This is a genomic window from Actinomyces oris (genome assembly GCF_001553935.1).
In the GTDB taxonomy this organism is placed as follows: Bacteria; Actinomycetota; Actinomycetes; order Actinomycetales; family Actinomycetaceae; genus Actinomyces; species Actinomyces oris_A.
Genome location: NZ_CP014232.1, coordinates 2,069,892 through 2,127,562 on the forward strand (window position 1 = coordinate 2,069,892; position 57,671 = coordinate 2,127,562).

General features: G+C 69.3%; 44 protein-coding genes, 1 pseudogene and 1 riboswitch (2 of these 46 cut by a window edge). Of the genes and pseudogenes, 30 read left to right on the plus strand and 15 right to left on the minus strand.

Annotated elements, in window-relative coordinates; translation table 11 throughout:
• From AXE84_RS08345 to prmC, 10 genes are all read left to right on the plus strand, one after another.
• Nucleotides 1-1,366, plus strand: the 3' portion of a protein-coding gene (locus tag AXE84_RS08345) for a DUF5979 domain-containing protein (protein ID WP_060957548.1). Its footprint begins 458 nt before the window's first position; the window shows 1,366 of its 1,824 coding nt (coding positions 459-1,824); its start codon lies off the left edge, out of view; it ends in the stop codon at nucleotides 1,364-1,366.
• A gap of 257 nt (nucleotides 1,367-1,623) precedes the next feature.
• Entirely contained in the window at nucleotides 1,624-1,791 is a 168-nt protein-coding gene (locus tag AXE84_RS13020; RefSeq protein WP_162829179.1) for a hypothetical protein, read from the plus strand.
• Between the two features lie 269 nt (nucleotides 1,792-2,060).
• Entirely contained in the window at nucleotides 2,061-3,389 is a 1,329-nt protein-coding gene (locus AXE84_RS08350) for a homoserine dehydrogenase (RefSeq protein ID WP_010613393.1), read from the plus strand.
• Nucleotide 3,390: 1 nt separating this feature from the next.
• Complete coding sequence (thrB, locus tag AXE84_RS08355; protein ID WP_060957549.1) at nucleotides 3,391-4,293, plus strand: homoserine kinase; 903 nt, start codon at nucleotides 3,391-3,393, stop codon at nucleotides 4,291-4,293.
• 230 nt (nucleotides 4,294-4,523) lie between these two features.
• Complete coding sequence (locus AXE84_RS08360; protein WP_060957550.1) at nucleotides 4,524-5,672, plus strand: CE1758 family FMN-dependent luciferase-like monooxygenase; 1,149 nt, start codon at nucleotides 4,524-4,526, stop codon at nucleotides 5,670-5,672.
• Between the two features lie 52 nt (nucleotides 5,673-5,724).
• Nucleotides 5,725-6,459 (plus strand): CE1759 family FMN reductase, encoded by a 735-nt coding sequence (locus tag AXE84_RS08365; RefSeq protein WP_420480481.1) that lies wholly within the window; start codon nucleotides 5,725-5,727, stop codon nucleotides 6,457-6,459.
• Between the two features lie 377 nt (nucleotides 6,460-6,836).
• Entirely contained in the window at nucleotides 6,837-8,945 is a 2,109-nt protein-coding gene (gene rho, locus AXE84_RS08370) for a transcription termination factor Rho (protein ID WP_060957552.1), read from the plus strand.
• 141 nt (nucleotides 8,946-9,086) lie between these two features.
• A complete protein-coding gene (gene rpmE, locus AXE84_RS08375; RefSeq protein WP_003782958.1) occupies nucleotides 9,087-9,299 on the plus strand; it encodes a 50S ribosomal protein L31 in 213 nt (70 codons plus the stop codon).
• Nucleotides 9,300-9,418: 119 nt separating this feature from the next.
• Nucleotides 9,419-10,513 carry a peptide chain release factor 1 gene (gene prfA, locus AXE84_RS08380; RefSeq protein WP_060957553.1) on the plus strand — a complete coding sequence of 365 codons (1,095 nt, stop codon included), beginning with the start codon at nucleotides 9,419-9,421 and terminating at the stop codon, nucleotides 10,511-10,513.
• On the plus strand, nucleotides 10,503-11,399 hold the full coding sequence (gene prmC / locus AXE84_RS08385; protein WP_060957554.1) for a peptide chain release factor N(5)-glutamine methyltransferase: 897 nt from the start codon (nucleotides 10,503-10,505) through the stop codon (nucleotides 11,397-11,399). Before prfA ends, prmC begins: the two co-directional genes overlap by 11 nt.
• 159 nt (nucleotides 11,400-11,558) lie before the next feature.
• Here the strand turns inward: prmC and AXE84_RS08390 are convergent, their stop codons facing one another.
• The 3 genes from AXE84_RS08390 to AXE84_RS08400 form a co-directional block, all read right to left on the minus strand.
• Entirely contained in the window at nucleotides 11,559-12,023 is a 465-nt protein-coding gene (locus AXE84_RS08390) for a MarR family winged helix-turn-helix transcriptional regulator (RefSeq protein WP_236750033.1), read from the minus strand.
• Nucleotides 12,024-12,058: 35 nt separating this feature from the next.
• Complete coding sequence (locus AXE84_RS08395) at nucleotides 12,059-13,054, minus strand: NADP-dependent oxidoreductase (RefSeq protein ID WP_060957555.1); 996 nt, start codon at nucleotides 13,052-13,054, stop codon at nucleotides 12,059-12,061.
• Nucleotides 13,055-13,287: 233 nt separating this feature from the next.
• Nucleotides 13,288-13,923: a DJ-1/PfpI family protein gene (locus AXE84_RS08400; protein WP_060957556.1), complete on the minus strand. Its 636-nt coding sequence runs from the start codon at nucleotides 13,921-13,923 to the stop codon at nucleotides 13,288-13,290.
• A 347-nt stretch (nucleotides 13,924-14,270) separates the two neighbouring features.
• Between AXE84_RS08400 and AXE84_RS12935 the strand changes: the two genes are divergently transcribed.
• From AXE84_RS12935 to AXE84_RS08410, 3 genes are all read left to right on the plus strand, one after another.
• Nucleotides 14,271-14,924, plus strand: a complete 654-nt coding sequence (locus AXE84_RS12935; protein WP_150116265.1) for a hypothetical protein — start codon at nucleotides 14,271-14,273, stop codon at nucleotides 14,922-14,924.
• A 276-nt stretch (nucleotides 14,925-15,200) separates the two neighbouring features.
• Nucleotides 15,201-18,113, plus strand: coding sequence for a UvrD-helicase domain-containing protein (locus AXE84_RS08405; RefSeq protein WP_060957557.1), 2,913 nt, complete (start codon nucleotides 15,201-15,203; stop codon nucleotides 18,111-18,113).
• Between the two features lie 117 nt (nucleotides 18,114-18,230).
• On the plus strand, nucleotides 18,231-19,232 hold the full coding sequence (locus AXE84_RS08410; RefSeq protein ID WP_060957558.1) for a CPBP family intramembrane glutamic endopeptidase: 1,002 nt from the start codon (nucleotides 18,231-18,233) through the stop codon (nucleotides 19,230-19,232).
• Nucleotides 19,233-19,379: 147 nt separating this feature from the next.
• On the opposite strand, the gene AXE84_RS08415 is transcribed toward AXE84_RS08410, so the two are convergent.
• The 3 genes from AXE84_RS08415 to AXE84_RS08425 form a co-directional block, all read right to left on the minus strand.
• A complete protein-coding gene (locus AXE84_RS08415; protein WP_060957559.1) occupies nucleotides 19,380-20,099 on the minus strand; it encodes a nitroreductase in 720 nt (239 codons plus the stop codon).
• The gene (locus tag AXE84_RS08420; RefSeq protein WP_060957560.1) at nucleotides 20,096-20,761 is read right to left on the minus strand and encodes a sugar O-acetyltransferase; all 666 of its coding nucleotides are present in this window, start codon (nucleotides 20,759-20,761) and stop codon (nucleotides 20,096-20,098) included. The genes AXE84_RS08415 and AXE84_RS08420 overlap by 4 nt, the downstream gene beginning before the upstream one ends.
• Nucleotides 20,762-20,840: 79 nt before the next feature.
• On the minus strand, nucleotides 20,841-23,375 hold the full coding sequence (locus AXE84_RS08425; RefSeq protein ID WP_060957561.1) for a TIM-barrel domain-containing protein: 2,535 nt from the start codon (nucleotides 23,373-23,375) through the stop codon (nucleotides 20,841-20,843).
• A 226-nt stretch (nucleotides 23,376-23,601) separates the two neighbouring features.
• Between AXE84_RS08425 and AXE84_RS08430 the strand changes: the two genes are divergently transcribed.
• The 3 genes from AXE84_RS08430 to AXE84_RS08440 all read left to right on the plus strand — a co-directional run bounded on the left by AXE84_RS08430 (nucleotide 23,602) and on the right by AXE84_RS08440 (nucleotide 26,728).
• Entirely contained in the window at nucleotides 23,602-25,470 is a 1,869-nt protein-coding gene (locus tag AXE84_RS08430) for an alpha-glucosidase (protein ID WP_060957562.1), read from the plus strand.
• 112 nt (nucleotides 25,471-25,582) lie between these two features.
• A complete protein-coding gene (locus AXE84_RS08435; RefSeq protein ID WP_060957563.1) occupies nucleotides 25,583-26,230 on the plus strand; it encodes a nitroreductase in 648 nt (215 codons plus the stop codon).
• Between the two features lie 228 nt (nucleotides 26,231-26,458).
• Nucleotides 26,459-26,728 carry a ribbon-helix-helix domain-containing protein gene (locus AXE84_RS08440; protein ID WP_003786792.1) on the plus strand — a complete coding sequence of 90 codons (270 nt, stop codon included), beginning with the start codon at nucleotides 26,459-26,461 and terminating at the stop codon, nucleotides 26,726-26,728.
• Here the strand turns inward: AXE84_RS08440 and AXE84_RS08445 are convergent.
• The 4 genes from AXE84_RS08445 to AXE84_RS13025 form a co-directional block, all read right to left on the minus strand.
• Complete coding sequence (locus AXE84_RS08445; protein ID WP_060957564.1) at nucleotides 26,725-27,588, minus strand: CPBP family intramembrane glutamic endopeptidase; 864 nt, start codon at nucleotides 27,586-27,588, stop codon at nucleotides 26,725-26,727. The two genes, AXE84_RS08440 and AXE84_RS08445, sit on opposite strands and share 4 nt — an antisense overlap.
• Before the next feature lie 100 nt (nucleotides 27,589-27,688).
• Complete coding sequence (locus tag AXE84_RS08450; protein ID WP_060958217.1) at nucleotides 27,689-28,990, minus strand: chloride channel protein; 1,302 nt, start codon at nucleotides 28,988-28,990, stop codon at nucleotides 27,689-27,691.
• Between the two features lie 43 nt (nucleotides 28,991-29,033).
• Entirely contained in the window at nucleotides 29,034-31,409 is a 2,376-nt protein-coding gene (locus AXE84_RS08455) for a 6-phosphofructokinase (RefSeq protein ID WP_208854551.1), read from the minus strand.
• A 231-nt stretch (nucleotides 31,410-31,640) separates the two neighbouring features.
• The gene (locus AXE84_RS13025; RefSeq protein WP_167542051.1) at nucleotides 31,641-31,781 is read right to left on the minus strand and encodes a hypothetical protein; all 141 of its coding nucleotides are present in this window, start codon (nucleotides 31,779-31,781) and stop codon (nucleotides 31,641-31,643) included.
• A gap of 379 nt (nucleotides 31,782-32,160) precedes the next feature.
• Here AXE84_RS13025 and sucC point away from each other — a divergent pair, with 379 nt between their 5' ends.
• Genes sucC through AXE84_RS08470 form a run of 3 tightly spaced genes read left to right on the plus strand, consistent with a single transcriptional unit; the run spans nucleotide 32,161 to nucleotide 35,573 of the window.
• Nucleotides 32,161-33,366 (plus strand): ADP-forming succinate--CoA ligase subunit beta, encoded by a 1,206-nt coding sequence (gene sucC, locus AXE84_RS08460; protein WP_060957565.1) that lies wholly within the window; start codon nucleotides 32,161-32,163, stop codon nucleotides 33,364-33,366.
• Between the two features lie 3 nt (nucleotides 33,367-33,369).
• A complete protein-coding gene (sucD, locus tag AXE84_RS08465; protein WP_009747943.1) occupies nucleotides 33,370-34,311 on the plus strand; it encodes a succinate--CoA ligase subunit alpha in 942 nt (313 codons plus the stop codon).
• Complete coding sequence (locus AXE84_RS08470) at nucleotides 34,308-35,573, plus strand: DUF6350 family protein (RefSeq protein ID WP_060957566.1); 1,266 nt, start codon at nucleotides 34,308-34,310, stop codon at nucleotides 35,571-35,573. Before sucD ends, AXE84_RS08470 begins: the two co-directional genes overlap by 4 nt.
• A 16-nt stretch (nucleotides 35,574-35,589) precedes the next feature.
• Here the strand turns inward: AXE84_RS08470 and AXE84_RS08475 are convergent, their stop codons facing one another.
• On the minus strand, nucleotides 35,590-38,085 hold the full coding sequence (locus tag AXE84_RS08475; protein WP_060957567.1) for a hypothetical protein: 2,496 nt from the start codon (nucleotides 38,083-38,085) through the stop codon (nucleotides 35,590-35,592).
• A gap of 147 nt (nucleotides 38,086-38,232) precedes the next feature.
• Nucleotides 38,233-38,322: riboswitch (ZMP/ZTP riboswitch) on the plus strand.
• A gap of 25 nt (nucleotides 38,323-38,347) precedes the next feature.
• Here AXE84_RS08475 and purH point away from each other — a divergent pair.
• The 3 genes from purH to AXE84_RS08490 all read left to right on the plus strand — a co-directional run bounded on the left by purH (nucleotide 38,348) and on the right by AXE84_RS08490 (nucleotide 42,136).
• The gene (purH, locus tag AXE84_RS08480) at nucleotides 38,348-40,171 is read left to right on the plus strand and encodes a bifunctional phosphoribosylaminoimidazolecarboxamide formyltransferase/IMP cyclohydrolase (RefSeq protein ID WP_060957568.1); all 1,824 of its coding nucleotides are present in this window, start codon (nucleotides 38,348-38,350) and stop codon (nucleotides 40,169-40,171) included.
• A 130-nt stretch (nucleotides 40,172-40,301) separates the two neighbouring features.
• Entirely contained in the window at nucleotides 40,302-40,601 is a 300-nt protein-coding gene (locus AXE84_RS08485) for a DUF3017 domain-containing protein (protein ID WP_060957569.1), read from the plus strand.
• Nucleotides 40,602-40,783: 182 nt separating this feature from the next.
• Nucleotides 40,784-42,136, plus strand: a complete 1,353-nt coding sequence (locus AXE84_RS08490) for a dicarboxylate/amino acid:cation symporter (protein WP_060957570.1) — start codon at nucleotides 40,784-40,786, stop codon at nucleotides 42,134-42,136.
• A gap of 132 nt (nucleotides 42,137-42,268) precedes the next feature.
• Here AXE84_RS08490 and AXE84_RS08495 read toward each other — a convergent pair whose 3' ends face one another.
• Together AXE84_RS08495 and AXE84_RS08500 are read right to left on the minus strand one after the other, a co-directional pair.
• Entirely contained in the window at nucleotides 42,269-44,122 is a 1,854-nt protein-coding gene (locus AXE84_RS08495; RefSeq protein WP_060957571.1) for an amino acid ABC transporter ATP-binding/permease protein, read from the minus strand.
• A complete protein-coding gene (locus tag AXE84_RS08500) occupies nucleotides 44,119-45,930 on the minus strand; it encodes an ABC transporter ATP-binding protein/permease (RefSeq protein ID WP_060957572.1) in 1,812 nt (603 codons plus the stop codon). Before AXE84_RS08500 ends, AXE84_RS08495 begins: the two co-directional genes overlap by 4 nt.
• Before the next feature lie 254 nt (nucleotides 45,931-46,184).
• Between AXE84_RS08500 and AXE84_RS08505 the strand changes: the two genes are divergently transcribed.
• The 5 genes and pseudogenes from AXE84_RS08505 (at nucleotide 46,185) to AXE84_RS08525 (ending at nucleotide 51,214) form a co-directional block, all read left to right on the plus strand.
• Entirely contained in the window at nucleotides 46,185-47,171 is a 987-nt protein-coding gene (locus tag AXE84_RS08505) for a malate dehydrogenase (RefSeq protein ID WP_060957573.1), read from the plus strand.
• A gap of 385 nt (nucleotides 47,172-47,556) precedes the next feature.
• Nucleotides 47,557-48,876 carry an ABC transporter substrate-binding protein gene (locus AXE84_RS08510; RefSeq protein ID WP_010613438.1) on the plus strand — a complete coding sequence of 440 codons (1,320 nt, stop codon included), beginning with the start codon at nucleotides 47,557-47,559 and terminating at the stop codon, nucleotides 48,874-48,876.
• A 143-nt stretch (nucleotides 48,877-49,019) separates the two neighbouring features.
• Nucleotides 49,020-49,948, plus strand: a pseudogene (locus tag AXE84_RS08515) (carbohydrate ABC transporter permease).
• 6 nt (nucleotides 49,949-49,954) lie between these two features.
• Nucleotides 49,955-50,809 carry a carbohydrate ABC transporter permease gene (locus tag AXE84_RS08520; RefSeq protein WP_060957574.1) on the plus strand — a complete coding sequence of 285 codons (855 nt, stop codon included), beginning with the start codon at nucleotides 49,955-49,957 and terminating at the stop codon, nucleotides 50,807-50,809.
• 114 nt (nucleotides 50,810-50,923) lie between these two features.
• A complete protein-coding gene (locus AXE84_RS08525) occupies nucleotides 50,924-51,214 on the plus strand; it encodes a hypothetical protein (protein ID WP_003786752.1) in 291 nt (96 codons plus the stop codon).
• 40 nt (nucleotides 51,215-51,254) lie between these two features.
• Here the strand turns inward: AXE84_RS08525 and AXE84_RS08530 are convergent, their stop codons facing one another.
• Together AXE84_RS08530 and AXE84_RS08535 are read right to left on the minus strand one after the other, a co-directional pair.
• Entirely contained in the window at nucleotides 51,255-51,746 is a 492-nt protein-coding gene (locus AXE84_RS08530) for a hypothetical protein (protein WP_010613441.1), read from the minus strand.
• A 9-nt stretch (nucleotides 51,747-51,755) separates the two neighbouring features.
• Nucleotides 51,756-53,384 (minus strand): DivIVA domain-containing protein, encoded by a 1,629-nt coding sequence (locus AXE84_RS08535; protein WP_060957575.1) that lies wholly within the window; start codon nucleotides 53,382-53,384, stop codon nucleotides 51,756-51,758.
• A gap of 468 nt (nucleotides 53,385-53,852) precedes the next feature.
• Between AXE84_RS08535 and AXE84_RS08540 the strand changes: the two genes are divergently transcribed.
• From AXE84_RS08540 to AXE84_RS08550, 3 genes are all read left to right on the plus strand, one after another.
• Nucleotides 53,853-55,625, plus strand: coding sequence for a hypothetical protein (locus tag AXE84_RS08540; RefSeq protein WP_060957576.1), 1,773 nt, complete (start codon nucleotides 53,853-53,855; stop codon nucleotides 55,623-55,625).
• On the plus strand, nucleotides 55,622-56,671 hold the full coding sequence (locus tag AXE84_RS08545; RefSeq protein WP_060957577.1) for a hypothetical protein: 1,050 nt from the start codon (nucleotides 55,622-55,624) through the stop codon (nucleotides 56,669-56,671). Before AXE84_RS08540 ends, AXE84_RS08545 begins: the two co-directional genes overlap by 4 nt.
• A 165-nt stretch (nucleotides 56,672-56,836) precedes the next feature.
• A protein-coding gene (locus tag AXE84_RS08550; RefSeq protein WP_020991698.1) for a tetratricopeptide repeat protein crosses the window boundary here: on the plus strand, nucleotides 56,837-57,671 show its 5' portion. The gene runs 113 nt beyond the window's last position; the window shows 835 of its 948 coding nt (coding positions 1-835); it begins with the start codon at nucleotides 56,837-56,839; its stop codon lies beyond the right edge, outside the window.

Sequence of the window (57,671 nt, forward strand, 5' to 3'; positions counted from 1 at the left end):
CTTCAAGGGTTCCGGCTCCGCCCTGGTGTCCGTCGCCAAGGCCACCGACGTGCAGTCCGTTGACTTCACCGTCAACGGTGTCACCACCACCGTCACCCTGCCCGGTGGCGGCGGCATCGGCGGCCCCAAGGAGAGCGACTGGGAGCTCACCAAGTGGGCCTCCAGCTTCTACAACGACTACAAGGAGCTGACCTGGGGTGTGAACTTCGGGACCAACCAGACCACTGGTGACAAGCTCGGCAAGACCTTCGACGGCTCCCGTCAGAGCATCGTCTTCACCGACACCCTCGGTGGCGGCATGGCCTTCAACCAGGCTGACGCCACTCGCACGGTCCTCAACCTGCGTCCTGCGGACGGCAAGTCCATCCCGGTGACCAACGCCGCCGGCCAGGACGCCACCACCCAGTACGGTGACTACGACGTCAAGGCCACCTACTCCCAGGACGGCCGCACCGCCACCTACGAGGTGACCGGTCCGTTCAAGAACGGCACCAACTTCACCCTGGAGTACCCCGTCTCCTTCGTGGACGCCAACGGCAAGGCCGTCGCCGCCTCGCGGGGCACCTCCTACGAGAACACCGTCAACCTCAACGGCACGGACCTGACCAGCACTCAGCAGCAGTCCTACGTCCAGTACTTCGACATCTCGGTCCAGATGGAGCCCGGCTTCGGCAGCTTCAACGTGACCAAGGTCGTTGAGGGTGAGGCCGCCGCGAAGGCCGCCGGCTCCAGCTTCGTCGTTGACGTCGCCTACGAGCTGCCGGCCGCTGCCAGCTCCTACCCGGACTGGAAGGCTCCCGAGGGCCAGAAGGCCACCGGCGAGGGCCGTACCGGAACCTCCTCCGTCACGGTCAAGCCCGGTGAGCCGGTCGCCTTCGACGGCACCTTCCCCGTGGGAACCAAGGTCACGCTCTCCGAGGACACCTCCAAGGCCCAGCCCGCCGCCTCCGGCTTCAGCTGGGGTGAGCCGGTCTTCACCATCGACGGTCAGAAGACCAACACCTTCACCATCCGCGACCAGGAGCTCGTCAAGGTCTCTCTGACCAACACGACGACAACCACCTCGACGCCGCCGACCACCACGCAGACCCCGCCCACGGTGACCACTCCGCCGGCGACCCCGCCGACCACCACGCAGGCCCCGCCTACGGTCGACAACCCGCCGGCGACCCCGCCGACCACTACGCAGCAGCCGCCGAGCACCCCGGGTGCTCCGGTGCCGCCCACCTCCACCCCGAAGACGCCGAACGGTGGCACCCCGCCGCTGGCGCACACCGGTGCTAACGCCGTTGCGCTCGTGCTGCTCGCCGGCGCCGGCCTGGGTGGCGGTGCCCTGCTGGTGGCTCGTCGCCGCAATGCCTCCTGAATGCGGGTAGCCGCTTCTCGAGCCTGAACGCTCTGTCATCGGAGCCCATCCAGTGGCCCCGACCCGGTTCAACCGGGTCGGGGCCACTGGCCGTCTGTGTGCAGAGGGCGGCAGGCTTCTCATCGTCTCGGCTCGGGGTGCACGCCGACAGCAGGAGAGCCTCATCAGGTCGTCTCAGCCGTAGGGAGGAGGATCCCGCCACGTCAATCATTCTCCTGAGGGGCGCTTATCGCAGCGCCGCTTTCTAACCTGAAGGCATGAGCGCAACAACCCCCTCCTCTCCGTCCGCACTGACCTCCCTCCTCTCCTCCCTGGAGCAGCCGCCTCCGGCCTGGGGGTACTCCGACCGCGCGTCTGTCCCGACGTCGATGGGTCTGGGGCGGGTGATCGGCCGACTGATCAAACAGATCATCTGGCGTCGCTGAGTGTCCCACCCCGTTCGCGATCCGCCTCAGGCCGGCGCCGGAAGCACCCCTGCCGGTCCCATCGCGCCGAGGAGGTCGGGACCGGCCGTGTGTCCACAGGCGGACATGCAAGCGCTCCGCGGTCGATGCCCCTTATGCTGGCCCGCAGTGATGGCCAGCGTCGGTGGTCGGTCGGTTGACCGCGCCCGCCGATCGGCCTCATCGCATGACGCAGTCGAAGTGCCCATGCGCGGCACGCAACACAGCACACTCAGCAAGGTGGTCATCCCGTGGCTCAAGACCTCTCATCCGCCCAGCGCACACTGACCGTCGGCGTCCTCGGCGCCGGGACCGTCGGCAGCCAGGTCATTCGCCTCCTCACCGAGCAGGCCGACGACTTCGCCGCCCGCTCCGGGGCACGTCTTGAGATCACGGGCGTCGCCGTCCGCGACGTCAACGCGCCACGTGACTTCGCCGTCCCCCAGGACCTCCTCACCGATGACGCCACCGCTGTCGCCACCGGCAACGACCTGGTCATCGAGCTCATCGGAGGGATCGAGCCGGCCCGCACCCTCATCCTGGCCGCCTTCAAGGCCGGGGCCAGCGTCATCACCGGCAACAAGGCCCTCATCGCGGCCCACGGCCCCGAGCTCTACACCGCCGCGGCGGCCGCAGGCACCGACTTCTACTACGAGGCCGCTGTTGCCGGTGCCATCCCAGTGGTCTACGCGCTGCGTGAGTCCATGGCCGGCGACCGGGTCACCAGCGTGCTCGGTATCGTCAACGGCACCACTAACTACATCCTTGATGAGATGAGCACCAAGGGACTCTCCTTCGAGACCGCCCTGGCCACCGCCCAGGAGCTCGGCTACGCCGAGGCCGACCCCACCGCCGACGTCGACGGCCTGGACGCCGCCGCCAAGGCCGCCATCATCGCCTCCCTCGCCTTCCACACCCGCGTGGGCCTCGACGACGTCTCCGTTGAGGGCATCCGCGAGGTCACTGCCGACGACATCCGCGAGGCTCACGCCTCGGGCTGCGAGCTCAAGCTCCTCGCCATCGCCCAGCGCCGCGACGACGAGCACGCGCAAGGCGTCTCCGTGCGCGTCCACCCCGCCCTCGTCCCCAACGACCACCCGCTGGCCAGCGTTCACGGCGCCTACAACGCCGTCCTGGTCGAGGCCGAGAGCGCCGGGCGCCTCATGTTCTACGGTCAGGGAGCGGGAGGAGCCCCGACCGCCTCAGCGGTCCTGTCCGACGTCGTCGCAGCCGCCGCCCACCGGGTCCACGGCGGCCAGGCCCCCCGCGAGTCCTCCTACGCGAGCCTTCCGGTCCTCGGCCCCGAGGCCGCCGTCACCCGCTACCAGATCCAGCTGCGCTCAGACGACGCCGTCGGCTCCCTGGCCGCGATGGCCTCCGTCTTCGCCGAGAACGAGGTCTCCATCAACTCGGTGCGCCAGAGCGCCTACGTCACCTCCGACGGCAGCCACGACCAGGCCGTCGTCACCTTCGTGACCCACCCTGCCCCCGTCTTCCACCTCGACGCCGCCGTCGAGGGCCTGCGGGACTCCGACCGGGTCGCCGAGGTCGTCTCCATCCAGCGCGTCGAAGGCGAGTGACATGCGCATCGTCTACGAGCGCGCGGCCGTCCGGGTCCCAGCCACGACGGCGAACATGGGGCCGGGCTTCGACTCCTTCGGCATGGCCTTCCGCTACTACGACGAGGTCTCGGTGCGGCCGATCACCGGCACCACCCGCGTCATTGTTGAGGGTGTGGGTGCCGAGACCGTCCCCACCGACGACGACAACCTCGTCGTGCAGGCGTTGCGGGCCGGCTTGGACGCCGTGGGAGCCCCACAGGCCGGCTTCGAGATGCGCTGCGTCAACCGGATTCCCCACGGCGGAGGTATGGGGTCGTCCGCTAGTGCTGCCGTGGCTGGACTCATGCTGGCGCGCGGCCTCATCGCCGAGCCCGAGGCCCTCAGCGATGACTGGATCTTCGCCCTGGCCACCGACTTCGAGGGCCACCCCGACAACGTCGCCCCGGCCGTGTTCGGAGGCGCCACCGTCGCCTGGGTCGAGCGCGGCGGGCACCCGCGCATGGCGCCCATGCCCGTGGACGCCTCCCTCGGGGTGAGCCTGCTCATCCCGCCGGCGACGACGCGCCTGTCCACCAAGGAGGCCCGTCAGGTCCTGCCGGTCTCCGTGCCGCGCGAGGACGCCCTGTTCAACACCTCCCGGGCCGCCGTGCTCATGCTGGCGCTCGCCGGACGTCCCGACCTGCTCATGGCCGGAACCGAGGACCGCCTCCACCAGGAGTACCGGCGCGGAGTCCTGCCCGCCTCGATGGCCGTCATGGACTCGCTGCGCGAGCAGGGCTACCCGGCCGTCATCTCCGGCGCTGGTCCCACGGTGCTGGTCCTGTCCACCCTGGCCGACCAGACCCGCTTCGCCCTGGAGAACCACGGCTGGAGCGTGCTCAGCCCCGGAATCGACACCCGTGGGGCGGTCCTGACCTCCTGATCCACGCGAACGGCTTCTTCATTCGCCTCCCTGATCGCGGGCGTCCTCGGACTCGAGGACGCCCGCGATCCGCTTCCGTCTCGAATCCCCGGTGAGGCTGCTGAGCCCTGCTTCCACGTGGGACGTGCACCACATCTAGGTGGTTGAGAAATAAACTATGGGCTTCTCCAGTTCTCTCAGTACACAAGAAATCATTGAAATCCAGTGTTGAGAAATGGGGAAGACGTCTGATGCAGTTTGGAATCTTCACAGTTGGAGACATCACGACCGATCCGGCTACTGGTAAGGCTCCCAGTGAGCATCAGCGCATCAAGAACACAGTCGAGATGGCGGTCCTGGCCGAGCAGGCAGGTTTGGACTTCTTCGCCACCGGGGAGCACCACAACCCACCCTTCGCGCCGTCGTCACCCACGACCCTGCTGGCCAACATCGCCGCCCGCACGGACAAGCTGCTCCTGAGCACTGCGACCACCCTCATCACGACCAATGACCCCGTGCGTCTGGCCGAGGAGTACGCCTACCTCCAGCACCTCTCCGACGGGCGCGTCGACCTCATGATGGGGCGTGGCAACACTGGACCGGTCTACCCCTGGTTCGGCAAGGACATCCGCAAGGGCATCTCGCTCGCGGTGGAGAACTACGACCTGCTGCGCCGTCTGTGGCGCGAGACCAATGTGGACTGGGAGGGTGAGTTCCGCACCGCGCTGCAGGACTTCACATCCATGCCCCGCCCACTCGACGGTGTCCCGCCCTTCGTGTGGCACGCCTCCATCCGCTCGCCCCAGATCGCCGAGCAGGCCGCCTATTACGGAGACGGATACCTCCACAACAACATCTTCTGGCCCATCGACCACGTCAAGAAGATGGTCGATCTCTACCGAGAGCGCTTCGCCTTCTATGGTCATGGTCGGCCCGAGCAGGCGATCGTGGGCTTGGGCGGACAGATCTTCGCCGCCAGGAGTGAGACCGAGGCCATCGAGCGATACACCCCCTACTTCCGCAACACCTACGTCTACCAGGGGGCGTCGCTGGAAGAGATGACACAGCACACGCCTCTCGCGGTCGGCACGCCTGAGCAGATCGTGGAGAAGTACCTGACCTACCGGGACGCGATCGGCGACTACCAGCGTCAGGCCTTCAACCTGGACCTGGGCGGCGTCCCGCACAAGGAGATCATGAAGCAGATCGAGTACCTGGGTTCCGAGATCGTTCCGGCGCTGCGTGCCGAGCTGGAGTCCACCAGGCCCGAGGGGGTTCCCGACGCGCCGCTCCACCCGCGCCACCGGGCCCTGCTGGAGGGGGCCGAGCCCCCGGCTGAGGAGCCTTTCTCCCTGTCCAACGAGTTCGACCCGCTCACGGGCCGGAAGGTGAGGATCTGAGATGGCGTGGGAAACCCGTGGCACGACGAGTGACAGGCAGGAGATGGATGACATGACCGCTGATACGACCGCGCCCGTCGCCCCTTCCGGGGGCACCCAGTCCCTGGCCGGATCACCGACCTATGACGCCTACGCCAATACCCAGATGGGGCGTCTGAGCCGGATCGTGGCTCTGCACGCCGGGGTCTCGGAGCCCTCGACCTCTCAGCGGCTCGCCGAGCGGCTGGCCGAGTCGACCCGCAAGGCCCTGGAGGCCGACTCCCGCCTGGCCAGCATCGAGGTCATCGGGCTCAGGCCCCTGGTCAAGGACATCGCCCTGGCTGGTGTGGGTGGGCCGGTGTCCGCAGACCTGCAGAAGGTGATCGATGCCCTGTCAGCCGCCGACGGCGTCATCCTGGTCAGCCCGGTCTTTCAGGCCTCCTACTCCGGACTGTTCAAGTCCGCCATGGATGTGCTGCCGGCCGGCACGCTTGAGGGCGTCCCCGTCCTGTTGGGGGCGACGGCCGGCACTGCGCGGCACAGTCTTGTGACCGAGATGGCGCTGCGGCCGCTGGTGGTCTACATGAAGGCCCTGCCGACGCAGACCGCCGTCTTCGCGGCCAGTGAGGACTTCGGTGCGGCCTGGCAGAGGCCATCATCCTCTGAGAGGCCCGAGTCGTCCTTGAGTGAGCGCGTGGCCCGGGCGGGGCGGGAGCTGGCCACGCTCATGGAGCGCTTCCCGCGCCAGGCGCCGGTTGACCCGTTGGCCGACTTCGCGCCCATGGAGACGCTCCTCGCAGGTCGCTGAGGCCGTGAGTCTGAGAGCTTGAAGGGCGAGAGTCAACTGGGTGGTGTCCGAGTCGATCGTTCCGGTGGGGCTGATCGTGCGTACGGTCGGCCCCACCGGCGTCACGGCGACGACGAGAAGTGTCATGGATGGAATAATGGCTGCATCCCCGGCGTTGCTCGCCAGTGTTCCGTTAGGTGCTGCTTCTCCGGGCTGCTATGATGACGCTGTCGGCCGCACGGATCGCACCATGCCGCTGACCGCACCAGCCCCGGACCTGAGACTCAGGTCTCAGCGGAAGCCGGCAGTGCATGACCCACCCCCGTGAATGATTCCGGGGAAGTCTCCCCAGTTGAACGTCTCCTTTGTCGGAGCGTTATCACACCGTTAGGACACTCGTGACCGAGACCTCCAGCGCCCAGCCCTCGCTTTCCACCATGCGTCTGGCCGAGCTTCAGTCGCTCGCCGGTTCCATGGGCCTCAAGGGCACCTCCCGTATGCGTAAGAGTGAGCTCGTCGCCGCCATCCGTGAGGCGCGCGGCTCCTCCGCCTCCACTCCCGACTCCCACAGCACGTCGAAGAACTCGCCCGATGCCGGGGCGACCAACGTCGCCGACTCCTCCGCCGCCTCAGCGGCCAGTGAGCCCGCACCGGAGCAGCCCCCGGCCGCGGCTTCCGGACGCTCCCGCCGTCGTCGCGCCACCGCGGCCTCCGGGGCCCCCGAGGAGCGTCAGTCCGCGCCGGCCCTCGACCTGGGCCTCGATCTGCCAGATCGCTCCGGCTCCTCCAGCAGCGACTCGGACAGCGGCTCCGGCCGTGACGAGGAGCGCCCCGCACGCAGCCGGTGGCGCGAGCGTGCTGAGCGCGCCGAGCGCTCCGAGACCAGTGAGGGCGATGACCGTGACTCCTATGGCCGCTCGGAGCGGGGCGAGCGCTCCTCGCGCGACCAGTTCCGCCGCGGCCGCCGGCGCGCCCAGGCCTCCGCCGGTGCCCCCGAGAACCAGGAGCGCGCCTCGCGCGAGCCCCGTACCGACTCGCCCGAGGACCACGCCGATGCCAAGGCCGCCCTCATGCGGGACCTGGCCGACGCCACCGGGACCTCCGTCGTCGAGCCCCAGGAGCGTTCGCGCCGGGGCCGTGACGGCAATGACGAGTCCGACGGCTACGACGAGGAGCGCGGTGGGCGCCGTCGTCGGGGCCGCAAGCGCGGACGTGACCGCTTCGACCGTGATGACCGTGACTCCGGCCGTGAGGGCCGGGACGGCTCCGCCGGGCGCGGCAACCGCAACCAGTCGCGTGAGGACGAGGTCCTCCTGCCGGTCGCCGGCATCCTGGACGTCACCGACAACCAGCACGCCTACCTGCGCACCTCCGGGTACCTGCCCGGCCCCAAGGACGTCTACGTCTCCAACCAGCTCATCAAGGACAACGGGCTGCGTGCCGGCGACGCCGTGACCGGCTGGGTCCGCGAGGGCGGAGAGTCCTCCACGCCCCACCAGGGCGGGCGCAACAACCGCCGTCAGAACCGGGCCGGCCGGGTCAAGTACAACCCCATGGTCAGCGTCGAGACCGTCAACGGCATGGACGCCGAGCGCTCCAAGCGCCGCCCCGAGTTCGCCAAGCTCACCCCCCTCTACCCCCAGGAGCAGCTGCGCCTGGAGACCACGCCCAAGGCCGTCACCCCGCGGATCATCGACCTGGTCTCGCCCATCGGCAAGGGGCAGCGCGGGCTCATCGTCTCCCCGCCCAAGGCGGGTAAGACGATCGTCCTGCAGCAGATCGCCAACGCCATCAGTGTCAACAACCCCGAGGCCCACCTCATGGTCGTGCTCGTCGACGAGCGCCCCGAGGAGGTCACCGACATGCAGCGCACGGTCAAGGGCGAGGTCATCGCCTCCACCTTCGACCGCCCCGCCTCCGACCACACGATCGTGGCCGAGCTGGCCATCGAGCGCGCCAAGCGCCTCGTGGAGCTGGGCCAGGACGTCGTCGTGCTGCTGGACTCCATCACCCGGCTCGGGCGCGCCTACAACCTGGCGGCCCCGGCCAGCGGCCGGATCCTCTCCGGTGGTGTGGACGCCTCCGCCCTCTACCCGCCCAAGCGCTTCTTCGGGGCTGCTCGCAACGTGGAGAACGGCGGCAGCCTGACCATCCTGGCCACGGCCCTGGTGGAGACCGGCTCCAAGATGGATGAGGTCATCTTCGAGGAGTTCAAGGGGACCGGAAACATGGAGCTGCGGCTGTCGCGCCAGCTCGCCGACAAGCGCATCTTCCCGGCCGTGGACGTGGCGGCCTCCGGCACCCGCCGCGAGGAGCTGCTCATCGACCCCGCCCAGCTCAAGATCATGTGGCGCCTGCGCCGCCTCTTCGCCGGGCTGGAGCAGCAGCAGGCCATCGAGCTGGTGCTCTCCAAGCTCAAGGACACCCAGTCCAACGCCGAGTTCCTCATGGTGCTGTCCAAGACCACCCCGGCCGGCACCTCCCTGGCCGACGGCGAGGACGAGTAACGCAACCGGCCAGGTGCCCGGTCTCACGCGGCCCAGCCGTTGCGACGGCGCGTGAGACAGTGGCAAAATCTGCTGCTGGCCTCCGGTTCACCCTCGCTCCCGTGTGGGACCCGGGACCCTCTGACGCTTAAGGAGAAACCTATGAAGCAGGGCATCCACCCCGACTACGTGGCCACCACGGTCACGTGCACCTGTGGCAACACCTTCGAGACCCGCTCCACCGTCACCTCCGGTGAGATCCGCGTGGACGTGTGCTCGGCCTGCCACCCGTTCTACACCGGCAAGCAGAAGATCCTCGATACCGGTGGCCGCGTTGCCCGCTTCGAGGCCCGGTACGGCAAGCGCAGCAAGTAGCCGCGTCTCACGACGCCGGCGGCCGGCTCCCAGAGTCGCCGTCGGCGTCGTTTGCATATCGCACGAGTGCCGCTGGTGCCCGACAGCACGACTCCTAGCCAGTGAAGGAACCCGAGTCCATGAGTGAGGACTTCTCCGCCGCAGAGCCGCTCCTGGCCGAGTATGCGGATATCGAGGCCGAGATGGCCGGGCCCGCGGCTGCCGACCCCGGTGCCATGCGTCGGCTGGGGCGCCGCTACGCCGAGCTGGGCAGGGTCGTGGCCGCCTACCGGGCTTGGCAGGCGGCCAGTGCCGACCTGGCTGACGCCCGCGAGCTGGCCGCGGAGGATGAGGACTTCGCCGCTGAGGTTCCGGCCCTGGAGGCTGCCGAGGCCGCTGCCGGCGAGCACCTGCGCGAGGTCCTCGTGCCCCGGGATCCTGACGACTCCCGCGACGTCATCATCGAGGTCAAGGCCGGTGAGGGCGGTGAGGAGTCGGCGCTGTTCGCCTCCGACCTGGCCCGCATGTACTCCCGTTACGCCGAACGGCAGGGCTGGGCGGTGGAGGTCCTGGACGCCACCGACTCCGACCTGGGCGGTTACAAGGATGTGCGTCTGGCCATCAAGGCCCGCGGACCCGTGGAGCCCCAGGACGGGGTGTGGGCGCACCTGAAGTACGAGGGCGGCGTCCACCGCGTCCAACGCGTCCCGGTCACCGAGTCCCAGGGCCGCATCCACACCTCCGCGGCCGGCGTCCTGGTCATGCCGGAGGCGGACGACCCCGGTGAGCTCCAGATCGACGCCGCGGACCTGCGCATCGACGTCTTCCGCTCCTCGGGACCGGGGGGCCAGAGCGTCAACACCACGGACTCGGCCGTGCGCATCACGCACCTGCCCACGGGGATCGTCGTGTCCATGCAGAACGAGAAGTCCCAGCTGCAGAACAAGGAAGCGGCCATGCGAGTCCTGCGGGCCCGGCTCCTGGCCGAGCGCGCGGCCGCCGCCGCCGCCGAGGCGGCGCAGGCCCGTCGCAGTCAGGTGCGCACTGTGGACCGCTCCGAGCGCATCCGCACCTACAATTTCCCTGAGAACCGGATCGCCGACCACCGCACCGGCTTCAAGGCCTACAACCTCGATGCCGTTCTTGACGGTGACCTCGGTCCAGTAATCGCCTCGGCCATCGCCATGGACGAGGCCGAACGATTATCCCAGGTGGGTGAGGGCAGTGGTTCCTGAGTTGTGTGGCGGCGCGCCGGCGGGCGCGGTGGACCGCTACGGGCTGCGGGCGCTGGTGCGTCAGGCTGCCGGTCGGCTGGCTGCGGCCGGCGTGACCAGCCCTCAGGTCGATGCCCGCATCCTGGCTGAGCACCTGCTGGGGCGGGCCCTGCTGCTGGCCGACGGCGCTGACGGTGACTTCCCGGCCGCCTATGACGCGCTGGTGCTGCGCCGCGAGTGCCGTGAGCCGCTCCAGCACATCATTGGGCGCATGTGGCTGCGGGGCGCCGAGCTCATCAGCCGTCCCGGCGTGTTTATAGTGCGCCCGGAGACCGAGGTGGTGGCCGGGGCCGCCATTGAGGCGGCCCGCGAGGTCATGGACGGCGGCGGGGGAGTGGTCCTGACCGCCGACCTGTGCACCGGCTCGGGGGCGATTGCGGCCTGCGTCGCCAAGGAGGTGCCGGGAGCCCGTGTGGTCGCCGTTGAGATCAGCGAGACTGCGGCGTCCCTGGCCCGCGAGAACTGTGAGCGGCTGGTGCCCGGTCGCGTCGAGGTGATCCACGCCGACGCCACCGACCCGCTGGTCCTTCACGACCTCAACGGGCAGGTCGACGTCGTCGTCTCCAACCCGCCCTACGTGCCGGCCGGAGCCGTGGAGGACACTGAGACGGAGCAGCACGAGCCCACGGTGGCCCTCTACGGCGGGGGCCCGGACGGGCTGGAGATTCCGATTGACGTCCTGGTGCGCTCGGTCGCGCTGCTGCGCACCGGCGGGGTGCTCGTCATGGAGCACGACCACGAGCAGGGGGCGCTGCTGCGTGCGGCCGCGCTCGGGGCAGGCTTCAAGAAGGCCGAGACCGGCCAGGACCTCACCGGCCGCGACCGCTACCTGCGCGCCGTGCGGTAAGCCCCCGCCCCGGCAGAGGCTGCTCTCAAGGCCGTCCCAAGCCTGACCGCCGTGGGTGCTTGTTTGGGTAGCGTGACGCTCGCTCGCATTCGGTGAGCTGATATGTCGCAGATTGAGCGGATGTGAACTCACCGTTCATGGAGGGATGTACGACCGGGGTTAGGAGTTGCTACCGCCCGTGGAGGACAACTGCTCTGCCGACTCGTGGATCACCTTGGTGGCGTTTTCCAGGAACTCAATGAGCTGGTCGACCTGGCTGTCCGGCCAGTGCTCGACCAGAGCAGTCAGCTTCTGGTTGGCGGGCAGGAATATCTCGGCAAGACGATCAACGCTTGTTGCGTGGATGGTGAAGGATCGCAGGTCCGTCTCGCTGGGGCGACGCTCAACCCAAGCATCGCGGACGAGTCGCCGTAGCACGCTGGCCATTGTTGTGGTCCCCATCCGGGTGCGGCGGGCCAGAGTGGTAGGGGTCTGCGGACCGTCGCGGTGCAGGACGTCGAGCACAGCCAGATCGCTGTCGTTGAGTCCTGTTCGCGCCGCTACAGCACGGTTGCTGGCGGCGAGTTCGCTGTTCATGGCACGCAGCGCCCGGATGAGACGCTGATCGTGAATCTCTCTGCTCAAGCGATCCTCCTGATCGGGGTGAACATGGATGAGTGTCAGGATAGGTCGACGACGAGCTTGCCGCGGACATGCCCCGTCGCCAGCTCGGTATAGGCGGCGCGAACCTGCTCCAGCGTGAAAGAGTAAGTGTGAGCGACTTCGACCTTGATGGCGTCGTCCGCCACCAGCTGTGCCACCTCCTCGAGGTCACCGCGTCCACTACTGTGTCGTGAGCCGGTGAACCGCGCGCCCCTGAGGATCGCTGCGGGTGAGGGAACCAGAGTGCCGATGGAACGGCCCGTTAGCCCGAGATCACGGCCAAGTCGTACGTAGGTACCGCCGTAGCAGTCCAGGAGCTTGGTGACGGGGGAGGGAGCCGCGTCGCGAACCCGGCTGGTCAGATTCTCACCGTACGTGACTGGAATAGCGCCCAAGGAGCGGAGGTAGTCCATATTGCGGGCGCCGGCGATTCCGATCACGGTGGCGCCTCGGCTCACGGCCAGCTGAGAGGCGAGCGAACCCACACCGCCCGCGGCGGCACTAATGACGATGACATCGCCCTCGTGCAGGTTCAGCTGCTTGAATGCGCCGCACGCGGTTTGCGCAGCCACACCCAGGCAGGCCGCCTGTGTGAAGGACAGCGAAGCCGGCTTCGTGATGACGTCGTCGGCAGGTGCCGCCAGCTCGGTGGTGAGTGCCCCGCGGGTGTCGGCCTGGCCGGGCGCACTTCGCAAGGTACCCAGCACGGCATCGCCCACAGCGAGGTCGGTGACGTTCGCACCGACGGCGTCAATGACGCCCGCGAAGTCGCGGGCCACGCCCCTGGGGAAGCGAGCGGATGCGCCCTCAAACCAGCGTCGAGGATGAATGATGCGCTGAACCCGTTCAAGCCCTCGCAGATCGCCTCGGAAGGTCTTGAAGTCGAGGGGGTTGAGCCCGACGGCGCGCACCGCGACACGCACCTCTCCGTCGCCGGGTGCCTGCGCCGGGCGCTCGGCCTCCTCCAGGACCTCTGGCCCGCCGAACCGGCGATACTCGATTGCTCGACTCATGGAAGCCTCCTCGGACTCACGCGACAGCGAGATGCTGCGCTCGCATCAACCTACTACGTAGAACGTATAGTACGAAGTTCGTATTAGGTGAGCAAGGAAGCGTCCTTGGGTGGGCTCTGTGGTCCCTTCAGGGAGAGGTCGCTTAGTCGAGCGGCCGCAGCTTGCCACTGATGCCAGGGGGTGTGTCGTAGTGACTCGTTGTTCTGTGGAGGCAAGCGCTGACCCGTGTCCTCTCAGCTGTTCTGCCAGGCGGAGGTCGCCTCCATGAGCGCCATGTAGTCGTCCTCCCGGGCGCTCAGGAAGACCTGCTCCCAGGCGTGGGCCATCGCATCGGGCACGAGCCCGGTGATCCGCATGGCCTCCGCGGTGAACGGAACCGCATGAATGCCTGAGGCCGTGGTGACACCCCGATCGGTAACCACCGGCGTCTCCACGTAGTGATTGCCACCTCGGTATCCACTGGTTTGCAGGAAGACCGAGGCATTCGAGGTGTGGCCGCGATCGTCCAGGAAACCGCCCCGTGCCAGCAGGAGCGTGGCACCACAGATGGCCGCCACCGGAATCTCCTTTTCCAGGAGGCTGCCGACGGCCTCGATGAGCCGGTCGTGCCCGGCTGCGTAGTGGTCCCCTCCCGGAATGACCAGGGCCGCGAGGGATCCCTCTTCAGCCAGCGCGTCCAGGGCGTTGAGGTCGGCCTCCGGGGCCAGCGGAAGGTTCCCCAGCGTGCGCACCGGCTCGAGCCCGTCGCCCACGAGCAGCAGCCGGAAGCGCCTGGGCTTGAGCTGCTCCGCGCCCGCGATCTGAGTGGTGAGGTAGGCGTACTCCCAGTCCGCCATGGTCTCGGTCGTGTACAGAGCAATGGTGCGCATCTCGGCTCCTTCCATCCATTTAAAGAACTTCTTTGATTGTGCACTACGTGTGCGCATCTCGCAGTAGTTCTGGTGGCGAATTATTGTCTAACTTTGTAAATTCACTGTCATATATAACCTATGTTACATAGGTGGTGTCTATTATTTCTCCCATGTGACGTCCTGCTTGTTTTGGTTTTCTGGAGATGTCTGGCAGGTATGTTAAAAATCGTGACAACTACAGGATTTGGGGGTACTCTAGGCGCCTAGGGTTCCTTGGCGTGTTTGGATTAGGGGTGGTCACCAAGAGGGTTGTGTTGTGCGAGTGTGATATAGAGATTCTTCTAAAGTTGTTTGGAGGTCCTGGGATGGAATCGATTTCCGGTGGAAGTAGTGTTGGGTCCGAGTCGGCGTCGAAGTCACCGCAACTTGATGTGTTGTTGACTGGGTATGCTGCGCAGCGCGCGGATTGCTCGGCAATATATGGGGCTTCAACAAATATGTTGGGGTTTATAGTCGGGACGATGGGTTTTGTTGCCATAGTTGTTGGTGATCCTAGTGGAGTTCCGCCAATCTGGTTGGCTTTAGCTGCTATGCTGCCTTGGGGGATGCTGTCGTACCATTCGCTTATTGTTGGGATGAATGCCGGCCACTCTTATGTCTGTGAGGTTTACGAGCAACTCATTGCTGAAGCGGCACCCGAGGGGCTTATTTATCATGACAAAGGGAAGAAAGACAAGATAATTTTGGGTGTGACCGTTGGGGAGCGATTCTTGGATCCTAGGAGGGCTTCCGTCTCAAGGTCTGCTGCATCATTCTTTGCATTCTTCGCTAGTTTGTTCCTGCCGATCCTGTATTCCGCTTCGATCTTGAGTGGCCTCTGGAGTCGGAGTTGGTGGTGGTTTATGTTCGCCGTGACTTTTGTGTCGGTCGGATTCGTTATTGTGTTAGTTAATGACGTGAAAAATTTAGTGCGACCAGAGGTTAAGGAGATTGATGAATTGCTGACGTCATTTAGGTGATATTCTATTGGGCGGTTTAGTCTGTTGTGCTGATGAAATATTATTTAGGGCGAAGTTTTCCTGCGATGGTTCTGTAGTCGGATAGGCGATCTCTTAGGGTGGTGGGCGCGGCCGGAACATATAATGAGTTCGTGGGTATATGTTGTAAAGAGGAAGTTTTAATGTTGTGGATTCGAGTCGGTCGAGTGTGACGGGTGGATGCTGTGTGTTCGGCCAGGGAGTGTTATCACTGAGGTACGTAACGTGTCGGTGGCCTGGCCTAGGCTTGGCCTCACGATGAACGCGATGAACTCCCTCTTCGGCGCCCTGCCCATGCCCGGCTCCGGCGGTGCGGCCACGCCGCCGCCCGAGGCCGCGCTGCCCGCCCTCGTTCCCGCCGCAGGCTCCTTCGACGATGACTCCTGGGCCGAGGTCGAGGCCCCGGAGGAGGACTGGGGGCCCGAGGACGCCCCACCGCCTGAGGACGAGTCCGCCGCAGCCCCCACCTGGGAGGAGCGCCAGGACGAGGTCTCCGCCCTGGTCGCCCGCGCCCAGGCCAATGCCGCCGCGGCCCGCGCCCGAGTCGACGGCGCCGCGCCCTCGGGCCGGCCCACCGGCCCGGCCTGGGGCGTCACAGTCTCAGACCCGGCCGAGCTCATCCGTGGCCTCAACCCCGCCCAGGAGGCTGCCGTCACCCACGCCGGCGCCCCCCTGCTCATCATCGCCGGCGCGGGATCGGGCAAGACCCGGGTCCTGACCCACCGCATCGCCCACCTCATCGCCACCGGACGCGCCCGCCCCGGCGAGATCCTGGCCATCACCTTCACCAACAAGGCCGCCGCTGAGATGCGCGAACGCGTCACCGCCCTGGTCGGTCCCGCCGGCGAACGCATGTGGGTCTCCACCTTCCACTCCGCCTGCGTGCGCATCCTGCGCCGCGAGCACGAGGCCGCCGGTCTGCGCTCCACCTTCTCCATCTACGACGCCGCCGACTCCACCCGCCTCATCACCCTCATCGTGCGCGAGCTGGGCATCGACCCCAAGCGCTTCACCCCCAAGACCTTCGCCCACCGCATCTCCGACCTCAAGAACGAGCTCATCACCCCGGCCCAGTTCGCCGAGCGGGCCGTCACCTCCAACCCCCTCGAGCGCCACCTCGCCGAGGTCTACCGCGCCTACGCCCAGCGCCTGAGCGCCGCCAACGCCCTGGACTTCGACGACATCATCATGCGCACCGTCTCCCTGCTCCAGACCCGCCCGGCCGTGGCCGAGATGTACCGGCGCCGCTTCCGCCACATCCTGGTCGACGAGTACCAGGACACCAACCACGCCCAGTACGTCCTCGTGCGCGAGCTCGTCGGCGGCCCCGGCACCTCCGGGGCAGGCTCGGCCCTGCCACCGGGCGAGCTCACCGTCGTCGGCGACTCCGACCAGTCCATCTACGCCTTCCGCGGCGCCACCATCCGCAACATCGAGGAGTTCGAGGAGGACTACCCCTCGGCCCGCACCATCCTGCTGGAGCAGAACTACCGCTCCACCCAGAACATCCTCTCGGCCGCGAACGCCGTCATCTCCCGCAACAGCGGCCGGCGCGAGAAGAACCTGTGGACCGCCGCCGGAGACGGCGCCCCCATCACCGGTTACGTCGCCGACTCCGAGCACGACGAGGCCCGCTGGATCAGCCAGGAGGTTGACCGCCTGGCCGACGAGCACGGCATACGCCCTCGCGACGTCGCCGTCTTCTACCGCACCAACGCCCAGTCCCGTGCCCTCGAAGAGGCCTTCATGCGCGCCGGCCAGCCCTACAAGGTCATCGGCGGCACCCGCTTCTACGACCGCCGCGAGATCAAGGACGCCATCGCCTACCTGCGCGCCGTCGATAACCCCGACGACGACGTCAACCTGCGCCGCATCCTCAACGTCCCCAAACGCGGCCTGGGTGACAAGGCCGAGGGCGCCCTGGCCGAGCACGCTGCTCGCTACGCCGTCTCCTTCGGGCAAGCCGTCGCCGACGCCGCCGGAGCCCCCCGTGATGCCCAGACGGACGGAACCGAGAACACCGACGGGCAGGCCCCCTCTACCACCGGGGCCGGCGAGCCGCCCGAGGTCGAGGGCCTGACCACCCGGGCCCGCAACCAGGTGCGTGGCTTCCACGAGCTGCTCACCACCCTGCGCCACATGGTCACCGCCGGCGACGGCGTCGCCGACATCCTCGACTCCGCCCTGGACGCCTCGGGCTACCTCGCCGAGCTGCGCGCCAGTGACGACCCCCAGGACGCCACCCGCGTGGAGAACCTCGCCGAGCTCCACTCCGTGGCCAGCGACTTCCAGGCCGCCAACCCCGACGGCACCCTGGCCGACTTCCTCGAGCGCGTCTCACTCGTGGCCGACTCCGACCAGCTCCCACCCAGCGCCGACCTGGAGGACGAGGACGCCCGGCAGGCCGAGGAGCAGGGCCAGATCACCCTCATGACCGTCCACACCGCCAAGGGCCTGGAGTTCCCGGTCGTCTTCGTCACCGGCATGGAGGACGGTACCTTCCCCCACAGCCGTTCCCTGGCCGAGGAGACCGAGCTCGCTGAGGAACGGCGTCTGGCCTACGTGGCCCTCACCCGCGCCCGCGAGCGCCTCTACCTCACCCGCGCCGCCGTGCGCTCGGCCTGGGGAGCCGCCAACGCCATGCCTGCCTCCCGCTTCCTCGACGACGTGCCGGATGAGACCATCGACTGGAAGCGCCTGGCCTCCTCCATGGAGGCGCTGCGCGGCGGCGGCACCGGCTGGGGCAGCAGCTGGGGCGAGGGCGGCTTCGGCTCGGGCGGACGGCGCTCAGGCTCCTCCCGGCAGAGCTCCTACTCCGACGACGATGACTTCGCCCCACCCGTGGGCGCAGGCACCAAGCGCTCGGGCAAACTGGGGCGCGTGGAGACCGCCCAGGACCGTGCCGCCAAGCGCACCTCCGCCCGCCTCGAGGCCCGCGGCAAGCATGGCGACTCCTCACCGGCCGGCGCTGCCGCCTCGGAGGACCTGCCCGCAGCCGTCGCCGGGCTGAGGACCGGCGACCAGGTGCGCCACGACTCCTACGGGGTGGGCACCGTCGTCGGCCTGGAGGGCAAGGGGAGGTCCCTGACCGCCCGCGTCGAGTTCGTCATCGACGGCGCCCCCACCACCAAGCGCCTCATCCTGCGCTACGCCCCCGTCGCCAAGATCTGACGACACCATCCGCCATCAGCCCCGCGCGGTATCTGGGACAGTGCTTGAAAGTAGCGGGCCGCCGGTTCCTCCTGGCGGGGGAGGCGTGGCGATCGGTGGGTAGGAAACACTGGGGTCATGAACGCCCCGGCCTCCTTCCCGACTTCATCAGTGGAGCCGCGGGCTCCTCGCCTCCTGGACCGGCTCGTCCCGGCCAGTCCCCAGTGGCGCATTCCTCCGCGAAAGGCGGAGCGGCTCGGCTGGCTCCAGCTTCTTCTCGGAATTCCGATGATCTTCGTCGTTCAACTCGTCGCCGGGATTCTCGCAGTGATGACCGGATTCGCGCACCTGACGGCTAACGGTCGGCTTGATTCCCTGCCGGAAGCCTTATTCGTCATAGCTATCTTCGGTGCACCGCTGGCCCTGCTCGGGTACTGGCTGCTGGTGCACTTCGTCGGTGGCCGGCCTGTCATTGAGATGGGCGGGCGTGGGGCAGCACTGCGCGAGTTCCTGGTCGGCCTGGCCATAGGAGCGCTGCTCATGAGCGCCGTCATCGCGGTTCTGGCCCTGCTCGGTTCCTACCACGTGGTGGACGTCGGCTGGAGCACGGGGATCCTCGCCGGTCTAGGAGCCGGAGTCCTTGCCGGATTCACCGAGGAGATTCTGTTTCGAGGGATTCTGCTGCGCCTCATCGAGGGCTGGGTGGGGACCTGGTGGGCGCTGGCCATCACCTCGTTCCTCTTTGGAATCTCTCACCTGGGCAATGCCCATGCGACGGTCTTCGGTGCGGTGGCGATCGCGCTGGAGGCGGGCATCCTGCTGGGCGCCTGCTACCTGCTCACCCGTCGCCTGTGGCTGGCGATCGGGCTGCACGCCGCCTGGAACTTCGTCCAGGGCGGCATCTTCGGCTCCGACATCTCCGGCATCGGGTCGGGACGCGGACTCATCGAGGCCCGCTTCACCGGCCCTGACCTGCTCACCGGCGGAGTCATGGGGATCGAGGCCTCCGTCGTCGCGGTCGTGCTGTGCACCGCGGCCGGTGTGGCCATGCTGTTGGCGGTCCGCCGGCGCGGGCTTGTCGTCCCGCCGCGGTGGCGCCGCCCGCCTCAGGCCGCACTGGACGGCACACAGCCGGCCTAGGATCGGTCACGAATCCAGGACGGAGCACTGTGTGTTCGTACCATAGGGAGCGCGGTCGTACCCTCTACCCCTCGAACGCGAGGCTCAAGGTACGACCGCGACGTCGAGCATCTCGGGCGGTGACGGCGCGAGCCGACCGCAACCGGATCAGCTGCGGTTCGGCACCAGGCGCACGGGGCGCCGCTCGGCCCGGAAGTCGTTGACGGGGGCCTCGGAGGCGTAGCCCAGGGCGAAGCCCGTGATGAGGCGGTAGTCCGACGGCGCCTCGAACTCGGCGTCGAAGGGGCGGCGCCAGGTGGCCAGGACCCCCAGGGGGCAGGAGTCGACGCCATGGGCCTTGGCGGACAGGAACAGGGTCTGCAGCATGATCCCGGCGTCGAGCGCGGCGAAGGGCATGAGGCCTTCGTGGACCAGGACGAAACCGATGACCGGGGCGCCGAAGGCCTCACAGTTGCGGCGGGCGGCCGCGTCACGGGCCTCGCGGTCCTTGCGGCCGATACCCATGTGCGCGTACAGCCGGCCACCAACCGCCTGGGAGTGGGGCAGCAGGTCCGCGGGGTACGGCGCCCAGGTCGGGTAGTCGCCGTCGGGCGCCTTGTCGCTCAGGGCCAGGCGGGCCATCGCCCCGGGTTCCTTGTGCTGGAGGGGGAGAGCGGCGTCGAACTCCTTGACGTAGGCCGCGCGCAGACGGTCCGCCTGCTCACCGGTGGCCAGCGCCACCATGAAAGGTCGGGTGTTGGACCAGCTTGGTGCCTGGCAGGCATCCTCCAGGATCTCCTCGATGACCTCAGGCGGTACGGGGTCGGTCCGGAAGTCCCGCACGGAGTGCCGGGAAGCGGCCAGGTCGGAAAAGGTCTCGGGGGTCATTGCGGCGTCTCCTGAGGCGGGTGCTGATGGCGGGGGCCGAAGGTGGAGTCGTCCAGCTGTCGCAGGACGCGGGCCGGGTTGCCCACCGCGAGGCTGCCGGCGGGAACATCCTTGGTGACCACTGATCCCGCGCCGATGACGCAGTTGTCCCCGATGGTCACACCGGGGCAGACGATGACCCCGCCGCCCAGCCACACGTTGTTCCCGATCGTGATGGGGTCGGCCGCCTCCAGGGAGCAGGCGCGCGGAGTCGGCTCCAGGGGGTGGACCGGCGTGAGCAGCTGGACGTTCGGGCCGATTTGGCAGTGTGCGCCGATACTGATCCTGGCAACGTCGAGGGCCACGAGCCCGTAGTTGACGAAGGTCCCCTCACCCACGGCGATGTTGTCCCCGTAGTCCACGCGCACCGGCGGCAGCAGGTGAGCCTTGTTGCCCAGCCCCGGGATCGCTGAGCGCAGCAGATCCCAGCAGTCCTCCTCGCCCTCGGCGAAGGCCCGCTCGAAGCGGTGGAGCATTGTGCGGGCGTGGGCGGCGATCCTGGCGCTATCGGGGTCGTCGGCGACGTACCAGTCACCGGCGAGCATGCGCTCGCGATTGGTGCGCTCGTCGCCCACGAAGTAGGGCTCGGCCTCCGGGAAGCGCGGGGCGGGGGTCTCACTCATACCCAGCAGCCTAGCGGCGGCCCGACACGCCCGTCGGCCGGTTCGAGCCGACCCGCCAGAGTCGGCGCTCGGAGCCTGTTCAGGAGTGGGGGAGCACCTCGGCCACGGCCGCCCGCAGCGTCTCCGGCAGGCCCAGGGCCTCGAGCTCACCCAGCAGGGCGGTTCCGCTCAGGCCCCGCTGCACCGCGTCCCAGGCCAGGTCCTTGGCCATGTACTCCACTCGCGCCCCGTCCAGGAGCGCGTGGACCTCTTCGCGCCAGTCGGCCGGGGAGTGCTTCGTGCCGCGGAGGACCAGCTGGACGCCGTCGATGAGCTCCTGGCGGCTCAGCTCCTCCAGGTGCACCAGCGTCCCGGCCCCCAGGGTGAAGCCGTCACCGCTGACCTCCTCGGTGGCCAGCCGGCGCGCCCGTTCACCCACCCCCAGCCAGGCGCCGGCCACCTGGCCGGCCAGGAGCCGCACCGTCACCAGCCGCGAGGTCGGCACGACCTCGGCCGCCCCCTCCAGGCGGATGCGCAGCACCACGTCGGCGCCGTCCTCCTCCTCGGCCTCGGGCCAGGTCAGCGCCATGTGGGTGCGGGCGATCTGGTCCTGCCCGGGCTGGGCCGAGCCGTCGTCCTCCTCCAGGGTGAAGCTCCCCGAGCCGCCGGGCACGACGACGATCTCCAGCTCGCGCGGATTGTCCCCGGCCGCCTCCGTCAGGTTCCCGGCCAGGGGGATCACGGAGCCGGCCCGGGCCAGCACCCCGATCCGGTCCAGGGGACGCGACAGGCTCAGCATGCGCCCGCGCCCGCCGGTCGTGGCCTCATAGCGGCGCCCCGTGGGCAGGTCGTACCAGACGCCGTCGGGCAGCCAGGTCAGCTCCCGCCCCAGGCCGGTGGTCCCATCGAGCGGGGAGGTGAAGGGCACCACCAGCAGGTCCCCGAAGCAGAAGCTGCCCCGGTGCTCGTAGGCGGCCAGCTCACGCGGGTGGTCGTGGTACACCGGGCGCACCGGAGCGATGCCCTCACCTGCCGAGCGGCGCGCCCACGTGTACAGGTAGGGCACCAGCCGGTGACGCAGCCGCAGGTGCGCCTCCATCGTGGCGCGCGCGTCACGCGAGTAGCGCCACGGCTCCTTGGAGGTGAAGCCTGAGTTCGACGAGTGCAGGCGGTTGATGGGGGAGAAGCAGCCCAGCTGGAACCAGCGGGCCGCCATCGTGTCGTCGCTGCCGCCCAGCATGTGCCCGCCGATGTCATTGGACCACCAGAAGTAGCCGATGTTGGCGGCCGTGGCCGTGAAGCGCGGCTGGAAGCGCAGGGAGTCCCAGCTGATGATCGTGTCCCCGGAGAAGCCCACCGGGGTGCGGTGGCTCGAGGCGTCGGCGAAGCGCGAGAAGGTCACCGGTCGGCGCCGCTCCACGCCACCGTCGGCCGCCGGGCGCTCGCGGCCCGAGTCGAGGTAGTGGACGTGGTTGAGCATCCACAGCGGATCCAGGCCGGGAACCGTCGTGGAGCCGCCCTGCTGCCAGTCCAGCCACCAGAAGTCCACGCCCTCGTCCTCCAGGGGGTGGTGGAGGCGCGAGAGGTAGGAGCCCACGAAGTCCCGGTCGGCGATGTTGAAGGGCACGTCCTCCCCGGTGCTCGCATCCAGGCCCAGGTCGGCGCAGACCTCCTCATAGGCCTCCTCGTGGCGGCGCACCCCCTGGGCCGGGTGCACGTTGAGCGTGGTGAGCATGCCCCGCTGGTGCAGGCCGGCCAGGAAGGCCGCCGGGTCGGGGAACAGCTCCCGGTTCCAGGTGTAGCCGGTCCATCCCGTGCCGATCGCCGGGTCGATGTCGGTGACGTGCCAGTCCATGTCGATGACGGCCACGGAGAAGGGCAGCTCCTCGGCGGTGAAGCGGTCCATGAGCGCCAGGTACTCCTGGTCGCTGTAGGGGTGGTAGCGGCTCCACCAGTTGCCCAGCAGCGCCCGCGGGATGAGGGGGCTCGGCCCGGTGAGGCGGAAGAAGTCCCGCAGTGCCTCCCGGTAGTCCTGGCCGTAGCCGAAGACGTAGAGGTCCTGCGCCCCGTCGGCCAGGCGGTTGCCGGGCTCACGGGACTGAACCCACTCGTCCTGGGTGAGCAGCAGCGAGGCCGAGTCGTCCAGGGCGGTGATGCCGTTGAGGCTCAGCAGGCCCGGACCGAGGGCGACGGCGCCGTCGGCCTCATCAAGGGTGCGGGTGGTGCCGCCCAGGTTTGTCGGGAAGGTCTCGGCCGGGTCCCACACGTCGCCGTGGTGCCAGGTGCCGCCGTGGGCGTGGAGCGCCGTCGAACGCAGCCTGACGCTGAGCCCGGCGGGGGAGAATCCCAGGGAGGGCACATGGGTCAGGTGCAGGTGCTCGGTGATGATCTCCACGCGGTCCTGGCCGTGCACCACCCGGAACGACGGCGTCTCACCCAGGTCGCGGTTGACGACTAGCTGGGTGGCGGCGTCAGTGAAGACGCCCGTGGGGGAGTGCTCCATGCGGATGAGCCGAGAGGTGAGCACCGTGAACCGGTAGCGGGACTCCTCCGACGAGGTCCCGGTGATGACCGCCTCAGGGCGGGCTGCGGCCGGGCGCGGAGTGTCAGGGGCATCGCGGAGAGGAGAAACCAACGGTTGGCCTTTCACAGCAGGAGTCATCGCAGGGAGCGGTGGGAGAGGCGGCGCCCCGAGTGAGGCGCGAGACCTCATCTTAATCGGCCCTCCTCTCGGGCGGGTTCTGACACAATCGGTACCGGCCCGCAAGGCCCCGTCAGCGCTGGCGGCGGAGCAGGGGAAGGCCCTCACGCACCCGGCCCGCTTTCCTCGCATCCCCTGTCCGGTAGGAAGGAAGTCGCCCGTGACCTCTCCCGCGCCCCTCATTGTCTCTGCCCACCATGTCGGCGACGATCCGGACTGGTGGCGCCGCGCCGTCGTCTACCAGGTCTACCCCCGTTCCTTCTCTGACTCCGACGGCGACGGGATCGGTGACATCCCCGGTCTGACCAGCCGCCTGGACCACCTTGACGAGCTGGGTGTCGACGTCGTGTGGCTCAGCCCCGTCTACCGCTCCCCTCAGGACGACAACGGCTACGACATCTCCGACTACCAGGACATCGATCCCCTCTTCGGATCCCTGACCGACCTGGACGCCCTCATCGAGGGACTGCACTGTCGCGGCATGCGCCTGGTCATGGACCTCGTCGTCAACCACACCAGCGACGAGCACCCCTGGTTCACCGCCAGCCGCTCCTCCAAGGACGACCCCAAGCGCGACTGGTACATCTGGCGGCCCGCCCGGCAGGTTGACGGGCTCGCCCCCGGGCAGCCTGGCACCGAGCCCACCAACTGGGGATCGGCCTTCTCCGGGTCGGCCTGGGCCTGGGATGAGGAGAGCCAGGAGTTCTACCTGCACCTCTTCTCACCCAAGCAGCCCGACCTCAACTGGGAGAACCCGCAGGTGCGCCGCGCCATCCACGAGATGATGACCTGGTGGCTGGACCGCGGCGTCGACGGCTTCCGCATGGACGTCATCAACCTCATCTCCAAGACCTACCCGCTCACTGACGCACCCCAGGGCGAGGGCGACCTCTACGGCAACGCCTTCGCCGTCGTCGCCAACGGCCCCCGCATCCATGAGTTCCTCCGCGAGATGAACCAGCAGGTCCTCGCACCGCGGCCCGGCCACGTCCTGACCGTCGGGGAGATGCCCGGGGCCACGAGCGCCGAGGCCGCCCTCTACACCGACCCCGCCCGAGGTGAGCTCGACATGGTCTTCCAGTTCGAGCACGTCAGCCTCACCGACGGCCCCGGAGGCAAGTTCGACCCCCAGCCCCTCGAGCTCGTCACCCTCAAGCAGAACCTGGCCCACTGGCAGGCCGCCCTCGCTCCCGACACGACCCCCAACGGCGCCGTGAGCGCGGAGAAGGGATGGAACTCCGCCTACTGGGACAACCACGACCAGCCCCGCGCCGTCTCCCGCTTCGGCGACGACGACCCCGCCTGGCGCGTCCGCTCGGCCAAGACCCTCGCCACGATCCTCCACGCCCACCGCGGCACCCCCTACATCTACCAGGGCGAGGAGCTGGGCATGGTCAACACGGTCTTCCGCTCCATCGATGACTACCGGGATCTGGAGTCCGTCAACCACTTCCACGAGCGTGTCCGCGCCGGCGACGACCCGGCCGCCGTCCTGGCTGGCATCGCCCCCGTCTCCCGCGACAACGCCCGCACCCCCGTCCACTGGGACAGCAGCGAGAAGGCCGGGTTCACCACCGGCGAGCCCTGGATCGCCCTGGCCCCCGACCACGGCACCGTCAACGCCGCCGCCCAGGTGGGAGTACCCGGCAGCGTCTTCGAGCACTACCGCCAGCTCATCGCCCTGCGGCACGATGACGACGCCCTCGCCCTGGGCACCTTCCGACTCCTGGCGGCCGACCACCCCACCGCCTGGGTCATCCTGCGCCAGTGGCGCGCCCCTGAGGCCCAGGGCGGCGGCGTCGAGCAACTCCTGCTCATCGCCCAGTGCGCCCGCGAGGACCTGCCCCTGACCGGTCATGGCGGCCTGCTGGCGGCGCTCGCGGCCGAGGACCTGGAGTTAGGGGAGTGGAGCGGGGCCGAGCAGGTGCTGCGCGCCGCCGATCCGGACGTTCAGCCCGGCTCGACCCACGCGGGCCTGCCGGAGGCGCTACCGGGATGGGACTCGGTCCTGCTGCGCCGTCGGGCCTGAGGAGGTTGGGGGCGCTTCGCGCCTACCCGGCGGCCCCAACTGGAATAGTGCTGGCCGGCCGGTCGTTGGCCTCGGTGGACAAACCCGCGGATTTCGGAAGTAGGGGAGCACCATGGAGTTCAGCCAGGTCGTCGCCAATCGTCACTCGGTGCGAGACTTCACCGACCAGCCCGTCTCCCAGGAGGATCTGGTCGATATTGTCCGCACCGCCCAGCAGGCGCCGTCGTGGGTGAACTCCCAGCCCTGGCGGGTCTATGCGGCCACCGGGGCCACGCTGGCCGGGATCAAGAAGCACCATGCTGCGGACGTCGCTGCCGGCAGGAAGGGAAACGCCGACCTCCCGGTGAAGCCTCGTGCAGAGTGGTCTGCGACCACCCAGGAGAACATGGCCGCGCTCGGCGAGCAGATCGGTGCGCAGCTGGGCGAGGGCGTCCAGGAGTTCCAGGCATCGCAAGGACGGCTGTTCAACGCCCAGGCGGCCCTGTACGTGACGATCCCGGTCGAGTCCACCCCGTGGTCCTTCCACGACCTCGGGGCCTTCTCCACCATGCTCGTCCTGGCGGCTGCCGACAAGGGCCTTGGCGCCATCAACGCCTACGCCCTGGTCATGTACCCGGACGAGGTGCGCGAGGCCATGGGGATCGGAGCCGATGAGATCGTCGCGATCGGGATCGCGCTGGGCCATCCCGCAGACTCGGCGCTGGCGGCCTTCGCCCCCAGCCGCGTCGACGTCAACGAGATCCTCACGATCAAGGACTGAGCGCAGAGGGCTGCTTGCCAAGGGTGAGTCCGCCTGGAAGCATGCGATCCGTTCTGCGCCTCGGGTGGACGACTCTCGCACATGGGTTTCAGTGGGAGTGGACGTCAAGGGGCGGTTGCTGGAGATGGTTGCTGTTCATAATGGGCGTGGAGACTGGCTTGTTTATCATGCTATGACGCCGCCCTCGAAAAAGACTCTCAAGGAACTATCTATCGACAGGAGGAGATCATGAACCGCGATCAGATGAACGCCGCCTTCGGGGTGACTGATGAGCAGCTTGATTCCTTGGCTGCCGACTATGAGGCAGGTGACTGGAAGGGGCGGCTTGGTCCTGTAGTGCAGGGTCGTCCTCGTTTGTACGAGGAAGAGATGAGGACTATTTCTTTCCGCATACCTGCTTCGCGTTTACAGGCCATCGATGCGCATGCTGAGCGTAACGGCAAGAGCCGGTCGGAGTTTCTTCGCCAAGCCATTGATGATGCCCTTCTCGCTGGTTAGAAGACTGGTGGTGGCACTCTTCTACGTCGGCCCAGGAGGCGGATGAGGGCGGCGACCGCGGCTGCGCCGGTGAGCAGGATCGCCGCGTTGAGCCACGACAGCTCGAAGTCGGGCAGGTTCTCGCTCTGGAGCTGGCCGATGAACAGTCCCAGCGTGTTTCCGCTGACGTGCAGGCCCAGGGCGAAGAACATCGACCGCAGCCGCACCACCGACCAGCCGGCGAGCAGCCCGAAGAGCACCTTGTGGAGGATCTGCCAGGCGTAGCCCTTGAGGCTGGTGTCGGAGGTCAGCCAGGTCGGCAGATGAAGGGCGGTGAAGGACACCGTCGTCATCAGCACAGCAGCCGCTGGCCCGTAGCGCTCGTGTATCGGTGAGAACAGGGTGCGCCTGAGGGTGATCTCCTCGGGGATCGCGTTATACGCAATGCCGACTAAGACGGCGAAGACCAGGGCGTGAAGCACCGTGGAGGCGGTGATCTCTGGCTTCCACAGCGGGCCGGTACCCGTCGGCCCCATCCAGGTGTGCAGGCCGCCGAAGGCGACTCCGCCCAGGGCGCCAGTGGCGAACAGGACGGTTCTGCTGCGGATGCCGCCGCCGGTCAGCAGGTCGCGCCAGTCTCGGCCGGACAGTCCGAACCACAGGGCGAGCCCGCCGACGTGAAGGAGGACGAGCATGAGAATCCACGGCCCCCGCAGGAGCGCCAGGGCCGTGCCCAGCGCCGGCGCGCCGGCCAGCAGGGCGACGGCGGCAAGGGCGGTGCCCTCAGAGGCGGCCGGCCGTCCGATCTCGAAGGCGTAGGCGTCGGCCGCGCTGGGCTGTAGCGCGTGACGAGGTGGTGCGGCGTCGTGGAGACGATCCATAGTGATTCCGATGGAGACCTGGCTGCCGGTTGCGATCCGCCCAGGAGTATATGTTCGTGCGGTTGAATCAATGACCCTGACACGTCGCAGGCGGGTCCGGCTACCGACTCCGTGAGGTCCGCAACCAAGAGACCACGGTGCGATGCCAGGCGGGGGAAGTCAGCAGCGTGACCGCCACGACGACGGCGAACAGAGCCACCAGCGTCCAGGCACCGGCTCGGGCCAGCTCCCAGGTGAAGACGATCCCGAAGACGGGGGCCCTCTGAGTGGTGGCGAGCACCGCGCCGGCCCCCGCCAGTGCCAGGACCGCCACGCTGGCCTGCACCCCACAGGCGTCGAGCGCGATCGCCAGGGCGGCTCCGGCGCTCGAGCCCGCGGCCAGGGAGGGGGCCAGCCTGCCGCCGGTGGCACCGGCTGCGAGCGTGAGACCGGTGAGGACCGGCTTAAGGACCACGATGCCCACCAGCAGGACTAGGCCCGCTCCCACAGGGCTGTTCGAGGCCCCGGGAAGGCCAGTACCCACAGCCATCTCCATGGCGTCGCGCCCATTGCCGACGATCGCCGGGACCCACAGGCTCGCCAGCCCGGTGACCAGTCCCGCCGCACCGATCGCCGCAGGCAGCCACCGGGGGACGCGCACCCGGTGCGCCAGCATCCACGACCACAGTCGCCTCGCCCCCACACCGACTGCTGCGGCCACGGGCACGAGCAGGACCAGCCCGAGAACGGTCCCCGACGACAGCCCCGGTGAGGCGATCTCGAAGGTGGGGTGCCCGTGGGAGTGCAGCCAGGAGACGAGCGTGGCGATGAGGCACACCGGTACCGCCACGAGGGCACCGCGCCGTCGCATCCCGGCGACCATGATGAGCTCGACTGCGTAGGCGGCCCCTCCCAGCGGCGCGTTGTACATGGCCGCCAGTCCCGCCCCGGCGGCGGAGGCGATGAGGATCGCGCCCTCGGTCCTGCCGATCCCCAGGCGGGTGGCGATTCTGGCCGCCACCGCCCCGGCGGCCAGACGCGGGGCGCCCTCGCGGCCCACCGAGTTGCCCGCGCCGACGGTGAGGACCTGGGTGACGGCGTCGAGGAAGGGACGCGTCAGCCCCATCCGGGCAGCCGCCTGACCGCTGCGGTCCGCGACCGCAGTCTCCACGTCGGCCACTCCGCCGGTGGCGCGCAGCCACCACCACGAGCCGCCGGCGACAAGGCCGCCCAGGGCCGGGGCGAGCGCGCGCCGCCAGGGCGGGGCGGTGGCCAGGCGTTCCAGGAGCCCGCCGTGAGAGACGCCGTAGAACAGTGACTCGAAGAGCTCCAGGAGCAGTGCCATCGCGATCCCGATGAGGCCCGCGGTCACTCCCGCCACGGCGGCAGCCAGAAGGAACCGGGGTCGTATCAGCGCGCGCACGCCAGGCACCATACCCGGCCGTTCGGCTCCCGAGGCTGGTGGCTCAGCTGGCCGCGTCGTCGACCGCCTCACCGAAGTCGGGCACGTCCTGAAGCGTCAGGGTCCCGATGTCCTGGCTGACCAGGCCCACGGCGGGGCGCAGACCCAGCCACCACTGGTGGCGGGGGCGACGGTGGTCGCGGTCGAGGTCGTCGTTCATGCGGTCCAGGGGCTGGTCGGAGACCTTGCCCCCCATCAGGCCCACGTAGGAGGCCGTCGGCTCACCGCGCTTGAGGGCGCAGGCCAGCAGTTCCAGGGAGTGGGCGACTAGCTTGGTCGCCATGATCCGGTCGAAGGCCGTGGGGCTGCCTCCCTGCTGCTGGTGACCCAGGATCGCCTCGCGCACGTCGTAGAGGCCCTTGCCCTCCTCGGCGAAGATGTGGGCCAGGACGTCGGTGGTGTAGTTGACGCTGGCCCGCTCGTTGCGGATCACCAAGTAGAGGCTGCGTCCCGAGCGGAAGGACTCCACCATCCGCTCGGAGTCGGCGGCCAGGCCCGCCAGCGTGATGCCCTCCTCGTTGAGGTAGACCTTCTCCGCGCCGGTGGCCAGGCCCGACATCAAGGACAGGTAGCCGCACTTGCGGCCCATGACCTCGGCGACGAAGCAGCGGTGGGAGGCCGCCGCGGAGAGCTTGATGGAGTCCAGCGCCACCACCGCGTTGTTGAGGGCCGTGTCGGTGCCGATGCTCAGCTCGGAGCCGGGCAGGTTGTTGTCGATGGAGGCCGGCACGCACACGATCGGGATCTGGAAGGCGGGGTAGCGGTCCCGCTCGGTGACCAGGCGGTAGGCGCTCAGGTAGGCGTTGTAGCCGCCAATGACCAGCAGGGCGTCGATCTCATGGAGCTCGATGGCCCGGCCCAGCGCGTAGAGCTGCTCAATGGTGGGCACCTCGCGGCGCGTGCCCAGCTGGGCGCCACCGTCACCGACCCAGCCCTCGACGTCGGCCCACGTCAGCTCGCGCACGTCGCCGTCCAGCAGGCCGGGGAAGCCGCCGTAGACGCCCAGCATCGTGAAGTCGTGGTCGATGCCCAGGCGCACGGCCGCACGCGCCGCCGTGTTCATCCCCGGGGCCAGGCCGCCGGCGTGGATGATGGCGACCCGTTTGGGGCGGTCGGAGGCCGACGGCGTCGATCCCGTGTCAGTGGCCGGCTCGGCGGGAGGCGTGGACATGGTCTCGAACAGCTCGAGCATCCTGCCGAAGCTCGCCCCGCGGGCCTGGATCGCCCCGAGGTAGTCGTGGGCGGCCACGAGATCCTTGACGGCGCGGGTGGCCGCGATCTGCTCCATCATCGGCAGGCGGCGGATGCGGTTGTGGCGCTCGGCGATGATGACCGGCTCGCTGCCCGGATCCATGGACACCACCTCGCGGGCGGCGGCGCAGCCCAGCAGCGTGGACATCCAGCGGTCGTAGGCGCTGGGGCGGCCACCGCGCTGGACGTGACCCAGGATGGTGACACGGGCGGCCTCACCCAGCTTGTCGGCGATGACCTGGCGGACGTCGTCGGCGGTGATGCGGTTGCCCTCGCGGTCGGTGGCGCCCTCGGCGACGATCACCATGGACTCGCGGCGCCCGGCCTCTCGGCCCGCCTTGAGCTTGGAGCACATGTCCTCCTCCCAGTCCTTGCCCGGGGGGAGCTCGGGGACCAGGACGTAGTCACAGCCCCCGGCCACGGCCGCCATGAGGGCAAGGTAGCCGCAGTGGCGACCCATGACCTCCACGACGAAGGTGCGCTGGTGGGAGGCGGCCGTCGAGGAGATGTCGTCAATGGCCTCCAGGATGCGGTGGAGGGCGGAGTCGGTGCCGATGGTCATGTCGGCGCCCACCAGGTCGTTGTCGATGCTGCCCACCAGGCCGGTCACCATGAGGACGGGGTGGGAGGCGGCCGTCTGCGCACTGATGTCACCGGTCTCGACGAGCTCCTCGAGCAGGGAGGGCCAGTTCTTGCGGAACTCGTTGGTGCCGGTTAGAGAGCCGTCGCCGCCGATGACCACGAGCCGGTCGATGCCGTGCTCCAACAGGTTGCGGGCGGCCGCCAGCTGGCCGGCGCGCTCGCGGAACTCGGCCGAGCGGGCGGTGCCGATGATGGTGCCGCCGCGCTGGAGGATGGAGCCCACCGAGTCCCACTCCAGGGGACGGATGCCGTCACCCCCGGCCACGGCCCCGGCCCAGCCCTCCATGACCGCGTAGGGCCTGGCCCCCAGACGGATGGCGGTGCGCACCACGGCCCGCACGGCCGCGTTCATGCCCTGGGCGTCGCCGCCGGAGGTGAGGACCCCGATGCGCAGGGGCTCGCCGTCCAGGCCGAGCAGCGGGCTGGCCGATGAGCCGGTGGGGGAGGGGACGGTGTCTGCGGTGTCTGAGGACATGGCGGCTGGCATGTGGGGTCCTTCCCTGGGGCGCCGGTGGGCCGGGCTCCCGGCGTCGGCCGGGAGGGCATCAGCCCTTATTGTTGCTGGTGAGCGCCGCCACGTCATCCGCCTGTGGTCCCAGAAGCATTTCCTTGCCGTGGCTTCCACCCGTTCGCCGGTTCCTGGTGAACCCCAGGAGGAGGGGAGCGATGTGTCCCCCTGCTGTGGGAGCAGGGGAGCAGCAGGGCCGCGATCAGGGAACTACCTGCCTCGGCGGATGCGGAACCTGCGGGCCTCGGCGTCGAGGGCGCGCTTGCGTCGTCGGCCCCACCGCCTGCCACTCCAGAGACCGAGCAGCACCATGGCGCCGACCAGGGCACTCGTCGCTGTTAGTACGGGCATGACCGTCTCCCTTCTCGAGCCCCTCGTGTCAATTCATGATAATTCGCGTGGTGGTGGGCGGCGCAGGATCGGGAACGTACATCGCGGACGGGGACTGCTTTTTCCTCCAGACGACTGGGGCCGGACCGCAGTCATCTGGAGGACAACGCAGTCCTCGTAGGAAAGGTACGTTCTCGACCGCGCTCATGGCCGGTGGAGGCCCCGGTTCGCACGCCCCGCCGTGAGACGCTGCGACCACGCTGTTTGAGACGCCGCCGCTTCGCGCCCGTGTCCGCCCTCCCAACCGGCCACTGGGACGTTAGGCTCATCACTGGTGCCCGCCCGGCTGACGTCGGCCCGCGCCTGCAAGCCATCCACATGCCCCGAGAGGATCAGCTGCATGGATCTCTACGAATACCAGGCCAGGAACCTGTTCCGTCAGCACGGCGTCCCCGTGCTCGACGGCGCCGTGGCCACAACCCCCGAGGAGGCTCGCAGCGCCGCGCAGTCCCTCCTCGACGCGGGAAGCGAGCTGGTGGTCGTTAAGGCCCAGGTCAAGACCGGCGGCCGCGGCAAGGCCGGCGGCGTCAAGCTCGCCCGCACCGCTGAGGAGGCCGAGGCCCGCGCCCGCGACATCCTGGGCATGGACATCAAGGGCCATACAGTGCGCGCCGTCCTCATCTCCGACGGCGTCGACCTGGACGCCGAGTACTACTTCTCCATCCTCCTGGACCGCGCCGAGCGCCAGTACCTGGCCATGTGCTCGCGCGAGGGCGGCATGGACATTGAGACCCTCGCCGTCGAGCGCCCCGAGGCCCTGGCCCGCATCGGCATCGACCCGCTCGAGGGCATCACCCCCGCCGTCTCCCACCGGATCGTCGAGGCCGCGGGCTTCGAGGCCGGCCCCCTGGCCGACGAGGTCGCCGCCGTCATCGAACGCCTCTGGGAGGTCTTCACCGCCGAGGACGCCACCCTCGTGGAGGTCAACCCCCTGGTCAAGGCCGCCGACGGCCGCATCATCGCCCTAGACGGCAAGGTCACCCTCGACGACAACTCCCGCTTCCGCCACCCCGCCCACGCCGAGCTCGTCGACAACGCCGCCACCGACCCCCTGGAGGCCCGCGCCCGCGAGGCCGGCCTCAACTACGTGCGCCTCGAGGGCGAGGTCGGGGTCCTGGGCAACGGCGCCGGCCTGGTCATGTCCACCCTCGACGTCGTCGCCGGTGCCGGCGAGCGCCACGGCGGCATGAAGCCCGCCAACTTCCTCGACCTGGGAGGCGGCTCATCGGCCGAGGTCATGGCCACCGGCCTGGAGGTCGTCGCCTCCGACCCCCAGGTGCGCGCCATCCTCGTCAACGTCTTCGGCGGCATCACCTCCTGCGACACCGTCGCCCAGGGCATCGTGACCGCCGTCGAGTCCCTGGGCGGGCTGCCCAAGCCCGTCGTCGTGCGCCTGGACGGCAACAACGCCGACACCGGTCGCGCCATCCTGGCCGACGCCGCCATCGAGGGCGTCACCGTCGTCGACACCATGGACGGGGCCGCCGACGTCGTCACCGCCATCGCCGAGAAGATCAGCGGCCAACCCGCTGGCAAGGAGGCCTGAGACATGAGCATCTTCCTGACTGAGACTGACCGCGTCATCGTCCAGGGCATGACCGGCTCCGAGGGCCGCAAGCACACCACCCGCATGCTCTCGGCCGGCACGAAGGTCGTCGCCGGCGTCAACCCCCGCAAGGCCGGCACCACCGTCGCCTTCGACGTCGCCCCCATCGGCCCCGGCGCCGGCGAGGTCCAGGCCGGAACCGTTGAGGTCCCCGTCTACGGCACCGTCGCCGAGGCCAAGGAGGCCACCGGCGCCGAGGTGAGCGTCGTCTTCGTCCCGCCCGCCTTCGCCAAGGGCGCCGTCGTCGAGGCCGTCGACGCCGGAGTGCGCCTCCTCGTCGTCATCACCGAGGGCATCCCGGTGGCCGACGCCACCTGGATGCGCGCCTACGCGGCCGACCACGGCGTGCAGATCATCGGCCCCAACTGCCCCGGCATCATCTCCCCGGCCCGCTCCAACGTGGGCATCACCCCGCCCGACATCACCGGCCCCGGCCCCCTGGGACTGGTCTCCAAGTCCGGGACCCTCACCTACCAGCTCATGCACGAGCTGTCCGACCTGGGCTTCACCACCTGCATCGGCATCGGTGGGGACCCTGTGGTCGGCACCACCCACATTGACGCCCTGGCCGCCTTCGAGGCCGATCCCGACACCCGCCTGGTCGTCATGATCGGTGAGATCGGGGGCGACGCCGAGGAGCGGGCCGCCGCCTACATCCGCGAGCACATGACCAAGCCGGTCGTCGCCTACGTCGCCGGCTTCACCGCACCCGAGGGCCGCACGATGGGGCACGCCGGCGCCATCGTCTCCGGGTCCTCGGGCACCGCCGAGGCCAAGAAGATCGCCCTGGAGGCCGCCGGCGTCCGGGTGGGTCGCACCCCCAGCCAGACCGCTGAGATCGCCCGCGAGCTCTACCGTCAGCTGGCCGGAGAGGTGAGCGCTTGAGCCTGGCGCGGCAGCGAGCCACCAGCCTGGCGTCCTGGGCCCTGTGGTCCCTGCGCGTGGGGGTCGAGTCGGTCGGCCTGGTCTGGCTGGTGGTGGTGCTGGCGACGATCGCCGTGTCCAAGGCGGCCGCCAGCCTCAACGCCGCGGCCATCCTCAGCGCAGGCGACGCCCTGCGCACCGGGACCGCCCTGTGGAGCCTCGGCTTCGGGGGCTCGACCGCGCTGACCTCCGAGGACGACGGCGTGCTCAGCCTGCCGCTGCTGGGACTCACCCTGGTGCAGGCGGGCTGGACCTGGTTCTGCGTGCGGCGCGCCCGCCCCTCCCGGCCGGCGGCCGGGGCGGCCATCGTCGTCGCCGCGACCGTCGTGGCGGCCCTGGCCTGCCTCACCGGCCCCGCCGGGCTGGACACCTGGCCTGCCGTCATCGGCATCGCCCTGCTCACCGGCGTCGTCGTCGCCATCCAGCTCATGCGCGCCGGCCACCACTGGCCGCCCCTGACCCGCTGGTGGGACCGCCGACCCCATTGGCTGGGGCCGTCCCTGTCACTGGCCTACGGTGCCACGCGAGCCCTGAGCCTGCTGAGCCTGCTGGTGGTGGTCGCGGCCGTCGTCAACGGAGCCGGCCGGGTCTCGGTCCTGCACGACTCCTTGGCCGGGGACGGCTTCGTCGCGATGGCCGGCCTGATCCTGCTTCAGGCCGGCTGGGTGCCGACCCTGGTCATCTGGGCCTGCTCCTGGCTCATCGGAGCCGGCTTCTCCGTAGGCACGGGCACCGTCTTCGCCCCCGACCGGGTGGTGGCCGGGCCCGTCCCACGCCTGCCGCTGCTGGGGCTGGTGCCGTCGACGCCGCTGAGCAGCGTGGGCCTGTGGCTGCCCCTGGTGGTGACGGCCGGCGCCATGGTGGCCGCCTGGCGACGTCGAGCGGTGCTCAACGCCCTGCGGGTGCGCTACGCCCTCAGCGCCGCCGGTCTGGCCGCCCTCCTCGTGGCCGGTGGCGTGGGCCTGTTGTGCCTGGCCGCCTCCGGGTCCGTGGGGCCGAACCGGATGAGCAGCGTCGGTCCGCTGGTCCTCTACACCGTCATCCTCGTCTTCGTCGAGGTCGGTGTCGGCCTGGCGGCCATGGCCGTCCTGGCCCACCCCTACACACGCACCTGGGCCCGCAACACCCTGCCCGAGTCGGTCCTGCCGGCGGCCTACCGGCGCCAGGATGTGCGCGAGGACGCCGTCGATGAGACTGACTGGGAGAACGACCGCGAGAGGTGAGTCAGCAGCCAGTCAGTCAGCGAGCCGCCGTGCCCGCGCTGCTCAAGGAGCTGACGGCCGTATCCACGCCCTCGACCAGTTCGGGCGTCACCGCCAGGAGCGCGGTCCCGGCCCGGTAGGTCATCCCGGGGATGGGGGTGTAGAGGACGTTCGCCTCCAGGAGTGCGCGTCCCTCCTTGATGGCCTGCCACAGCTCAGGGTTCTCCCGGAAGAACCGCGCGACGCGCTCGTCCGAGGCCAGGTGCTCCAGAACGTTGTCGGCCGACTTGTGCGCCGCCCGCCCCGGCAGCCTGCGGGGAGGAATGTCGGTCTCGTCGTCGTCATCAATGGTGGGGGCGGCCCCCTGGTACTCGACGACGACCAGCTGGTTCCCGGCCGGGGATAGCGCCAGGGCGTGGACGGGGCTGTCCACCGGCCGCTGGTCGATGGCCTCACCCCGGAAGTCGTCGTTGATCCGCAAGCCCTCCAGAATGGCGAACTGCTCGCCGTTACCGGTGTTGAGCCGGCGGGTCAGGTCCAGGATCTCCGACTGCTGCTCCGATACTGAGGCGGCCAGGTCGCGCATCTGCCCGACGACCTGGGAGTCGGCCCCGGAGGCGGCCAGATCGGCGACGGTCTCATCGATCCGGCTAGGCTCGAGGGCATCGACGTCGGTGACGCCCAGGGACTCGGCGAGCTCGCGAAGGCGCGCAATATCAGACTCGACCGCCACCTGCCGCTTGGTACGCGCCGTGAACAGCGCCTGACTCTCGGAGAAGCTCTCGGCGCCCCGGATCCGCCGGTTGACGGAGAGCTCGGCGGCCAGGTCGGTTCCGCCACCGGCGGGACTGGCGCTCAGGGCCGAGCGCGGCATGTAGGTCATGGCGAAGTCCAGAAGCGCCAGGCACGCCTGCCCCGGCGTGAGAGTGGCCAGGTGACTGAGGAGGCTGCTCGACGACGGCGCTGTGCTGATGCGGCGCCCCGGGGCCCCCAGTGTCAGGACCAGGGACAGGCTCATGGCCACCGTTGCCAGCGCACCGATCGCGTAGAGGAGCCCCTGGGTGCCGCTCAACCCGCTCCACCACTGGGAGAACAGGCGCGGCAGGGCGGAGAGGAACAGGTCGTCCTCGGTCTCCTTGAGCTCGGGGGCGAGCTGCCAGACGGTGCGCACTTCGTACATGCAGCACAGGAGGAACAGCACGACGCTGACCACCAGGATCCCCAGGCGGAAGCCCTGGCGGGCATTGGGCTCAGCGCCCGGCGTCGTAGCCTCCATGGCGTCTGCTCGCACGCCGCGCACCTGCTCGGCTGTGGCTCGCCCCGCCCGCATGGCGTACAAACGCCCCTGACGCAGGTCCCCGTAGGCGCCCCAGGTGACGGCCAGGTCACCCCAGGTGAAGTTCGCCAGCGCCACCACCGAGACGATGAGGGCGCGCACGAAGGGCGGCGCCTCGGTGAGGTTGGGGTAGCGGGGAGCCGGCGCCCCGGCCACCGTCCAGCCGTGCACACCCGCGTAGGCGCGGCGGTGGGCGTCCAGGAGCAGGCAGGCGGCCATGAGGATGACGGACAGGGGAATGGCGCTCAGGCCTCCGCCGTTGACCCTCCACAGGAACATGAGCAGCGCCGGGAAACCGCCGCCGGAGTCGCTCTGGCCGAGCTGCTGGGCGATCCTGGCGATGTAGGTGGCGTGGTCACTGACCGACTGCAGGATGACCACCGCCGGCAGGATCCAGGCCACGATCCGCAGCCACACGAGGTTCTTAGCCCCTTCGAAGGCCGGGGAGTCCTTGAGGCGCCACAGCGTGATCGCCAGCGCCACCGCCATCGTGATGTTCGCGGTGCTCACCTGGTTGCTGACGGCCAGGACGTTGCTGTTCTCCTGGGTCATCGACCCCGAGGTCCACGGGTTGAAGGAGAAGGGAAGGCGCCCGTTGCCCAGGACCGAGGAGAGCAGGCTGCTCTCCTCAAGGGCCCGAATGCCGTCGTTGAGGGCCGTCAGGCCCGCTCCGGCCGCGAAACCCAGCAGGGCCCAGTCGGAGGCCGCCAGGCGGCGCATCCGCCCCGGCGCCAGGAAGACCACGAGCACTAGGGGCACCAGCGGACTGAGAACCTCCAGGGCAATGGTCAGGGCGATACTCATCCCGTTGCCCATGACGGACAGGCCTGCGCGGGTACGCACCGAGCTCATGATGGCGGCCACGACGAGCGACCAGGCGGCGCCGACACCGTACATGAGCAGAACCGAGCGCCAGCTGATGGTGCGTGTGCGCGCCAGGAGGGCCACCACCATGAGGCACACGGCCATGAAGGCCGCCGGCACGGCGGCGTAGGCCAGCCTCGGGACCATCACCAGGGCGGCGGTGAGCAGCGGGATCATCAAGGCGTAGGCTCCGCGCACCACAAGGTTCAGGGCACTGGATAATCCCGGGTGGCGGCTCCACCAGCGCCGGTAGGCGGAGGCGGCCTCCTGCCACTGCTCCGGGGGAGTTCTCCGATATACCGGTGTTGCTGCGATGTTGATGGGCGCAGTCATGCTGTGGACTGTATGCGGTCCCTCAAGCCGCCCGCAAGGAAACAGGCCGTTCGGTCGGGTGATTCGCCGGGAGCGACATGGAAAACGTCAGGTCAGGCAGGCTCGGTGGCCTTATCCGATGCCGTCGTGGTGGCCACCCGATAGGATGAGGTCGGCTGCGACTGGCGAGGGTGGGGCACCACCGGGGAGTGGCCGAGGCCGTCCATGAAGGGGACGTCGCCCGCCTGGGCGTCCTGCTTCCTCACGCCACACCAGGAGCGCCATGTCCACGTCCCCGTCGTCCCAGTCCTCGCAGCCCACCAACCAGGCGGTCCCCACCGCCCACGTCCCCACCGAGGGCCTCGTCAGCCCCGACCGCGTCCCCGTGCGCCGCGCCCTCATCTCCGTCTACGACAAGACCGGCCTCCTCCCGCTCGCCCGCGCCCTGGCCGACGCCGGCGTCGAGATCGTCTCCACCGGCTCCACCGCCGCCACCATCGCCGCCGCGGGCCTGGCCGTCACCCCGGTGGAGGAGGTCACCGGCTTCCCCGAGTGCCTCGAGGGACGGGTCAAGACCCTCCACCCGGCCGTCCACGCCGGCATCCTCGCCGACCGCCGCAAGCCCGACCACCTCGACCAGCTGGCCACCCTGGGGGTGACCCCCATCGACCTGGTCGTCGTCAACCTCTACCCCTTCACCGACACCGTCGCCTCCGGAGCCCCCTTCGACGCCTGTGTCGAGCAGATCGACATCGGCGGCCCGACGATGGTGCGCGCCGCCGCCAAGAACCACCCCGCCGTCGCCGTGGTCACCAGCCCCGGCCGGTACGAGGACGTCGCGGCCGCCGTGCGAGAAGGCGGCTTCACCCTGTCCGGCCGCCGCCGCCTGGCCGCCGAGGCCTTCGCCCACACCGCCGCCTACGACGCGGCCGTGTCGACCTGGATGGCCGCCCAGATCGAAGCCGACGCCGCCTCCCACGCCACGGACTCGGCCGATGCGGCCGAGGTCGAAGCCAGCGGGCCGGCCGCACCGCCGGCCTACGTCGGCGTCGGCTACGAGCGCCTGGCGAGCCTGCGCTACGGGGAGAACCCCCACCAGCGGGCCGCCGTCTACCGCATCGCCGGAGCGAGCGGGGGAGTGGCCGGCGCCCGCCAGCTCCACGGCAAGGCCATGAGCTACAACAACTACACCGACACCGACGCAGCCGTGCGCGCCGCCTATGACCACGGCCAGGCCGTCACGGTCGCCGTCGTCAAGCACGCCAACCCCTGCGGCATCGCCGTCTCAGCCGCCGGCGACGTCGCCGAGGCCCACCGTAAGGCCCACGCCTGCGACCCGGTCTCGGCCTACGGCGGCGTCATCGCCACCAACACGGTCGTCACCGCCGAGATGGCCCGTCAGATCAAGCCGATCTTCACTGAGGTCGTCGCCGCCCCCGCCTTCGACGACGAGGCCGTGGAGATCCTGTCCACCAAGAAGAACCTCCGCCTGCTCCTCGTCGAGGCCCCCCAGCGCGAAGGCTACGAGATCAAGCAGGTCTCGGGAGGTGCCGTCATCCAGGAGCGTGACGTCCTGGACGCCGCCGGCGACGCCCCCTCAACCTGGACCCTGGCCGCGGGGCCGGCCGCCGACGACGCGCTCCTGGCCGATCTGGCCTTCGCCTGGCGCTCGGTGCGTGCCGTGCGCTCCAACGCGGTCCTCCTGGCCCACGACGGTGCCACCGTCGGTGTGGGCATGGGGCAGGTCAACCGCGTCGACTCCTGCAAGCTGGCCGTCGAGCGGGCCAACACCCTGGGGGCCCGCTCCACCGGCGACGCCGCACTCGACGGCTCCCAGCAGGAGAAGGGGACCGTGGGAGGGGCCGACGCCGCCGAGGTCCTGGGCGACTCGTCTGGCGACGCGGCCGTGCCTCAGCGCGCCCGTGGGGCCGTGGCCGCCTCCGACGCCTTCTTCCCCTTCGCCGACGGTCTCCAGGTCCTCATCGACGCCGGGGTCCGTGCCGTCGTCCAGCCGGGCGGCTCTATCCGTGACCAGGAGGTCATCGACGCCGCCCAGGCCGCCGGCGTCACCATGTACCTCACCGGCACCCGCCACTTCTCCCACTGATCTCCCACTGATCTCCCACTGGGCCGCCTGCGCCGCCTGGTGCCCGGCTCCTCGCGCCGGACACCAGGCGGGCGTGCCAGTCGGAGAAAGGTCATGGACCCGCACCCCACGCGTCGATAGGCTCCTGCCCGTGACTCACGACCCGCATCCCCAGCAGGCCGAGCACAAGGAGCCCTACCGCACCATCTGTGTCGTCCTCGTGGCCATTGGCCTGGCGGCTGTCCCAGCCATCGCCCTGCTGGGGCACCGCCGCATCGCCGTCCTGTGGGCGGCCGCCGGGATCCTCATGCTGGCCATCGTCCGCCTCCAGCGCCCCGACGGCACCTGGCTGGCGGCGCGCAGCCGCCTGTTCGACGTCGTCCTCGGCGTCGGCCTGGCCGCCGCCCTGCTTCTCCTGTCGCCTTACGTCAACCTGCCCCGCATCCTGTGAGCGGGGAGCGCTCTGTGCCCTCCGCGTGAGTTCTCACGGCGACGCTGCGCGCCGCTCCGTGTGATCTGTGCCTTGGGAGTGCTCATTCTTCGGTCCGGTGCGGCGCCGTGACCAAGCGGTATGGCACGCTGGCCCCAGTCAAGACGTCTTGTCATCTCGTTTCACACCCTGAAGGTCCCTCCATGTCAAGCAATCCCTCAGCCTCGCCCTCGCTGGCCCATCGTCTCAGCCACAGCATCCTGACCTGGGTCATTGGCGCGATCCTGCTGGCCCTGCTCCTGGGGTCGATCCGCATCGGGGGTCACCCGCTCATTCCCAAGCCCGTCGGCAATGTCTTCGCGACCTTCTCCGACCTGTTCAGCCAGTTCCTTAGCTTCTCCATCCCGCTCATCATCATCGGCCTGGTGACCCCCGCCATCGCCGACCTGGGGCGCGGGGCCGGCAAGTGGCTCGGGGTCACGACGGCCCTGGCCTACGCCTCGACCCTCTTCGCCGGCTTCCTCACCTTCCTGGTGTGCTATGCAACCTTCCCCCGGCTGCTCGCCGGAACCTCTCTGGCCGACGTCTCCAAGCCGGAGGGGGCTTTGAGCAGCTACTTCACGGTGGAGATGCCGCCGGCCGTCGAGGTCATGACTGCCCTGCTGCTCTCCTTCGTCCTGGGCATCGGCCTGTCCATGGTGCCCCGGGGCGTGCTGCGCAAGGGATTCATCGAGTTCCGAGCCATCATCACCCGCCTCATCGAGCGGCTCATCATCCCGCTGCTGCCCCTGCACATCTTCGGCATCTTCCTCAACCTCACCTACACCGGGGCGGCCGGTGCGGTGATGAAGGCGCTCCTGCGCGTCGTCGTCGTGGTCCTCATCCTCGAGGTCGTCATCCTGGGCATCCAGTTCCTCACCGCGGGACTCATCGGCCGCCGCAACCCAATCAAGGCACTGCTCACCATGCTCCCGGCCTACCTGACGGCTCTGGGCACCTCCTCGTCAGCGGCCACGATCCCGGTCACCCTGCGTCAGACGAAGAAGAACGGCGTCTCCGACGCGGTGGCCTCCTTCACCATCCCCCTGTGCGCCACGATCCACCTGGCGGGGTCGACCTCGAAGATCTTCTCCTTCGCCTTCGCGATCGTCCTCACCCAGGACCTGCACGTGAGCACCACCCAGTGGATCGGCTTCATCTTCATGCTCGGCATCACGATGGTGGCCGCGCCGGGTGTCCCCGGGGGCGCCATCATGGCGGCCACCGGTCTGCTGTCCTCCATGCTCGGCTTCAATGACCAGCAGGTGGCCCTCATGATCGCCACCTACATCGCCCTGGACTCCTTCGGTACCGCCACGAACGTCACCGGTGACGGCGCCATCGCCATCATCGTGGACCGTATGGCCGGCGGCTCCGTCAACGACGAGGGCGACCCGGAGAACGTCCGTGAGCTCTCCTTCGACGGGATGGCCTACCTCAACGCGGTCAGCGTCGAGGGGGTCGTCAGTCCCGAGGAGCTCGAGGCCTCGGCCGCGGCCACCCGCTCGGGCGAGTAGAACCGGGGCAGCGCAGTCAGCCGATCGGGCGCCGGGAGTCAATCGACGCCCGGCGCCCGATCAGTATCTCGGCCTGAGACCTGACTGAAGCAGCCGGAATCCGCCCGGTGTCCGGTCCGGCTGGCCGCGCTCTCAGCGGCCTCGGCCGATCAGTGTGCGCAGCGGTCCGGGCTCGTCCAGGAGCTTGGCCGGCGGCCCCGTCTGCACGATCGTCCCCGCATCCATCACGACGACGTGGTCGGCCTGCTCGGACCACTGCAAGCGGTGAGTGATCTCGATGATCGTCGCCTGCGGAAGATAGGTGCGCACCCCGATGCGCACCCGCTCATCCAGGTCAGGATCCAGGTGGGAGGTGAACTCATCGAGGATGAGCACCCCGGGACGGGCCAGGAGTGCGCGGGCCAGTGCCAGGCGCTGGCGCTGGCCCCCGGACAGGGACTGGCCTCGCTCACCCACGAGGGTGTCGTAACCGTCCTTGAGGGCCTCGATGTCCTCGTCGATGCAGGCCGCTCGGCACGCCCGGCGCACCTGGGCGTCCGTGGCCGAGGGCGCCGCCAGGCGCACGTTGTCCGCAATGGTGGCCCGCATGAGGTGAACCCGCTGATCCACCAGGCCGATCTCCTGGTAGAGGCTGACGGCACGCAGATCGCTCACGTTCTGGCCGTCGATGAGGATGCGGCCCGAGTCCGGCTCATCGAAGCGCACCGCCAGTTGGGCCAGTGTGGACTTGCCCGATCCGGAGGCCCCCACGATGCAGGTCCATCGTCCGGCCCTGGCCCTGATGCTGACGCCGCGGACCGCCTGGGTGGCGGTGTTGGGGTAGGAGTAGGTGACGTCCTGCCACAGGACCTCGTGGGAGATGCCGGCAGTCAGCTCCTCATCGCCGTCGCGCACCTCCACCGGGGCGTTGACGACCTCCCACACTCTCTCAGCCGAGGCGAAGGAGGCATTGAGCGCGCTCGAGAGCTCCTCGACGCCGCGGATGGTCTCAGACAGCCGCAGCACCGCAGCGGCCGCGGCCGCCAGGAGGGGGATGCCCGTGCCCGAGCCGGTCGCCGGCAGTGTCGCACCCGCGGCAACGACGGCGATCGGCGCGCTCAGACCCGCCAGCTGGTTGAGGCCTCGCCTCACGGCGGCCCACTGCCCGGTTGGCCGTGCGGCACCGGCGATCTCGGCGTCGATCCTGGCCATCTCATCGAGACGCTCCTGGCTGCGCCCGTACCCGACAACTTCGCTCATGCCCTGAACGGTGTCGGTCACGTGCTGGGTGAGTTCCGCCCGCGCCGCGGAGACCGAGCGGGAGGCATCCACTGAGGCGGCGAACCCCAGGCGGGGCACGATGAGCAGCTGGAGCAACACCAAGGGGAGCGCCGCCAGGGCCACCAGCCAGGACACCTTGAGGCCGATGGCCGTGAGCACCGTGATCGGTACGACGACGGCGCAGACCGCCGGAGCAAAGGTGTGGGCGAAGAAGACCTCGATCCGGTCCACGTCCTTGGTGGCCCGCGACAGCAGGTCGCCTGAGCGTGATGTCGCGCTGACCCTGGGGGAGCGGGGGATAAGCGAGCGGAAGATCTGGCCGCGCAGCAGCTCGAGGGCCTTGAAGGCGACCAGGTGCCCGAGGAACTGTTCGACGTAGCGCAGGGCCGCCTTGAGCAGGGACAGCCCCGCCATGACGGCCAGGACCGGCCAGATGGCGGGCACCGGTGCGCCAGTCGTCATCGCCAGCCCTGCCCGGGCCACGGCGTAGGCGCCCAAGGAGAACAGGGCCACGCCGCACAGCATGTTGGTGATCCGGCACAGGGTGGAGCCCAGCAGCGGTGAGAGGACCGGGCGGGTGACCTGAAGCAGCCAGCGCACCAGCATCGCGCGGGAGACAGGCGCCTGCGTGGAGGAATCGGCCCGGCCGGTCCCGCTGCGCTGCCCCGAGCCGGCTGCCCTCGAGCGGGGCGCCGAGGACCGTCTCGACTGGATCGATCGGATCATGCCGGCTCCTCCTGGTGATCCCCGTCGGTGGCCTTGGAGGAAGCCCCGTCGGCCCCGGTGGCTTCCTGAGTGGGCGCCGCGCCGGCGGATTTGGGCGTCCGGGCTTCACCGACCTCGTGGACCGTACCGGCATCAACCCTCACCGTCCGGTCCGCTGCCGTCAGCGCTCCGACGCGGTGGGAGATGGTGACGACGGTGCGTCCCCGAGCCAGCTTTTCAAGGGACTCCACGATGGCAGCCTCGCTGGCGAGATCCACCTGGCTGGTGGGTTCGTCCAGGAGCAGTACGGGGCGGTCGGCCAGGAAGGCGCGGGCCAGGGACAGGCGCTGGGCCTGACCGCCCGACAGTCCCAGGCCGGCCTCGCCGACCTGGGTCTCCAGCCCCTCGGGCATGAGTGCTACCTCCTTGTCGAGGCGGGCCACCTCCAGGGCCTGCCACATCTGCGACGGCGTCGCGTAGGGCTGGGCCAGGCGCAGGTTGTCGGCGATCGTCCCAGTGAACAGCCAGGTCGTCTGCGCCACTAGCGCGGAGGCCGAACGCACCTCGTCCTGCGTCGCGGCGCTCAGCTCGGTGCCCTCGACGCGCACGGTTCCGCCGCTGGGCAGCAGGTTGCCGGCGAGCATCGCCATGAGCGTCGATTTGCCCGCCCCTGAGGGGCCGACCACCGCCAGGCTCTCACCACGGCGCACGCTCAGATTGACGCCCTCCAGCACCGGATCGGCGTCCCAGGCGGCCTCGACGTCGTCGAGCACGATGGATGCCTGAGCGGCCATGGGGGAGGAGACCGTGGCCCCGGGATGAGCGGTTGAGCGGGGCAGGGGCCGCGACAGGATCCTGCGGATGGCGCGCTGGTTGGCCATTCCGGCCATGCCCACGTAGAAGAAGGCGCCCACGTGGTCCAGTGGCTCGAGGAGCACGTAGGAGGTCAGGACGATTGCCAAGGCGTCACTGACGTCGATGGCGCCGGTGGACAGGCGTATCAGGGCCAGACCGGCGGCCACGGAGATGAGGAAGAGCGAGAACAGGCCGTCGGTGAGCAGGATGACGAGCTGGTTGCCCGCCAGCAGCCCCATGACGGCGCGTCGGTTCGACTCCCCCTCCAGGCGCAGGCGCGCACTGGTGCGCTCCGCGGCCCGGGCCAGGGTGAGGGTGCGCAGTCCCTGGATCGCGTCGAGGTACTCGGCGGCCAGACGCATCCGCGCCCGTCGGGAGTTCGAGGACGAGGCCCGCAGCCGCGAGTGGCACCAGGCGATGAAGGCCGGTACCACGATGACGGCCGCCGCCAGGACCAGGGCGGGAACGACGTCGACGAAGGCGGCCAACTCGATGAGCACCAGCAGGGGAGCCGCAGCGGCCGCCAGTGTGGGGGCCAGGAAGGTCTGCCGGTAGAGGGCCACCCGCTCTGCGCCGTCGGTCAGCAGGGAGGCGGTCGCACCGCTGCGGATGTCGGCGGCGCGTGCCGGGCCCAGCCCCAGCAGGTGAGCCAGGGTGAGGCGGCGCAGGTGCGTCTCCTCGGTGAGCGCACTTGAACGGGCGACCCGCTGGGTCACCAGTTGGCAGGTGGCGCTCACGGCGGCCGCGGCCAGGGCCTGGGCGAGCAGGCCCGCCGCTGACGAGGAGCTCAGCAGGGCGCCCAGGGCGCGTCCGGTGCAGATGAGGCACCACCCGGCTCCCAGGGCGCCCAGGAGCGTCAGACCGAAGGAGAGGGCGCCTGCGCGACGCCCGGCCGGTGAGGAGACCGTGGGGCGGGGCGGGGAGCCGCGGCGCAGTGGCGCGAGGATGGGCGCGGGGGATCGGCGTGAGCTCATCACGGTCCTGGAAACGAGAAATGGGCTGGGGGAGGCCTCCAGCGTATCGACTAGGACGGGAGGTTGTCAGGGGCGGTGGGTATCTCGCTGGGATCTCGGGCTACCAGGAGGAATCCCACCTCCATGGCTACGGGAAGTGGTGAGAGTCACGAAATACGGTGGATCGGTGTGTTCACCTGCACGAACGTCATAGCGTTGTCCTGCCGGGCTGCCGCCTGCGGCCCGCGACGACACACGTCTCGAAGGAGTCCTCGATGGCTAACGCTCCCGTCAACATCACCATCACCGGTGCTGCCGGCAACATCGGCTACGCCCTGCTGTTCCGCATCGCCTCCGGCGCCCTGCTCGGCCCGGAGCAGCGCGTCAACCTCCGTCTGCTGGAGATCCCGCCGGCCGTCAAGGCCGCTGAGGGTACCGCGATGGAGCTGTTCGACTCCGCCTTCCCGACCCTGGGCAGTGTCGACATCTTCGACGACGCCAAGGCCGCTTTCGAGGGCGCCAACATCGCCTTCCTCGTCGGGTCCATGCCTCGCAAGGCCGGTATGGAGCGCGCCGACCTGCTCTCCGCCAACGGCGGCATCTTCGGTCCCCAGGGTGAGGCCCTCAACGCCGGTGCCGCCGAGGATATCAAGGTGCTCGTCGTGGGCAACCCCGCCAACACCAACGCCCTCATCGCGGCCTCGCACGCCCCCGACATCCCCTCCTCGCGCTTCACGGCCATGACCCGTCTGGACCACAACCGCGCCCTGGCCCAGCTGGCGACCAAGGCCGGCTGCCACGTCACCGACATCGACAAGGTCACCGTCTGGGGCAACCACTCCTCCACTCAGTACCCCGACCTGACCCAGGCCACCGTCAAGGGCTCGCCCATCACCGACATCCTGGCCGACCGGGCCTGGGTCGAGGACGACTTCATCCCGACCGTCGCTAAGCGCGGCGCCGCCATCATCGACGCGCGTGGCGCCTCCTCGGCGGCCTCGGCGGCCTCTGCGGCCATCGATCACGTGCACGACTGGGTGCTGGGCACCTCCGGGTCCTGGACCTCCTCCTCGGTCATGTCCGATGGCTCCTACGGCGTGCCCGAGGGCATCATCTCCTCCTTCCCCTGCACCTCGGAGAACGGGGAGTGGAAGATCGTCCAGGGTCTCGAGATCGACGACTTCTCCCGCGCCAAGATCGATGCCTCGGCGGCCGAGCTCGTCGAGGAGAAGAACGCCGTGGCCTCCATGGGGCTCATCTGAGTCCTTCGGGCCCTCCGGCTCGGCGCCCGGGCTCGGCCTGAGAGCCACCCGGGGCCGACCCTCTCCTGGTACGGACCACCTTGGGGTGCGGGGGACCGTGAGGCCCTGCCGCTCTTCCATCCGGGTCCTCGTCGCTCATCCGAGCGGCGAGGACCCTTTTTCGCACGTCGGAGCAGATTGGGCAGCGGACGAATCATTGCCGCTGCTGGTATGGACCGGTCATTCACGACCGGTACAATGATTGTTTGCGCAATGTATGTTTGAGTTTCGCTCAGTTTAGGTCTACTCTCCTGGGGAGTTCAGATGACTAGACAACATCTGGCCTCGCCGCCCGCGGCAACGGTGCCGTGGTCATGAGACACCGTCGTTTCTAAGGAGCAGTCCCATGCGTCCCACCCACTATCTCTCCCGCCGCGCCGTGCTGGCAGGGTTGGGAACCACTGCAGTCGCCGCCACCCTGGCCGCCTGTGCCACCTCCGGCAGCTCCGGCTCGAAGTCCGGTGGAGCCGCAGGTGAAGGGGACGCCAGCCAGGTCGACGTCGTCACCTGGTGGTCGGCCGGCTCGGAGAAGCTCGGTCTGGATGCCCTGGTCAAGGTCTTCAACCAGCAGTTCCCCAAGACGAAGTTCGAGAACAAGGCCGTCTCCGGCGGCGCCGGCAGCCAGGCCAAGCAGAAGCTTTCTGCGGACCTGGCCGCCAAGAACCCGCCGGACACCTACCAGGCCCACGCCGGCGCCGAGATCAAGGACCACATCGAGGCCGGCTACCTGCTGGACGTCTCCAACCTCTACGAGGAGTTCAAGCTCAACGAGGCATTCCCGGCCACCCTCATGGACCGCCTCAAGGACTCCGACGGCAAGATCTACTCGGTGCCCTCCAACATCCACCGGGCCAATGTCGTGTGGGCCTCGGTGTCTGCGCTCAAGGCCGCTGGGCTCGACCCGACCAAGCCCGCCACCACCATCGACGCCTGGATCGCCGACATGGAGAAGGTCAAGGCTGCCGGCCTGACCCCCATCACCATGGGCATGGCTTGGACCCAGCTCGAGCTGCTCGAGACCATTCTCATCGCCGACCTGGGCGTGGACGCCTACAACGGGCTCTTCGCAGGCAAGACCGACTGGGGCGGCGCCGAGGTCACCAAGGCGCTGGGGCACTACAAGACCATCGTGGGCTTCACCGACTCCTCCCTTTACACCGAGGACTGGGAGCCCGCCATGAAGCCCATCATGGACGGCAAGGCCGCCTTCAACGTCATGGGCGACTGGGCAGTGGCCGGCTTCGACGCCGCCGGCAAGAAGGCCGGCCAGGACTACGTCTACTTCCCGGTCCCGGGCACCGACGGCGTCTTCGACTTCCTGGCCGACTCCTTCACCCTGCCTGACGGCGCCAAGCACCCCGGCGGTGCCAAGAACTGGCTCAACACCATCTCCTCCAAGGACGGCCAGATCGCCTTCAACACGGTCAAGGGCTCCATCCCGGCCCGAACCGACCTCACCGACGAGGAGAAGGGCAAGTTCTCCGAGTACCAGCGCGCGGCCATGGAGTCCTTCGCCAAGGACAAGATCGTCTCCTCCATCGCTCACGGCGCGGCCCTGCCGGCCAAGGCCACCAACGCGATGAACGACGCCCTGACCAAGTTCGCCCAGGGCGCCTCCGACGTCACCGCCCTGCAGGCCGACCTCAAGGCCGCTGCCGCCTCCTGACCGGTTCCCCGGGGGCGGGGCCGGCCGTGCGTCCGCACCGGTCCGCTCCCGTCCCCGGGACCGACCTCCCGCCGATCAACCGGCCGGCGCTCATCACCACGACAGGCGGAGCTAATCCGCCACCTACGCATCAGGAGAACCTTGTGAGCACCAAGAGCGCCCCCGCGCGGCGCCGTCGAGCGAGCTGGAGGCAGTGGGGCCCCGGCCTCCTGCTCATCTCGCCCTCGATCATCCTCGTCGGCGTCTTCGTCTACGGGATGATCGGGATCAACATCAACACCTCCCTGCTGGACATGCACACCGCCGGCCAGGTCTCCGGACGCAGGGGAACCACCGTCGTCGGGCTGAGCAACTTCACGGCCCTGTTCGGTAACCCGGACTTCCGCCACTCCTTCATCAACCTCATCCTGTTCACCGTCACCTTCCTGGCCGGCACCCTCGTGGTCGGCTTCCTGTGGGCCTGGCTCCTGGACCGCCCCATCAAGGGGGAGGGATCTTCCGCTCCATCTTCCTGTTCCCCATGGCCGTGTCCTTCGTGGCCTCGGGTGTGGTGTGGCGGTGGCTGCTGAACTCCGCGCAGGGCGAGAGCGCCTCGGGGCTCAACCGCCTGTTCGAGATGACCGGCCTGCGGTTCCTGGAGAACTCGTGGACCCAGAACACCACCTGGGGGATTCTGGCCATCGCGCTGCCGGCCGTGTGGCAGCTGGCCGGATACGTCATGGCGCTCTTCCTGGCCGGCTTCCGTGGCATTCCCGACGACCTGCGTGAGGCCGCCCGGGTCGACGGCGCCAGCGAGTGGCAGCTCTACAAGTCGATCATCTTCCCCCAGCTGACCCCGATCGCCCTGAGCGCCGTCATCATCATCGGGCACATGTCCCTAAAGTCCTTCGACCTCATCATGTCGATCACGGACCAGCGCACCTACTCCACCAAGGTCCCGGCCATCGACATGTTCAACTTCATGACCGACAACGACTACTCCAACGCCGCCGCCGTCGGCACGATCCTGCTGGTCCTGGTCGCCGTCGCCGTCATCCCCTACCTCATCCACGACGCCAAGGGCAGGAGGTGAGCGGCGATGACACAGGCACTCACGATGCGCAGCCCGCGCCGCCCCGGCTGGGGCCAGACCGTCCGCTTCATCCTGCTGCTGACCTCGGTGGTCCTCGTCCTCATTCCGGTCTACGTCCTGCTGGTCACCTCCTTCAAGGGATCCGCCGACGCCGACCCCTCGCGGACCTGGTACCTGCCCGAGGTCTGGGTCACCAAGAACTGGTCCAACGCCTGGAACCAGCTCAGTGGCGGCTTGCTGCGCTCCCTGGCGCTGGTCATCCCCTCCTCGATCATCTCCGCGATGCTGGGCAGCGCCAACGGCTTCGTCCTGTCCAAGTGGCGTTTCCCCGGGGCCAACGTGGTCTTCACCCTCATCCTGTTCGGCATGTTCATCCCCTACCAGGCGGTCATGATCCCGCTCATGCGCCTGGTGACCAGTGCCGACCTGGGCTTCGGGATCCACACGCTGATCCTCATGCACGTCGTCTACGGCATCCCGATCACGACGCTCATCTTCCGCAACTACTACGAGACGATTCCCAACGAGCTCATTGAGGCCGCCCGGGTCGACGGGGCCGGCATGCTGCGCACCTACGTCTCGGTGGTCCTGCCGATCTCGGTGCCCAGTTTCGTCGTCGTCCTCATCTGGCAGTTCACCTCCGCCTGGAACGACTTCCTGTTCGCCCTGTTCTTCGGCGGTGGGGCGCAGTCCGGGCCGGTGACGCTGGCGCTGAACAACCTGGCCCACGGCTCGATCCTGGCCGACTACGGGGCCTCCATGTCCGGTGCGCTCATCGCCTCGGTGCCGACCCTGGCGGTCTACATCCTGCTGGGCAAGTACTTCGTCGGCGGCCTCATGGCCGGCTCCGTCAAGGGCTGAGACCGGCCCGGGCCGCTCGCCCGCGTCCTACGCCTCGTTTGCTCTCGGCCTGCTCTCACATCCGGCTGCCGCCCTCGGCTTGGGGACGGCAGCCGGATGTGATGTGATCGGTCCATGGCACGTCGCAGATCCAAGCGCCCCTACGGGCAGGGGCACATCCCCTTGAGCATGGACCGTCTCGCCTCCGTGCCACGCACCCAGACCGGCCCCGGCGGCGCCGACTTCACCGTGCGACACCTGCGCGGCGGTGACAAGCCCTACACCTGTCCCGGTTGCCACCGCGTCATCCCGGCCGGCACCGCGCACGTGGTGGCCTGGAGCAACGAGTCCCTCTTCGGGGCGGACCGGGGCCTTGAGGAGCGCCGTCACTGGCACACCTCATGCTGGGAGCGCCGCCTCTGGTAGAACCCGACGCCGGAGCGAAGCAGCAGGGCTGAGAGTCAAGTCATACGAGCGGCTCGGGGGAGCGCTCCTCCCAGCCCGGCAGCAGGCGGTCCAGCGCGAAGCGCAGCGGCACGATATCGCCGTCGCGTCCGCCCTCACCGATGGTCATCGGCACTGGCTGGCTCTCGGGCCTGACCCCGCGCAGGCGCTGTGCCAGGCTCAGCGGCATCGACAGGACGTAGTAGCGCCCCTGCGTGTCGATGCCGACCGTCTCATCGGCCCTCAGGTACCAGCCGCGCAGCGGGGTGCGGGCGCTTCCGCCCGCGTAGCCGCGCACCCGCAGAGGAACGTCCTGGAGGCCCTCCTTGCGGGCGACCTCGAGGAAGAGCCCCACGATGCGGGCGGCCCGGGCGTGCTCGGCCTCCTGGCGCTCCTGAAGCATGCGGGCCCGCTGTGTGGCCGCACGACGACGCGACGCCGCCCAGTCGCGGTCACCAGAACCACGGGTGCTGGTCGACTCGGTCTCGAACCGGGCGGCGTCGTCGGCAGTCACGTCGGTGTCTCAGCGACGTCCTTTGCCCTGGCGGGGGTTGCGGTTGGTGGAGTTACCGGAGCCGTTCGAGCTCTTGCCGGGGGCCGGGACGTGCTCGATACGGCCGGGGCCGCCCTTCTGAGCGTTCTTCTGGGCCGACGACTGCGCTCCCGTCTGCTGGCCGCCTGCGGAGGAGGCAGCAGCGGCCTTGTTTGCGGCCGGTGCGGGAGCCGCCGAGGTGGCCGACGGCGCGGAGGCGGCGCCGCTCGAGCCTGCCGAGCGCGCGCTGCTGGCACTGCTGGACGCCGCAGGTTCTGCCGACTGCGCGGAGGACTGCTCCGCAGACGGAGCCGGACTCGGTTCCTGAGGCAGGGCTGCGACGTGGTCGCTGAAGGAGGGGGCCTGGGGCAGTGCACCTCCCAGGACACCGCGCATCTCGGTGAGGTAGGCGGCGACCGAGTCGCGCTGGCGTTCGAGCTCCTGGAGCTGGCGGGCGGCTACCTGGGCGGTGACGTCGGCGTCGGCGCGGGCGTCGCTGATGATCTGCTCGGCCTCGAGACGGGCCTGTGCCAGAGTCTCCTCGGCCTGGGTGACGGCCTCCTCCTGGCGCTTGCGGGCCTCGGCGTCGGTGCGGGCGCGGACCTCCTCGGCCCGGGACAGCGCCTCCTGCAGGCGCTCCTCGGCCTCCTGGGCCTGGACCTGGGCCTGCTCCTGCATCTCCCGGATGCGCTCGCGCGTGGCCTCGTGGGCGTCGGAGTCCTCCTGGGCGGCCTGCTCGTGCGCCGCGGCGATCTCCAGGGTCGCCTGCTGGCGCAGCTCGGTGGCCTCGGAGCGGGCCGCGGCCGCCTCGTCGGTGGCCGAGCGGCGCAGCGTCTCAGACTCGTTGCGCGCCGAGGTGAGGATTTCCTCGGCCTCGCGCTTGGCCTTGCCGACGGTCAGCTCGGCCTCCTGCTTGGCGGCGGAGAGGATTTCCTCGGCCTTCGCCGTGGAGGTCTTGTGCAGCTCGTCGGCCTCGGCCGCGGCGGCCTCCCGGTTGGCGGTGGCGTCGCGCTCGGAGGTGATGGCGATCTCGGCGGCCTGCTTGCGCGCCTGGGACAGGACCAGTGCGGCCTCACGTTCGGCGCTGGCGCGCATCTCGGTGACGGCTGCCTCGGACTCGGCGGAGATCTGGGCGGCCTTGCGAGAGGCGGAGGAGACCAGCTCCTGGGCGCGGGCCTCGGCGTTGGCCAGAGCAGTCGAGGCCTCCCCCTGGGAGCGGGAGCGCAGCTCGCTGGCCTCTCGGCGGGCGTCGGCGAGCAGGGTCGCCGCCTCCGAGGCGCTGCGCTCGGAGAGGTTCTTGGCGTTGGTCCGGGTCCGGGTCAGCAGGGCGTCGGCCTCGGCATTGGCCTTGGACAGGACGGAGGCGCTCTGCTCCTCGGCGCTGCGCAGCAGCTGCTCGATCCTGGAGCCCAGGCCGGCGTAGGTCGGCTTGTCGGATTCCCGCAGCCTGCGCTGGGCGTCGGCCAGCTCGCCGGCCAACGTCATGGCGCGCTGGTCGAGGCTGGCCACCTCGCGACGCGCGTCGGCCAGCTGGCGCGAGAGCTGCTCCAGCTTCCGGTCGACCTGAGCGCGGTCGTAACCGCGCATCGTGATGGCAAACTCGCTGTATTCCTCAGCCACGTCGGGTTCCTCCTCCTGGCGAGCTGGGGACGCTCACCACCAGGGCAAGCCTAACGATTGGGTGTGATGAGGACGGTCACCACAAAAGTGTGACCATGCGCACAGGTTGGTGGTGTGCGGTTCGGTTCTCGACCGGGTGGGAGGGGGGTCGGATGGTTGCGCTGGTGGATGGTTCAGGTGCGACCGATCTCCTGCGCGCGTTTCTCCGCGTCTTCCTCCGTGTCCGCATCGAGATCACCGCGCTGCTCGGAGGGGCGGCGAGACCCTTTCTGCTGGCGGGATTCCGGGAGATATCGCTTCGCTCAGCGCGTGTCTCGTTGTGATCTTCCGCCGAGGTCGGTGCGGTCGCAGGGTCCGTCATGCGATTCTGGTTCCCAGGCGGGCGCACGGTGAGCGCTCGCAGCGACACCCGGCTCCGCGTAGCCGACCGTCGTCCAACCGTGTCCGCGAGCATAGGAGATCCGCGTCGTGAGTCGACGTATCTTGAGCGTGGTGGTGACCGTCCTCGGACTGGTCCTCGTCGCCCTGGCCGTTTGCTCGGCCACCATCTGGAAACCCGGCTCCAAGGTCGAGGCGAAGCTGGCCTCCGGTCCTTCTCAGCCCTACGTCATCACGGCCCCCGGGGTTCTCAGTGGTGCGGAGTCCGACGTCACCGTGACGGCGAGCTCCTCCGACGGCAAGGACGTCCACCTCTTCGTGGCCAGGGCGGCCGACCTCGACGCCTGGATGAGCCCTGATGCCGACAAGGCGCTGCCCTACACGGTGATCACCGGCATCGACGCCGACGCCGGAAGCCTGGCCTCCAGGGATGAGACCCAGTACTGCCCGTCGGCCAACGCCGCTCCCGCTCCTTCCGCGGCGCCCTCCGCTCAGCCCTCCGCCTCCGCGCAGGCCGGCGGCTCTCAGTGCTCGGCGCGCAAGGCCACGGGCGTGACCGCCTCGGGCTCCGACATCTGGTTGGGGGAGAAGACGGGCGGCTCGTCTGTCACCTTCAACACCGGCAAGGATGCCGACCGCGCCATGCTGCCCCACAAGAACCTCGATGAGCAGATCGTGGTCATGGCCATGACCGACGGCAAGGCCTCGGCTCCGGGCCTGACCATCAGCTGGAAGCGCCAGGTGGAGACGCCCTGGTACTTCTACGGGGGACTGGTTCTGGGCAGCCTCTTCGTCCTGGTGGGGGCCTTCCTGTTCTTCATCGACCTCCAGCTGCGCCGCGCCAATGTTGATCGGCGCACCCGTTCGGCCGAGCGGGCGGCCCGCATCGCCAATGCCGACTCCGTCTCCACCGAGGGCATCCCCCAGGTGGATGATCCCGACCGACGGCTCTCCCGCCGAGAGCTGCGGGACAAGGAGCGCGCCGAGGCCTCGGGTGAGCCCTGGACCGACCCGCGCACTGGGCGCATCTACCTCGACGGCGTCGAGACGTCCTCCGCCTCCCAGGCACCTGAGACCCTCCCCACCGGCGGCTACGACTACGGCCCCGCCGTTGGGCTCAGTGCCGGCTCCGGCAGTGGGTTCGGTGATGGAGCCGACGTCGCCTACGGTGAGGGCCACGGCGGGCAGGGCGAGCATACGGTTGCCGGCGTCGCCCGAGGCGCGTCGGTCGTCCCCGGACTTGATGAGGCCGCCACCCAGCAGTACCGGGCCGCTCGGGAGCCGGAAGACCTCCTTGACGGTGAGGCGCTGGCCATCACCTCGGATGCTGCTCAGGTCTCCGACTCGTCGGCCTCCTTCAACCCCGCGGCTCTCAGCGACGCCGCCGGTATTGGTGTCGGTGGCGGTCACATGGCTGCGGGCGTGGACCAGGTCGCCGAGCAGTCCACCGGTGCCCCGGACCACTCCCGCTTCGCGCCTCCGGAGCACCACACCAGCCACGTGGCGGGTGGCAGCGATGAGCAGACCTTTGAGACTGACACCGCCGAGTTCCAGGACGCGGCACCCTCGGTACCGTCGCAGGAACCCGGTCTCCAGATGCCGACCGGATTCGCCCAGCCGGAGGTGAGTGACGCCTCGCTGAGCTGGAGTGAGCAGGAGGTCGAGCCGGCGCACGGGCCCACCTTCTCCCCGAGCGGTTTCGGGGACTCCTCTGCGACGTCGACCACCGTGTCCTGGCCCTCATACTCCGACGGCGTCGAGCTGCCTCCCCAGGCCGACCCCGCCGTCATCCAGGCCGTTGACGCCGAGCCCCTCAGTGAGCCAGACCCCACCGCGGACCCCGACAACCAGGAGCGCGCATGATGTCCACCCGTCGAGCCTTTCTGAGCGCAGGCAGTGCCTCCGCCATCGCCCTGAGCCTGGCCGCCTGCTCGCGGTCTCAGCCCAAGACCGCTGAGACCGTGGCCTCCGGTACGCCGATCGCCGAACCCGTCCTCAACGACAAGCAGCTCGAAGAGATTCTCCAGCGCGTCCAGACCGGCCTGGCAGCGGCGGACAAGGAGAAGAACGCGGACAAGCTCAAAGAGGTCATGTCCGGTCCGGCAGCGCGGATCCGCGCTGCCGAGTACGCCACCGCCTCCGCCAGCGGAAACGGCTCCGTCATCCACACCATGAACACCAAGATCCAGGGCGGGGGAGTGGGGCAGACCGTCGGCTTCCCCCGTAACGCAGCCGTCGCCTCGGAGAGCGACAAGAGCGTCTCGATCATCTCCCTGGAGCAGGGCTCGGCCCGGGACCAGTTCAAGGTGTGGGCCTGGGTGCAGGGGTTCGCCGCGCAGGCGAGCATTCCCGTGCTGACCAAGCAGTCGGCCCAGCACGCCAAGCAGGTGACGGCCGATTCCACCGGGCTGGTCGTCACCCCCAAGGCGGCTCTCGACGCCTACGTCGATGCGCTCAACCATCCTGACGGCGAGAACGGCAAGGCATTCCCTGACGACAACCTGCGTCAGAAGGTCCAGGACGCCCGAAAGACCGACCTGAGCAACTTGGGTGAGGTCACCGTCACGGCGGTCCCCGGTCAGGACGGGTTCCAGGGCCTCCAGCTGGAGGAGGGGGACGGCGGGGCGCTGGTCTTCACCACCCTGACCTACACGGTGGTCTACAAACGCACCGTCGACGGCTCCGACCTCACCCTGCAGGGTGACATTGCCGCCCACATGGGTGGCAACCAGAAGATCGTCGGCACCGTCACCGCCACCTACGACTCCATGGTCGCCTTCTCCATCCCCAAGGAGGGAAGCGGCGGGAAGGTGACCGTTCTGGGAGCCGAGACGGCGCTGATGAAGGTGGACCGGGACGACTCCAAGACGCCGGCCCCCACGGCATCGGCCTCGGCCAAGCCGTCCTGAACGTCACTGCCCCCGGCCCGGCTCCGTGACCGCTCGGAGCCGGGCCGCCGGCGCGCCCGGGCCTGTGAGCAGCGTGAGGCCCGCCAACCGCGCCGGCGTGCCAGGACACTGAAGACCCAGACCAACGAAGCAAACGGGCTGCGGCCCGAGGAAGGCAGAGCTGCCATGAGCATGTTCGGCGCCGTCGACCTATCCAGTCTCGCCCCCGCCACCAAGCCGACCGGCTCTACCAGCGGGGCGAGCCCCACTACCGGGGACCGCCCCACCGGAGCTGCCGGTTCCGGTCTGCCGGTGCCGCTCGTCGTTGACGTCGACGCCTCCAACCTGCGCGACGTCGCCGAGGTCTCCACCCAGGTCCCTGTCATCGTCGTCCTGCACAGCCCGCGCAGCCAGGCCAGTGCCGACCTCGCCACCGTCCTGGAGCAGCTCGCCGATCAGTACGCCGGCCGCTTCCAGGTGGCGCGCGTCAACGTGGATACGGCCCCGGAGGTCGCTCAGGCCCTCCAGGCTCAGGCCGTCCCCACTGTGGTGGCCCTCATCGCGGGCCAGCCGGTGCCGATGTTCCAGGGGGCGGTGCCCCAGGAGCAGCTGCACTCCGTCATCGACCAGCTGCTGGAGGTGGCCGCCGCCAACGGTGTCAACGGCACCATCGCCGTCGACGGCGCAGCTGGTGCCGGCACTGCTGAGGCCGAGCCCGAGGAGACCGAGGTCGAGCGGGCCGCCCGCGAGGCCATCGAGGCCGGCGACTTCGCCGCCGCTGAGGAGGTCTACACCCACGCCATCGCCCAGAACCCGGGCGACGACGACCTCAAGGTGGCCCGCAACCAGGTGCGCCTCATGGCCCGGCTGGACGGCCAGGACCCCCACGAGCTCCTCACAGCCGCCGACGCCGCGCCCACGGATCTGGCCGCGGCCCTGGCCGGTGCCGATGCCGCCCTGGCCCTGGGGGATGTCAATGCGGCCCTCGGACGCGCCCTGGAGGCCGTGCGCACCCACGCGG

Excerpts from the sequence above, each read along its gene's own strand:
- AXE84_RS13020 (WP_162829179.1), top strand. The coding sequence starts at position 1,624 with ATGAGCGCAACAACCCCCTCCTCTCCGTCCGCACTGACCTCCCTCCTC.
- thrB (WP_060957549.1), top strand. The coding sequence starts at position 3,391 with ATGCGCATCGTCTACGAGCGCGCGGCCGTCCGGGTCCCAGCCACGACG.
- AXE84_RS08360 (WP_060957550.1), top strand. The coding sequence starts at position 4,524 with ATGCAGTTTGGAATCTTCACAGTTGGAGACATCACGACCGATCCGGCT.
- AXE84_RS08365 (WP_420480481.1), top strand. The coding sequence starts at position 5,725 with ATGACCGCTGATACGACCGCGCCCGTCGCCCCTTCCGGGGGCACCCAG.
- rpmE (WP_003782958.1), top strand. The coding sequence starts at position 9,087 with ATGAAGCAGGGCATCCACCCCGACTACGTGGCCACCACGGTCACGTGC.
- prfA (WP_060957553.1), top strand. The coding sequence starts at position 9,419 with ATGAGTGAGGACTTCTCCGCCGCAGAGCCGCTCCTGGCCGAGTATGCG.
- AXE84_RS08395 (WP_060957555.1), bottom strand. The coding sequence starts at position 13,054 with ATGAGTCGAGCAATCGAGTATCGCCGGTTCGGCGGGCCAGAGGTCCTG.
- AXE84_RS08400 (WP_060957556.1), bottom strand. The coding sequence starts at position 13,923 with ATGCGCACCATTGCTCTGTACACGACCGAGACCATGGCGGACTGGGAG.
- AXE84_RS12935 (WP_150116265.1), top strand. The coding sequence starts at position 14,271 with ATGGAATCGATTTCCGGTGGAAGTAGTGTTGGGTCCGAGTCGGCGTCG.
- AXE84_RS08405 (WP_060957557.1), top strand. The coding sequence starts at position 15,201 with ATGAACGCGATGAACTCCCTCTTCGGCGCCCTGCCCATGCCCGGCTCC.
- AXE84_RS08410 (WP_060957558.1), top strand. The coding sequence starts at position 18,231 with ATGAACGCCCCGGCCTCCTTCCCGACTTCATCAGTGGAGCCGCGGGCT.
- AXE84_RS08415 (WP_060957559.1), bottom strand. The coding sequence starts at position 20,099 with ATGACCCCCGAGACCTTTTCCGACCTGGCCGCTTCCCGGCACTCCGTG.
- AXE84_RS08420 (WP_060957560.1), bottom strand. The coding sequence starts at position 20,761 with ATGAGTGAGACCCCCGCCCCGCGCTTCCCGGAGGCCGAGCCCTACTTC.
- AXE84_RS08435 (WP_060957563.1), top strand. The coding sequence starts at position 25,583 with ATGGAGTTCAGCCAGGTCGTCGCCAATCGTCACTCGGTGCGAGACTTC.
- AXE84_RS08440 (WP_003786792.1), top strand. The coding sequence starts at position 26,459 with ATGAACCGCGATCAGATGAACGCCGCCTTCGGGGTGACTGATGAGCAG.
- AXE84_RS08445 (WP_060957564.1), bottom strand. The coding sequence starts at position 27,588 with ATGGATCGTCTCCACGACGCCGCACCACCTCGTCACGCGCTACAGCCC.
- AXE84_RS08455 (WP_208854551.1), bottom strand. The coding sequence starts at position 31,409 with ATGCCAGCCGCCATGTCCTCAGACACCGCAGACACCGTCCCCTCCCCC.
- AXE84_RS13025 (WP_167542051.1), bottom strand. The coding sequence starts at position 31,781 with ATGCCCGTACTAACAGCGACGAGTGCCCTGGTCGGCGCCATGGTGCTG.
- sucC (WP_060957565.1), top strand. The coding sequence starts at position 32,161 with ATGGATCTCTACGAATACCAGGCCAGGAACCTGTTCCGTCAGCACGGC.
- sucD (WP_009747943.1), top strand. The coding sequence starts at position 33,370 with ATGAGCATCTTCCTGACTGAGACTGACCGCGTCATCGTCCAGGGCATG.
- AXE84_RS08475 (WP_060957567.1), bottom strand. The coding sequence starts at position 38,085 with ATGACTGCGCCCATCAACATCGCAGCAACACCGGTATATCGGAGAACT.
- purH (WP_060957568.1), top strand. The coding sequence starts at position 38,348 with ATGTCCACGTCCCCGTCGTCCCAGTCCTCGCAGCCCACCAACCAGGCG.
- AXE84_RS08490 (WP_060957570.1), top strand. The coding sequence starts at position 40,784 with ATGTCAAGCAATCCCTCAGCCTCGCCCTCGCTGGCCCATCGTCTCAGC.
- AXE84_RS08495 (WP_060957571.1), bottom strand. The coding sequence starts at position 44,122 with ATGATCCGATCGATCCAGTCGAGACGGTCCTCGGCGCCCCGCTCGAGG.
- AXE84_RS08500 (WP_060957572.1), bottom strand. The coding sequence starts at position 45,930 with ATGAGCTCACGCCGATCCCCCGCGCCCATCCTCGCGCCACTGCGCCGC.
- AXE84_RS08505 (WP_060957573.1), top strand. The coding sequence starts at position 46,185 with ATGGCTAACGCTCCCGTCAACATCACCATCACCGGTGCTGCCGGCAAC.
- AXE84_RS08510 (WP_010613438.1), top strand. The coding sequence starts at position 47,557 with ATGCGTCCCACCCACTATCTCTCCCGCCGCGCCGTGCTGGCAGGGTTG.
- AXE84_RS08520 (WP_060957574.1), top strand. The coding sequence starts at position 49,955 with ATGACACAGGCACTCACGATGCGCAGCCCGCGCCGCCCCGGCTGGGGC.
- AXE84_RS08525 (WP_003786752.1), top strand. The coding sequence starts at position 50,924 with ATGGCACGTCGCAGATCCAAGCGCCCCTACGGGCAGGGGCACATCCCC.
- AXE84_RS08545 (WP_060957577.1), top strand. The coding sequence starts at position 55,622 with ATGATGTCCACCCGTCGAGCCTTTCTGAGCGCAGGCAGTGCCTCCGCC.